Origin of the sequence: Nocardia araoensis NBRC 100135, assembly GCF_000308435.1 — a bacterium.
Lineage (GTDB): Bacteria > Actinomycetota > Actinomycetes > Mycobacteriales > Mycobacteriaceae > Nocardia > Nocardia araoensis.
Genome location: NZ_BAFR01000135.1, coordinates 1 through 48,810, shown reverse-complemented (window position 1 = coordinate 48,810; position 48,810 = coordinate 1). Strand labels below are relative to the sequence as shown.

54 protein-coding genes are annotated in these 48,810 nt (G+C 67.3%); 25 read left to right on the top strand and 29 right to left on the bottom strand.

Features of this window, described 5'->3' with window-relative positions; all coding sequences use genetic code 11:
* From ON21_RS18590 to ON21_RS18565, 6 genes are all read right to left on the bottom strand, one after another.
* On the bottom strand, positions 1–979 hold a 979-nt coding region (locus ON21_RS18590), incomplete at its 3' end, for an IPT/TIG domain-containing protein (protein ID WP_051020939.1).
* Between the two features lie 333 nt (positions 980–1,312).
* Complete coding sequence (locus ON21_RS18585; protein WP_039799465.1) at positions 1,313–1,618, bottom strand: hypothetical protein; 306 nt, start codon at positions 1,616–1,618, stop codon at positions 1,313–1,315.
* A complete protein-coding gene (locus tag ON21_RS18580; protein WP_039799463.1) occupies positions 1,615–2,052 on the bottom strand; it encodes a hypothetical protein in 438 nt (145 codons plus the stop codon). The genes ON21_RS18585 and ON21_RS18580 overlap by 4 nt, the downstream gene beginning before the upstream one ends.
* Positions 2,049–2,270, bottom strand: coding sequence for a hypothetical protein (locus ON21_RS18575; protein ID WP_039799461.1), 222 nt, complete (start codon positions 2,268–2,270; stop codon positions 2,049–2,051). Before ON21_RS18575 ends, ON21_RS18580 begins: the two co-directional genes overlap by 4 nt.
* 800 nt (positions 2,271–3,070) lie before the next feature.
* The gene (locus tag ON21_RS18570) at positions 3,071–3,808 is read right to left on the bottom strand and encodes an IPT/TIG domain-containing protein (RefSeq protein ID WP_051020938.1); all 738 of its coding nucleotides are present in this window, start codon (positions 3,806–3,808) and stop codon (positions 3,071–3,073) included.
* A 199-nt stretch (positions 3,809–4,007) separates the two neighbouring features.
* Positions 4,008–4,202, bottom strand: a complete 195-nt coding sequence (locus ON21_RS18565) for an alpha/beta fold hydrolase (protein ID WP_039799459.1) — start codon at positions 4,200–4,202, stop codon at positions 4,008–4,010.
* 331 nt (positions 4,203–4,533) lie between these two features.
* Here ON21_RS18565 and ON21_RS18560 point away from each other — a divergent pair, with 331 nt between their 5' ends.
* A complete protein-coding gene (locus tag ON21_RS18560) occupies positions 4,534–4,836 on the top strand; it encodes a hypothetical protein (RefSeq protein ID WP_157170877.1) in 303 nt (100 codons plus the stop codon).
* An 85-nt stretch (positions 4,837–4,921) separates the two neighbouring features.
* Here the strand turns inward: ON21_RS18560 and ON21_RS18555 are convergent, their stop codons facing one another.
* From ON21_RS18555 to ON21_RS18510, 10 genes are all read right to left on the bottom strand, one after another.
* Complete coding sequence (locus tag ON21_RS18555; protein ID WP_039799455.1) at positions 4,922–5,512, bottom strand: hypothetical protein; 591 nt, start codon at positions 5,510–5,512, stop codon at positions 4,922–4,924.
* Positions 5,509–6,354, bottom strand: coding sequence for a hypothetical protein (locus tag ON21_RS18550; protein WP_039799454.1), 846 nt, complete (start codon positions 6,352–6,354; stop codon positions 5,509–5,511). Before ON21_RS18550 ends, ON21_RS18555 begins: the two co-directional genes overlap by 4 nt.
* Positions 6,354–6,668: a hypothetical protein gene (locus ON21_RS18545; RefSeq protein WP_039799452.1), complete on the bottom strand. Its 315-nt coding sequence runs from the start codon at positions 6,666–6,668 to the stop codon at positions 6,354–6,356. The genes ON21_RS18550 and ON21_RS18545 overlap by 1 nt, the downstream gene beginning before the upstream one ends.
* Positions 6,668–7,240 (bottom strand): hypothetical protein, encoded by a 573-nt coding sequence (locus tag ON21_RS18540; protein WP_157170876.1) that lies wholly within the window; start codon positions 7,238–7,240, stop codon positions 6,668–6,670. The genes ON21_RS18545 and ON21_RS18540 overlap by 1 nt, the downstream gene beginning before the upstream one ends.
* A gap of 370 nt (positions 7,241–7,610) precedes the next feature.
* Complete coding sequence (locus ON21_RS18535) at positions 7,611–8,387, bottom strand: ESX secretion-associated protein EspG (RefSeq protein WP_039799449.1); 777 nt, start codon at positions 8,385–8,387, stop codon at positions 7,611–7,613.
* 101 nt (positions 8,388–8,488) lie between these two features.
* Entirely contained in the window at positions 8,489–9,652 is a 1,164-nt protein-coding gene (locus ON21_RS18530) for a hypothetical protein (RefSeq protein WP_039799448.1), read from the bottom strand.
* On the bottom strand, positions 9,649–10,122 hold the full coding sequence (locus tag ON21_RS18525; RefSeq protein ID WP_039799446.1) for a hypothetical protein: 474 nt from the start codon (positions 10,120–10,122) through the stop codon (positions 9,649–9,651). Before ON21_RS18525 ends, ON21_RS18530 begins: the two co-directional genes overlap by 4 nt.
* Before the next feature lie 38 nt (positions 10,123–10,160).
* A complete protein-coding gene (locus tag ON21_RS18520) occupies positions 10,161–10,730 on the bottom strand; it encodes a DUF3558 domain-containing protein (protein WP_157170875.1) in 570 nt (189 codons plus the stop codon).
* A 193-nt stretch (positions 10,731–10,923) separates the two neighbouring features.
* Positions 10,924–11,139, bottom strand: a complete 216-nt coding sequence (locus ON21_RS18515; protein WP_039799445.1) for a DUF397 domain-containing protein — start codon at positions 11,137–11,139, stop codon at positions 10,924–10,926.
* Positions 11,136–12,017 (bottom strand): helix-turn-helix domain-containing protein, encoded by an 882-nt coding sequence (locus ON21_RS18510; RefSeq protein ID WP_039799443.1) that lies wholly within the window; start codon positions 12,015–12,017, stop codon positions 11,136–11,138. Before ON21_RS18510 ends, ON21_RS18515 begins: the two co-directional genes overlap by 4 nt.
* Positions 12,018–12,268: 251 nt before the next feature.
* On the opposite strand from ON21_RS18510, the gene ON21_RS18505 reads away from it, so the two are divergent.
* Both ON21_RS18505 and ON21_RS18500 read left to right on the top strand, forming a co-directional pair.
* Entirely contained in the window at positions 12,269–12,730 is a 462-nt protein-coding gene (locus tag ON21_RS18505) for a hypothetical protein (protein WP_039799442.1), read from the top strand.
* Positions 12,727–13,155, top strand: a complete 429-nt coding sequence (locus tag ON21_RS18500; protein WP_039799441.1) for a DUF4254 domain-containing protein — start codon at positions 12,727–12,729, stop codon at positions 13,153–13,155. The genes ON21_RS18505 and ON21_RS18500 overlap by 4 nt, the downstream gene beginning before the upstream one ends.
* Before the next feature lie 6 nt (positions 13,156–13,161).
* Here the strand turns inward: ON21_RS18500 and ON21_RS18495 are convergent, their stop codons facing one another.
* Complete coding sequence (locus ON21_RS18495; RefSeq protein ID WP_083880715.1) at positions 13,162–13,659, bottom strand: peroxynitrite isomerase; 498 nt, start codon at positions 13,657–13,659, stop codon at positions 13,162–13,164.
* 116 nt (positions 13,660–13,775) lie between these two features.
* Here ON21_RS18495 and ON21_RS18490 point away from each other — a divergent pair, with 116 nt between their 5' ends.
* The gene (locus tag ON21_RS18490; protein WP_373281134.1) at positions 13,776–15,122 is read left to right on the top strand and encodes a TIGR03118 family protein; all 1,347 of its coding nucleotides are present in this window, start codon (positions 13,776–13,778) and stop codon (positions 15,120–15,122) included.
* A gap of 47 nt (positions 15,123–15,169) precedes the next feature.
* Here the strand turns inward: ON21_RS18490 and ON21_RS18485 are convergent, their stop codons facing one another.
* The 3 genes from ON21_RS18485 to ON21_RS18475 all read right to left on the bottom strand — a co-directional run bounded on the left by ON21_RS18485 (position 15,170) and on the right by ON21_RS18475 (position 17,412).
* The gene (locus ON21_RS18485; RefSeq protein ID WP_039799479.1) at positions 15,170–15,646 is read right to left on the bottom strand and encodes a hypothetical protein; all 477 of its coding nucleotides are present in this window, start codon (positions 15,644–15,646) and stop codon (positions 15,170–15,172) included.
* Between the two features lie 227 nt (positions 15,647–15,873).
* Positions 15,874–16,932 carry a DNA polymerase III subunit beta family protein gene (locus ON21_RS18480; RefSeq protein ID WP_051020936.1) on the bottom strand — a complete coding sequence of 353 codons (1,059 nt, stop codon included), beginning with the start codon at positions 16,930–16,932 and terminating at the stop codon, positions 15,874–15,876.
* Between the two features lie 129 nt (positions 16,933–17,061).
* Entirely contained in the window at positions 17,062–17,412 is a 351-nt protein-coding gene (locus ON21_RS18475; RefSeq protein WP_039799438.1) for a winged helix-turn-helix transcriptional regulator, read from the bottom strand.
* A 70-nt stretch (positions 17,413–17,482) separates the two neighbouring features.
* Between ON21_RS18475 and ON21_RS18470 the strand changes: the two genes are divergently transcribed.
* The 4 genes from ON21_RS18470 (at position 17,483) to ON21_RS18465 (ending at position 19,440) form a co-directional block, all read left to right on the top strand.
* Positions 17,483–18,241, top strand: a complete 759-nt coding sequence (locus tag ON21_RS18470) for an SDR family oxidoreductase (RefSeq protein WP_039799477.1) — start codon at positions 17,483–17,485, stop codon at positions 18,239–18,241.
* 71 nt (positions 18,242–18,312) lie between these two features.
* A complete protein-coding gene (locus tag ON21_RS38500; protein WP_157170874.1) occupies positions 18,313–18,468 on the top strand; it encodes a hypothetical protein in 156 nt (51 codons plus the stop codon).
* A gap of 25 nt (positions 18,469–18,493) precedes the next feature.
* Positions 18,494–18,847: a hypothetical protein gene (locus ON21_RS38495; RefSeq protein WP_157170873.1), complete on the top strand. Its 354-nt coding sequence runs from the start codon at positions 18,494–18,496 to the stop codon at positions 18,845–18,847.
* A gap of 149 nt (positions 18,848–18,996) precedes the next feature.
* Complete coding sequence (locus tag ON21_RS18465) at positions 18,997–19,440, top strand: DUF4254 domain-containing protein (protein ID WP_245562648.1); 444 nt, start codon at positions 18,997–18,999, stop codon at positions 19,438–19,440.
* Here ON21_RS18465 and ON21_RS18460 read toward each other — a convergent pair whose 3' ends face one another.
* The 3 genes from ON21_RS18460 to ON21_RS18450 all read right to left on the bottom strand — a co-directional run bounded on the left by ON21_RS18460 (position 19,441) and on the right by ON21_RS18450 (position 22,391).
* Entirely contained in the window at positions 19,441–19,938 is a 498-nt protein-coding gene (locus ON21_RS18460; RefSeq protein ID WP_039799437.1) for a hypothetical protein, read from the bottom strand.
* Between the two features lie 91 nt (positions 19,939–20,029).
* Positions 20,030–21,418, bottom strand: coding sequence for an APC family permease (locus ON21_RS18455; protein ID WP_039799436.1), 1,389 nt, complete (start codon positions 21,416–21,418; stop codon positions 20,030–20,032).
* Between the two features lie 100 nt (positions 21,419–21,518).
* Positions 21,519–22,391, bottom strand: a complete 873-nt coding sequence (locus ON21_RS18450; protein WP_039799435.1) for a helix-turn-helix domain-containing protein — start codon at positions 22,389–22,391, stop codon at positions 21,519–21,521.
* 565 nt (positions 22,392–22,956) lie between these two features.
* Here ON21_RS18450 and ON21_RS18445 point away from each other — a divergent pair.
* The 3 genes from ON21_RS18445 (at position 22,957) to ON21_RS18435 (ending at position 26,444) form a co-directional block, all read left to right on the top strand.
* The gene (locus tag ON21_RS18445; RefSeq protein ID WP_039799434.1) at positions 22,957–23,628 is read left to right on the top strand and encodes a PAS and ANTAR domain-containing protein; all 672 of its coding nucleotides are present in this window, start codon (positions 22,957–22,959) and stop codon (positions 23,626–23,628) included.
* 298 nt (positions 23,629–23,926) lie between these two features.
* On the top strand, positions 23,927–25,039 hold the full coding sequence (locus ON21_RS18440; protein ID WP_039799433.1) for a terpene synthase family protein: 1,113 nt from the start codon (positions 23,927–23,929) through the stop codon (positions 25,037–25,039).
* Between the two features lie 118 nt (positions 25,040–25,157).
* The gene (locus ON21_RS18435; protein WP_245562647.1) at positions 25,158–26,444 is read left to right on the top strand and encodes a GGDEF domain-containing protein; all 1,287 of its coding nucleotides are present in this window, start codon (positions 25,158–25,160) and stop codon (positions 26,442–26,444) included.
* A 59-nt stretch (positions 26,445–26,503) separates the two neighbouring features.
* Here the strand turns inward: ON21_RS18435 and ON21_RS18430 are convergent, their stop codons facing one another.
* Positions 26,504–29,935 (bottom strand): serine/threonine-protein kinase, encoded by a 3,432-nt coding sequence (locus ON21_RS18430; protein WP_039799432.1) that lies wholly within the window; start codon positions 29,933–29,935, stop codon positions 26,504–26,506.
* Between the two features lie 281 nt (positions 29,936–30,216).
* Between ON21_RS18430 and ON21_RS18425 the strand changes: the two genes are divergently transcribed.
* The 3 genes from ON21_RS18425 to ON21_RS18415 all read left to right on the top strand — a co-directional run bounded on the left by ON21_RS18425 (position 30,217) and on the right by ON21_RS18415 (position 32,411).
* On the top strand, positions 30,217–31,029 hold the full coding sequence (locus ON21_RS18425) for an amidohydrolase family protein (protein ID WP_039799431.1): 813 nt from the start codon (positions 30,217–30,219) through the stop codon (positions 31,027–31,029).
* Positions 31,030–31,121: 92 nt separating this feature from the next.
* Positions 31,122–31,502 (top strand): DUF1304 domain-containing protein, encoded by a 381-nt coding sequence (locus tag ON21_RS18420; protein WP_039799430.1) that lies wholly within the window; start codon positions 31,122–31,124, stop codon positions 31,500–31,502.
* A 549-nt stretch (positions 31,503–32,051) separates the two neighbouring features.
* The gene (locus ON21_RS18415; RefSeq protein WP_039799474.1) at positions 32,052–32,411 is read left to right on the top strand and encodes a DUF4254 domain-containing protein; all 360 of its coding nucleotides are present in this window, start codon (positions 32,052–32,054) and stop codon (positions 32,409–32,411) included.
* A 203-nt stretch (positions 32,412–32,614) separates the two neighbouring features.
* Here the strand turns inward: ON21_RS18415 and ON21_RS18410 are convergent, their stop codons facing one another.
* Both ON21_RS18410 and ON21_RS18405 read right to left on the bottom strand, forming a co-directional pair.
* Positions 32,615–33,238, bottom strand: coding sequence for a DUF4126 domain-containing protein (locus tag ON21_RS18410; RefSeq protein ID WP_039799429.1), 624 nt, complete (start codon positions 33,236–33,238; stop codon positions 32,615–32,617).
* Positions 33,239–33,295: 57 nt separating this feature from the next.
* Complete coding sequence (locus ON21_RS18405) at positions 33,296–34,000, bottom strand: hypothetical protein (protein ID WP_157170872.1); 705 nt, start codon at positions 33,998–34,000, stop codon at positions 33,296–33,298.
* Positions 34,001–34,213: 213 nt separating this feature from the next.
* On the opposite strand from ON21_RS18405, the gene map reads away from it, so the two are divergent.
* From map to ON21_RS18380, 5 genes are all read left to right on the top strand, one after another.
* Positions 34,214–35,077: a type I methionyl aminopeptidase gene (map, locus tag ON21_RS18400; protein WP_039799427.1), complete on the top strand. Its 864-nt coding sequence runs from the start codon at positions 34,214–34,216 to the stop codon at positions 35,075–35,077.
* 34 nt (positions 35,078–35,111) lie between these two features.
* Positions 35,112–36,650 (top strand): cobyric acid synthase, encoded by a 1,539-nt coding sequence (locus ON21_RS18395; RefSeq protein ID WP_039799426.1) that lies wholly within the window; start codon positions 35,112–35,114, stop codon positions 36,648–36,650.
* A 141-nt stretch (positions 36,651–36,791) separates the two neighbouring features.
* The gene (locus tag ON21_RS18390) at positions 36,792–37,025 is read left to right on the top strand and encodes an AbrB/MazE/SpoVT family DNA-binding domain-containing protein (RefSeq protein WP_245562646.1); all 234 of its coding nucleotides are present in this window, start codon (positions 36,792–36,794) and stop codon (positions 37,023–37,025) included.
* Positions 37,022–37,414, top strand: a complete 393-nt coding sequence (locus ON21_RS18385; protein ID WP_039799424.1) for a type II toxin-antitoxin system VapC family toxin — start codon at positions 37,022–37,024, stop codon at positions 37,412–37,414. The genes ON21_RS18390 and ON21_RS18385 overlap by 4 nt, the downstream gene beginning before the upstream one ends.
* Before the next feature lie 56 nt (positions 37,415–37,470).
* Complete coding sequence (locus ON21_RS18380) at positions 37,471–38,034, top strand: hypothetical protein (protein WP_039799423.1); 564 nt, start codon at positions 37,471–37,473, stop codon at positions 38,032–38,034.
* Here the strand turns inward: ON21_RS18380 and ON21_RS18375 are convergent.
* Positions 38,014–39,075: an alpha/beta hydrolase gene (locus tag ON21_RS18375; protein WP_039799422.1), complete on the bottom strand. Its 1,062-nt coding sequence runs from the start codon at positions 39,073–39,075 to the stop codon at positions 38,014–38,016. The two genes, ON21_RS18380 and ON21_RS18375, sit on opposite strands and share 21 nt — an antisense overlap.
* Before the next feature lie 295 nt (positions 39,076–39,370).
* On the opposite strand from ON21_RS18375, the gene mqo reads away from it, so the two are divergent.
* From mqo to ON21_RS18345, 6 genes are all read left to right on the top strand, one after another.
* Positions 39,371–40,885: a malate dehydrogenase (quinone) gene (mqo, locus tag ON21_RS18370; RefSeq protein ID WP_039799421.1), complete on the top strand. Its 1,515-nt coding sequence runs from the start codon at positions 39,371–39,373 to the stop codon at positions 40,883–40,885.
* Between the two features lie 19 nt (positions 40,886–40,904).
* Positions 40,905–41,360 (top strand): GNAT family N-acetyltransferase, encoded by a 456-nt coding sequence (locus ON21_RS18365; protein WP_039799420.1) that lies wholly within the window; start codon positions 40,905–40,907, stop codon positions 41,358–41,360.
* A gap of 155 nt (positions 41,361–41,515) precedes the next feature.
* Complete coding sequence (locus tag ON21_RS18360) at positions 41,516–43,510, top strand: magnesium chelatase subunit D family protein (protein ID WP_245562649.1); 1,995 nt, start codon at positions 41,516–41,518, stop codon at positions 43,508–43,510.
* Between the two features lie 209 nt (positions 43,511–43,719).
* Entirely contained in the window at positions 43,720–44,334 is a 615-nt protein-coding gene (gene cobO, locus ON21_RS18355) for a cob(I)yrinic acid a,c-diamide adenosyltransferase (protein WP_039799419.1), read from the top strand.
* A gap of 79 nt (positions 44,335–44,413) precedes the next feature.
* On the top strand, positions 44,414–46,132 hold the full coding sequence (locus tag ON21_RS18350; RefSeq protein WP_051020934.1) for a cobyrinic acid a,c-diamide synthase CobB: 1,719 nt from the start codon (positions 44,414–44,416) through the stop codon (positions 46,130–46,132).
* Positions 46,119–46,487, top strand: a complete 369-nt coding sequence (locus ON21_RS18345) for a cobalamin biosynthesis protein (protein ID WP_039799417.1) — start codon at positions 46,119–46,121, stop codon at positions 46,485–46,487. Before ON21_RS18350 ends, ON21_RS18345 begins: the two co-directional genes overlap by 14 nt.
* 86 nt (positions 46,488–46,573) lie before the next feature.
* Here the strand turns inward: ON21_RS18345 and ON21_RS18340 are convergent, their stop codons facing one another.
* The gene (locus tag ON21_RS18340; protein WP_039799416.1) at positions 46,574–47,671 is read right to left on the bottom strand and encodes an Rv3169 family protein; all 1,098 of its coding nucleotides are present in this window, start codon (positions 47,669–47,671) and stop codon (positions 46,574–46,576) included.
* A 2-nt stretch (positions 47,672–47,673) separates the two neighbouring features.
* Positions 47,674–48,810, bottom strand: a 1,137-nt coding sequence (locus tag ON21_RS18335; RefSeq protein WP_306307705.1) for a phosphotransferase family protein, incomplete at its 5' end; no start/stop codon positions are given.

Sequence of the window (48,810 nt, the reverse complement as noted above, 5' to 3'; positions counted from 1 at the left end):
CGACGTAGGTGTAGGCGACGGCGTTGCTGATGCCACCCGGCGTGGTGACCCTGACCGATACCGTTCCCGTCCCGGCGGGCGCGACGGCGGTGATCTGGGTGGCGGAGTTGACCGTGAACGAGGTCGCCGGTGTACCACCGAAGTTGACCGCGGTGGCTCCGGTCAGGTTCGTGCCCGTGAGAACGACGGTCGTCCCGCCGGTCACCGGCCCGGAGCTGGGAGCGATGCTCGTCAGAGTGGGCACCGCGGCGTAGGTGTAGGCGACGCCGTTACTGGTTCCGCCCGAGCCGGTGACAGTGACTTGCACGGTGCCGGTCCCCGCGGGCGCGACAGCCGTGATCTGAGTCGGGGAGTTGATCGTGAAAAGCGTCGCGGTGCTCCCGAATCGCACTGTCAGTGGGCCGGTGAACCCGGTGCCGGTGATGACGACGCTGTTGCCGCCGGCGGTGGGGCCGGAGGTCGGCGTGATGGACGTGATCGTGGGGACCACGACATAGATGTAGGGAACCGCGCCGCTGGTGCCGCCGGGACCGGTCACGGTGACCGGGACGATCCCCGTTCCGGGGGGAGTGACGGCCGTGATCTGCGTGTCGGAGACGACCGTGAACGAAGTCGCCGGCGTACTGCCGAAGGTGACCGCGGTGGCGCCGGTGAAGCCGGATCCGTTCAGCGTGACCGTCGTTCCGCCCGCCGTGGACCCCTGATTGGGCGTGATGCTGTTCAACGCGGGAACGGCGACGTAGGTGTAGGCGACCCCGTTGCTGGTTCCACCCGAGTTGGTGACGGTGACCTGCACGGTGCCGACCGAGCCCGCGAGGGCGACGGCCGTGATCTGCGTGGCGGAATCGAGAGTGAAGGTGGTTGCGGTACTGCCGAACCGTACGGTCGTCGGACCACCGAATCCGGTGCCCGTGATCGTGACGCTCGTACCCCCGGTGGTCGGTCCCGATGTCGGGGACAGAGAGGTGATGGTAGGCATGACGCTGCCTCCTTGTTGCCGTTGTGATTGTTCCTCTGTCACCGGGGGCGCCGACTGTTCCATGGCCCGGCTAGCTTCCATCTCACTCCGAGATATGGGGGCTGGCAACATATCTGGAATCCGTTTTGGTCCGTTTTCGGATCGGCGGCGGCGTGTCTGTTTGCGAAGTAAACGACTTGGCACACGTTGCGGCAGAGATGTTTTCGGCGGCGCCGCGGCGCCGCCGATTATTTGCCGATGCGAAGCGGGTGGCCGGGGACCGGACAGCCGCGAACATCGGGCGACCACTGGAGAACGTCGCTCGGCGTCCCGCTCGTCGAGCACATCTCCGTCTCAGAGGAACAGTTCGGGCGGGTCGTCGAATTCGATGCCCGCCTGCCGCACTCGGCTCACCATCTTCCGATCCCACTCCCGGTGCGCACGCAGCGCCATGCGGAACTCGCCCATCTGCTCGGACATCTGCTGTGTCTGCGAGATGGCGAGGTCGCTGAGGACTTTCGCCGCATCGGCCTTCGTCTTGGTCATGTTGGCGTCGACGTCGCCGCGCTTGAACCATGCCGTCACCGCCGCCGACAGCGCCGACGAGCTGGCGATGAGTACGAGCGCCGCGAAGATCGGCGACTGCTGGAGGAGGTTCATGACGCCTCCCATAGCTTCACCGCGCGTAGTGTCCGGACGTCTTGCAACACCTGTCGGCGCTTCCACAGGAACGCGACACCCAACGCGATCGGCAGCGGGCCCCCGAGAATCGAGGCCGCACCGAGGGTTCGGTGCTGGATCTGCAATAGCAGCAGTTGTGCACCGAAGGCCACCAGGGACCAGCCGAGCGCCCCGAGACCGACCTGCTCGACCAGATAACCCCAGACGCGCCGGGCGAACAGCCCGACCAGCGTGGCGAGGCAGCCGATCACCATGAGAACGAGCCACAGGGTGCGGAATCCAGGCGGCATGGCCGCGGTCGCCGAACCGGGCGGCGGCCCGTAGACGCATTGCAACAGCATCGAGACACCGAAGACGGCGCACAGCACCACCTCGAAGGGGTCGTGGCGGGTCTTCTGCTTCCTGGCTTTCATGCTGGTTCACCGCTGTCCGGTGGCGCCGGGCTGACCCGGTGACGCGCCGTCTCGACCGCGGGCAAGCCCAGCGCCGCCGCGATGATGGCGAGGACGAACCCGGAGAGGTCGGACGAGACAACGCCCTTGGTGACTCCGTAGCCGATCAACGCGACCAGCAGCGGGTACAGCAAGGCGCGGACGGGCTCGCTGTGCAGGAAGGTGATTACCTTGTTCATCGGTTCTTTCCTTTTCTCTTTTGTGGCGGCATCGACGGTGCCGTCGGCCGGTCTCGAAGCCCGATGTCCGGAGAACTGTGCGCCGCACCCGAGCGTCGGGTCCGTTGGGACGCGGTCGGAGGTTCGGACCGCGTCGGTGTCGTGAATCCCGCCCGGGCGGGATCTAGTCGAACCCGGGTGCGGTGGAGGGCGGTTCGTGGTGTGATGCTTCCGCTTGCACCGCAGCGGTGCCGTCTACTCGAATACCGGTCGTCACCGTGGCACGAGGATCCCGCGAATGCTGTCCCGAAGCCGGGGAGAGGAATGTAGGCATGGCGCTGCCTCTCTGTTTGCTGGTTCCTCCGAAGCGGGGGTGGCCGATGCTGGTGCTGGATCGGTTAACTCCGTTATGCCCCAGGAACAGCGCGTCGGCAATGCGTCGGATGATCCGTTTTTGTCCGTTTTCCGGATTGTTGCCACGTGTTGACCAGCGGGGCGTGCCGCGCGGGGAGCGCGTCGTCCGGCTCTGCCTTGGAGTTGTTCTCGCGGGGGTGATGGGCCGGGACTGTCGCCTTCGATGTTCGGCCGTCCATTTCGGTGGACGTAATTCCGACGCGCGCACCGACTGTCGGGTTCCGGACCGTTCGGCTTCCAGGAGCGTGTCTGGTGTCCGTCGCCGGTGCGAAAGAAGGTCCGGCCGTTGCCGCAGGACGGTCGGTTCGACCGGGGCCGCGAGAGCGTCGGGAACTCAGGGTGACTCAGGTGCTCGACGCGATCGGGCCGCCGCCGGGATCCCGGCGACGGCCCGTGAGCTGTCCGGATCAGACGTAGGTGTAGGTGACGCCGTTGCTGGTTCCACCCGATCCGGTGACGGTGACCTGCACGGCTCCGGCCGCACCGCCGGGAGCGATGGCGGTGATCTGCGTTGCGGAATCGACGGTGAAGGTCGTCGCGGTGCTGCCGAACCGCACGGTCAGCGGGCCGGTGAACCCGGTGCCGGTGATCGTGACGTTGTTACCGCCCGCCGTGGAACCCGAAGCCGGCGCGATCGCCGTGATGGTGGGCACCACCACATAGATGTAGGTGACTCCGTTGCTGGTGCCGCCCGGAGCGGTGACGGTGACCGACACGATGCCCGTGCCCGCAGGGGCGACAGCCGTGATCTGCGTATCCGAGTCGACGGTGAACGAAGTCGCCGGTGTGGTGCCGAAAGTGACCGCGGTGGCGCCCGTCAGTCCGGACCCGGTGAGCGTCACCGACGTCCCGCCCGCGGTGGACCCCTGGCCGGGGGCGATGGAGGTCAACGCCGGGACGGCGAGATAGGTGTAGGTGGCTCCGTTGCTGGTCCCACCCGAGTCGCTGACCGTCACCTGCACCGGACCGGCCGATGCCGCGGGAGCTACGGCCGTGATCTGTATAGCCGAGTCGATGGTGAAAGTCGTTGCGGTGGAGCCGAAACGCACGGTCAGCGGGCCGGTGAATCCGGTGCCGGCGATCGTGACGCTGGTGCCGCCCGTGGTGGGGCCCGAGGTCGGGGTGATCGAAGTGATTGTGGGCACGGCGATGCCTCCTGCTTCCGTGGAGATTGTTTCTCTACACCGGGAAAGGGCGCCCCGACTCACTCAGTGACCCGGCACTTTCCATTACCGCCCCACCGCCGCTACCTCGGCAAGAAGCCGGCCACTCCGTTTTCGTCCGTTTTGGGATCTCTACTGTGTGATTGCCTCCCGGCGGTGTGCTCGCGAGTCATCGCTGGGGTCACACGGCCTCGGCCGCGGCCGGAAGGATGCGCCGCAGCAACGCCGTCACCTCGTCCGGTGCTTCGGGCGGTCCACAGTGCCCGCTATCGAGCTCGACCAATTCCACCAATCGCGGCAGTTTCTCGGCGAGGAGACGAGAGCGATGCACCGGCGCGATGCGGTCGGTACGTCCGGCGATTGCCAGGGTCGGCATGGTGAAGGGCGCGAGCGTCGATACTGGTCACCCGGCGCCGTGGCCGCCCCGGCCGCGACCGTTCGACGCCGTCACCGGGTCCGGCGGCGCCAGGCGGGTGCGGTGGCAGCTCGGGCGATGCCTCGGCGGCGGCTGGAGCCCATCGGCGCCAGCCCGAGAGCGGTATCGTGGACCCGGCCGTGCTGTCCGAGCGCGTTGCGTCCGAGGGGGATTCATTGACCGAGGTAACTGGTGCGGGAATCGATGTGTCGGGCTGGTGGGGCCTCCGCAGGCCTGCCACCGATGCACGGCTCGGTCGTGCCTGCCGACCCGCGCGGGTAGGAAGGGAAGCGTGAACGGTCAGCCCCCACTGCTCCCTGCGGGCCCGGGAACGGTACTCGACGCCAGGGCAGTCCTGAACGGAACCGTCGACATGCGCACCTACCGGCGCAAGCATCTGGTCATCTACGCGCAACCCCGGCGAGGTCTCGCCTGGGATGCGGGCCTGCTGAAAGCCAACCACGACGGAAGCCTGTCGATACTGACCTCCTGTATCGAATGGCTGGACACGTACTTCGGCTGGGAACTGGTGAGCGTCTTCACCCGCCAGGTCGACAAGTACTACATCCACCACGCGATGCTTCGGCGTCGATAAACGCACGGGGCCAACCGATTGCGAGGATGCGGGACCGGCCGCGCAATGGGTTGGCGCTCGCGCTCCGTAGCCGGATGGTCTTCCGTCAACCCTTGAGGTCGCGGATCATGTCGACTAGTACCTGCGCGCCTTCTCGGGTCAGTCGGTCGTCTCGCGTCATTTGGTCTTCGGTGGCTCTGAAGTGGAGTTCGCCCTTCCAGCCGTCGACGGTAGTGGTGAGGTCGACGTCGAGCAGTGTGGTGGCGTGGTCGCCCCCCTTGGGCAGTGGCTCGGTCGCTACCTTGACGCTCGCGCCGTTCACGGTCAGAACTTCGGTCGGGTAGTTCTCTGTAGGCGCGGGAGGTGTGGACAGGGTGTTACCACTGGTGGTGACGCGAAACAGGGATACGTATCCGGGGGAAGACGGCCACGCGGACCCATCTGCTTTCTCATAGACACACCCGTTGCCGGTACCGATCTTATCGGCCAGCGCTTTTCCACCAGCACCGGCGCTGACCTTCAGATTTTCGGCACCGGATCGGGTGACGAAGAACTGTTTCACAGAGTCGCACAACTCCTGAATCGTGTGGCTGCTCGTCGGTATCTCATACTTGTCGGGATGAGTGCGCGAAAACGAATCGCAGGCCGAAAGCAGCACGGCCAGCGCAGAAATCGCAAGCAGCTTCCGGGCGTTCATGTCGCTTGCCATTCGGAGCTGGGGGAGTTGGTGTTGAAGTCGTCGGAAGAGCTGCGCGGCCACCGGTTGTTATGGAATCCCTTCTGATTTTCTGTCGACTCTTTTATCTTGTTGATACTTTGCCTTTGTAAAAGGAGCGCATCTGTGAGGTTTTTCGTGTACTCGACGGCGTTGCCTATCACTTTCCCGAGAATATCGATTGCATCTGATACTCCCATCGGGGCGGCGACGAAGGTCCCGATCTTGGCGAGGGCCTTCCCGAGTTTTATGAGAAGGTCCGCGATGTCCGTGACGATCTTGGAATAGAAGTCCCAAGCGATGTCCGATACCTTGGCAAGTGAATCGGTCATCTTGTCGCAGGTCGACTTCGCGGAATCCATTGCGGTGTCCTGGAGTATCCGCGCCGCGGTGTACTTTAGTGCTGCCGATCCTGCCCAGTAGCCGGTAAGGTTCCCGTTGTTCACTTCATTGTTCTGCGCGCCGCCGATCTTGCCCTTCAGCGTCGTCCATGCCTCGCTTGTCTGCAGGAAGGCGATGGGTGCCTTCAGGCTGTCGACCGCACCCTGCAGTTTGTCCAAGAGCTCCTGGATCTTCTTCTTGATCTCTTCCTTGTGGTCCTGCATGTAACCGGTGAAGTCGTTCTCGGTCATCGCGCCGTAGACGGCGCCGGCCACCGCACCCGCCAATCCGAAGAATGTCGCCGCCTCGACCTCGGCGGCGGCGATCGCCGCCTTCCGGAACGCCTCATCCACCTCGGCGGGCTGGTTCCTGATCTCCGCAATCTGGTCCGAGAACCTATCGAGTACGGTGTTGATCTCGTCCAGAGACTTCGTGGCACCCATCAGTAATCCGCTTCCAGGTCGATCAGGACGTTCGCGAAGTTCTGGTCCTGCTCCTGGTATACCTTGGCGACATGGTCCAGAACCTTGGCAATGGATTCGGTTTCATCTCTTCCCTCGACCAGTCTGTCGTACATATACCGTGCGGCTGCCATCTGGGCATCCCAAGTTTCCTGGAACAGTCCCCAGGCGACGTCCTGGTGACTGAAATGGATGCTCTGCGCCTCGGTAGCGGCGACGGTGAGGGCGTCCGACGCGTGAGCCCAGGCTCTGGCGGCCTTGACCAGTTGATTCAGATCCGCTGAGAAATTGACCATTACGAGTTCCTCATCAGGTAGCGCTTGTATTCTGCGAGTTCGTGCTCGAGTTCTTCGTTGGTGCGGTCCGCCCATGTCCCGTCTTCGTGGAAACGTGGACGTTGTTGCCGTATCTGATTCGCGCAGTCGAGGATGTCGTGCGCAATGTAGGACGGGCTGGCCGTCGCAGCCCACTGCGGATCTATCTCAATGTTGTCGATACGAGAAATGTTCGCGGTCACCGTGATCGAGGGCACTCCGAAGTCGGTTGCCGGCCCTTGTCCGAAAAATTCATCACTCTGCCGCAAGGATCGTTCGACCATCTCGAATTCGGCAAGTGACCGGGTGTCGAGGAGCGTAATCAGCTCTGCGCGGCGGGAGGGAGATATGGTCAAGTCGGTCCATCTACCCGATGCGATCACCGACGCGTCATGCTGCCATAGCGCCACGTAATAGCCCGTCATCGCCGCCGCGGAGAGATCCGGTGGATCCAGGCGGTCGTGGATATTCCGGCTGACATCGACCTCTACCGGAAGGCGACCTTCATCGAGACTCATCGTGATCAGGCCGACTCCCATCAAGCCAGTGGCCACTCTTTCCCCTTCTGTCTTCACTGCCGTGGGATTGTCCCCAGCGAACGGCCACAATCGAATCAAGCGACAAACGGGCTGCAATTCATTGCAGGCCTCGCAAGTCACCCGCCCCCTCGCGGCCAGTCGTAGTGCACCAGCAATCCAGTGGTACGTTCCCCTCAGGCTGTTGCCGGACAGACACTACCGTTCTGTTTGCCGCCCCAGCAAGGGTGAGGTCACGGCTTGGACGGTCGGCCTGCCAACGCGTGAAAAGCGCACGCCTGCAAAACATTCTCTCGGCAGGCCAACGTGATGACGAGGCTCGGTCGCGTGCGGACCGCACCGCCGCTGGATCCGGGTGCCACGCGACCGTCGAGTAGCGGACCCACGCCTACCACCCTTCGGGGTGGGTGGCGGCGAGGCGTTGGAGGGCTTGGTCGATCCAGGTTGTGAAGTGGGTGGTCAGGTCGGTGGGGGTGGTGGGGCGGACGGTGATGTGGTCGGTGCGGTGTTCGGTGTAGCGGCCGTCGGTGGCGATGTCGTGCCATTGGAGGACTTTGGTGGGTTTTGTGTGGGTGTGTAGGGGTGCGGTGATGAGGACGGCGGTGCCGCCGCCGTCGACGGGGCGGCCGAGGAGGCGCTGGTATTGCTCGCGCGGGGTGTTGCGGGCGTTGTCCTGGAGGTAGGTGTCGCGGCGGGGGATCAGGTCGTCGGGGTGGAAGGTGGCTGGTTTTTCCGCGCCGGGGGTGCAGGGGGGTATGGCGTTGACGAGGCGTGCGGGGAGTTGTTCGGCGGGGAACATGCGTGCGCGGATCGGGCCGTGCTCGTGGTGGTTGCCCGCCTGGCTGAGGACGACGGCGCGGTAGCTGTCGCGTGCGCCGAGGATGCGGTACTCGCGGATGTCGTCGGGGCCGGTGCTGTTCTTGTGTTTGCAGGTGCCGCCGAGGATTTCGATCCGGAGTTCGGAGTCGCCCAGGGTGCGGAAGGCCGCGGCGATCTCGTCGAGTTCGTCCGTGGTGTAGCGGTCCCACACGGCGGCGCGGTGGGCGGCGAAGTCGTCGCGGAAGGCGAAACGGCTGGTGTAGCTCAAGGGGCTGGGGATGCGATCGTGTGCGTCGCCGTACCAGAGAGCGGCGAAGTCGTCCGGGTCCCAGGTCCATTCAGCCATGTGAGGTCCAATCCGGTCGCGTCGAAGCGGCCAATGTTCACGCGTGCACGCCCGCTACTTTCGGGTGCGGGCGTGCACGGAGTCGAGAAGTATGCGGCCGATCAGTCGGGCGTGCCGCCGATGACGCCGCCGGGCAGCGTTCTCGGGGGCTCACCGAGCAGTTCGTCGGTGTTCTCCTGGGTGATCAGGTAGTCCGGTGTCTTGTGCTCGGATTCGTCGTCCTTGCCGCCGCCGCGCGCGCCGGGCGCCATCATGCCGGGCATACCGCTGGTACCTCGCAGTCCGGAGGTCGCCCTCGCGGCAACTGCCGGATTCGCTGATGTGTTCGGCGTTCCCGGTGCGCCCGCGACGCTGCGTCCCGGTTGCGGCTGGTTCGAGATGCTGGGCGTGCCGGGGCTGCCCGGTGCGCCCGGGCTGTGCGGGGACGGCGTGCCCGCCGGCGCGGTCTTGGTCGGATCCGTGGTGGAGGCGGGAGTCGTCGACGTGGGGTCCACGCCCGCGGGCTTGGTGGTGGTGTCGGACGCGGTCGTGTCGGAAGACTGTTGATCCTGGGTCGACTCGTCGGTGGACTGCTGCTGCTCTTCGGTGCTCGTCTCGTCGGGCTTGCCGTCGCCGTCCTTGGCGCCGGGAGTGCCGGAATCGGTGGTGGTAGGACCGTTGCCGGAGTGGTTCGACGTGGGGCCGCTGTCGTCGCTGTGGTATCCGCCGGGCGGGGGCGCTGGGATGTCCACCGACGCGGTGGGGCCGACCGGCGTGGGCAGCACCGGAATTTTGCCGTCCATTTCGCTGAACGGTTGGACGTAGTGTTCCTGCATCGCGACCCGCGCGGATTGCTCGGCCAGGAAGCGTTCGCTCGACAGATTCCAGCGCCTGGGATGGAAAATGCGATCCTCGAACGGGATATTGACGAGGTCGGGGAGGGCCTTCTTGGTATTGGCGATCGCGGTGGCGGCGTCGCGGACCCGGCAGTAGAGCTCCTCGAGGGACGTCGTCAGATTCTGCGCGTCGCTGGTGTATTTGGCGATCGCGTTCTTGGATTGCTCGGCTGCGGGGCCGGACCAAGCTTGAGCGATGGAGGTCTGGATGGAGCGGGCGAAGGTTTCCACACCCTGTTCCCATTCGCTGCGGGCCTGCCAGTACTTGTCAGCTTGCATGAAAGCGCCACCGTTATCGAGCGGCTCGAACGCATCGATGATCTCGGAGTGACCCCAGCTGTCGGGATGCTCGCCGCCGTTCGGAATGCGCGGGTTCTCATAGGCGCTCATCGGCCTGTTCCATCCGGGAGTGAGACGGGTCCTGCCGGACGCTGGACGGGTGGCCGCTCCGGAAGCGTAGCGTTCAATCGCTCGAACTCTGCAGCAAAGTCGCTATCCGCCTGCATCATCCGATCGCGGGCTATCCGATGTACCTCTTGGATGTCCTCGACGATGCGATAGTGGTCGTCCAAGATGGCGTACACACTGTTGTTATCGTCGGCGCCCTTTGCCTTGCCCTTGAAGCGGGTGACCAATGTGGACCCGGACACCAATTTCTGATCTGCCTCGCCAAGCCCCCATGATGGTTGTCGGGAGACCTCATCCATCATCAGCTGAATGCGGCGGATCGTACGCTTGAAGTAGTCGCAGTCACGATCGATGTAGACAAAGTCTTCTGCTGTCATCTGAACTGTGACATTGCCTTCACGCGCTGCCGTGACCAGGTTCGCCATTGGCCTGGTCGGCTGGTCGTCACCCATGTTTACCCCTCCCGGTGATTCTGCTCGAGACCAGTTGGTTACGCGTTCGGAGGCATTGTCGGAACAACTTTTTCGGCCAAGGTGCGCGCAAGCTCGCAAGAATCGAGCGAGCCAGTATTGCGATTCGATGCCGGGTTGCTGAGATTGATCTCCAAGCTGCCGCCCCTCATCTCGACGTTGATAGTGCAAGCTTCCTTGAGGCGTTCGGCAACTTGCCGTGTCGAGATGGACTGACGGCCGTTGATGAGAAGCTCGCGGGCGTCCGAGAAGTTCTTCTTCCGAACCATGTCCACACTGATGTTGGTCGTCTGAATGGCGGCCGCATAGCCGTCTGTCTGAACCCACATACATCCGCGCCACTTGACACCGCCCGTGGCGTCGGAGTTGTCGGGTGTCTTGTCGAGCAGCTTTTCCGAGTCCAAGACGCTCTTGGGGACGTCCTCGCACGGTCTGTAGCCGGAGGGCACGTCAGAGGCGAGGCTCGGTGTGGAGGACGCAGTGCCTTGTCCGGTCGGTTGAGCGTCGTTGTCCGCAGTCGAGCATCCCGCCACTGCCACGATCGCGCCGAGGACGGGAAAAATTAAGCGTTTGCTGGCCCTGCTTGTCATTGAACCCCCGCCGCCGGTGCTGTCGTACGCCCTGGCCGGGAACGGAACCGGCTTCTCCGCCCCATCAGCGAGTGTCGACGCTACCGGGGGCTTCCGGGAGGTGCAAGCGGTCATGACATGGACATTCGACCCACTGGCCCGAGCACGCCCCGGCAAGTCCGGTGAGGAAAGGCCGGGGCTGTGGTCGAAGGGCTTAACTAAGGCAGGTTCTGCTGAGTTCGCCGCTGGCTACGCGTGTTGTGAACTGGTCCCACTCGCTCGGCGTGAACACCAGAGCCGAGCCAGTGGGGTTCTTCGAGTCACGTACACCGACCTCGCCTTCGCGCAGGAACGCGACCTCAACGCAGTCTTTCTCGGCACTGCTGTAGCTGCTCTTGAACCAGCTGGCATGGGATAGGTCGGCGTTCACTCGGCGTACTCCTTCGCGATCTGGTCGATGAGAGTTCGGCTTCGCTCCTGGTCGAGTGCCGATCGCTGGATGTCGGCGTACGTCTGGCGATACCGCCGGATCTCCTCGGGCTTCTCAAGATACAGGTCGCCTGTGAGCCCCTGCATGTAAACGACCGGTGGCTCGGTGAGATGGGCTGTCGGGTGCTTCGGGAAGTCGAGCATCACAAACGATCCAGCGCCCAGGCCCGCGTACGCATGTGCCGCGAGGGGAACCACTCGCACTGAAACATTCGGTCGTCCACCGACAGTCATCAGATGCCGAAGTTGCCGCTCCATGACCGAGGGACCGCCGATCGCGCGTCGAAGTGCGGATTCATCGACAACAGCGTCCACCAGTACAGGGTTCGAGTCGTTGTCTACGCGAGCCTTTCGCTGCCTGAACATCTCGATCCTCCGTTCGACTTCAGGTCCGGGTATAGAGGGAAGGTCGACCCAGATCAGGGCGCGTCGATACTCATCGGTTTGCAGGAGCCCGGGCAGGAGGGTTGTCTGGTATGAGACCAGACGCTTGGCAACCGCCTCGAGCTCCACGAAGAGGCTGAACTCTGCGGCAATGGTGTCACCGTATGCGTGCCACCACCCCGTGCGTTTGGTCTCCTCGACCAGATTGAGCATGATGGCGGTGCGTTCTTCCGACGCGCCGTAAACCTGACAAAGCCGCTCGATGAACAGCGGATGCAGCCGTACCGGTTGCCCGGTCTCCATCCGCCAGAGGGTCTGCTTGCCCACGTCGATCGCGTCACGCGCGTACTCCGCGCTGACACCTGACTTGATCCGCAGCTCGCGCAGCTGCCGCCCAAGCATTCGGCGGGGGAGGCTGGAACCGGTTGAACTCACGACGAATTCCCTTTCGTAGCCTAAGTATTGGTTGGGTACCTAACTGGAACCTTGTGGCGGGGGGCCTTGGAACCTGGGCGATTCACGCCCGATTCCACCACTGAGATCGTTCCCGCCCAGCAATATCCGGTGCTTCACTGAACGCGCCCGGACCCAATCGAAGAAGTGCTGAAACCTTAACCGCGCCAACGGTTCCAGGTCCAGCAACCGGGATATTTCGCGTACCGAACTATGTGAATCGAGGCTGGCGAATGAATCATGCGGCATTCGCGGACACTCCCGCGTCCCGCTGCGCGTTTTACCGCCGCACCTGTGGGCTGCCCGCCGGGATACATCCGGAGATCGGCCGCATCGTCGTGAAGGCGGGCGTGGTCGGCGGGATCACGATGCCCGACAGGCTGGGGCAGTGCGTGCGCGACGACATGTTTTTCCGTGGCCAGGCGATCGGCCCGGTGGTCGCGCATATCCGTTCTCGGCGATGGACTTTCCTGTGCAGGCCGGATCTACCCGACGACGTGCGGCTGTTCGCCGCGTTGTTCCGGATCGACGTTTCGATCGTGCCGTTCGGCAGCGAAATCGCGTTGCCGTCCCCCGCCGACGCGAACGAAGGATTCCGTCGATGGGTGGTGCCGCCGCGGGATACGTTCCGTCCGTCGGGGATGGTGATCGTGAATTGCGTGCTGGCCCGCGCGGGTGGAAAAGGTGCGCCATGAGCGAGGGACTGCCGACGCGAAGTCAACTGCTGCGCGCCTGCCGGGAGGACGTGCCGCCGCCGCACCATCCGGTGCTCGTGCGGGCGCGCACGCTGGCTGATCTGCATATCCGCCGGATCCGCGTGGATCGGGGATGCGGCTGCGGCGCCGACGAGCGCCGGGTAGAGCTGATTCGGGACATCGACCGCTGGGTCGAAGTCCGTTTGCCCGCAGCGCGCGGCGGAGCCTATCTGCACACCGAATCGTTCGGCTCGGTGGTCGACCGGCTGGCGCGGCTCAGCGCGTGCGCGTACGCGGCTATGGCCGACGATCAGGAGTGGGACCTGTGGTTCGCGTGGGAACGGCTGGCCGAATCGGCGGTCGCCTACGAGGATCTGGTCAGCGAGCTCGGCAGTGGGCGGCGACGGTTGCCGAGCGCTTTCTAGCGCGGCTCAATTCCGCAGCAGGGTGGCGGCGAGGTGATGTTGCAGTGGTTCGCCGACCGCCGCCATCCGGAGTGTGTAGTCGATGGTGTCGCCGGAGAGGTGCAGCGACCGGCCGAGGGCGGTCACCAGTTTCGCCGTGCTGCTGCGCCCGATGTTGGTGGAGTCCAATTCCATGCGCAGCGTGCCGTCCTCGACGGCGAGTGAGCCCTCGCAGATTTCGGTGATGCCGGTGGGATGGGCGAGGATCAATTCGACGCGGTCGGGGCGCGGGCACCGCAGATAGCCCGTCTCGGCGTGCAGCGGCCTGCCGTCGTCGGTGGCGCGGGTCTTCTGCCGGTAGGTGAGGAACGGGCGGCCGAGATGGCCGAACCGGATTTCCTCGACATAGCCGAACGGCTGAATGGTCGGGTATTCACCCTGCCCATTACCGCGCCACGTGCCGAGCAGTGGAGCAAGCGGAGCGATATCGGGGTGCAGGGCAATAGCAGGCTGGGGTTCGACCACGGCGAACAGCCTAAACCCGCACTCGGCGGACCGTTCGGGTACTCCCGAATTTGCCGCACGCTAAGGTTAGCTTCGCCTTATCACCAATGTGGTGTGGTCGGAAAGGAAACAAGAAGTTGAACGGACGCTGGAATGAGTCGCGCCATGGCGGTACGCCGCGGTCGCGGACCCGAAGTGGCCTGCTGCGCGCGTCGGCGCTCGGCGTCGCGCTGATCGTGGCGGCGGGCTGCTCGGACTCGAAGTCGGACGAGGTGCCCGCGCTCGACGGCAACAAATACGTCCAGACCAATCTCGCGGCCAACAACGCGGAGTACAAGGCGCAGTTCGTTTTCCCCGACCTGGTGAACGCCTGGGGACTGGCCAACCGTCCCAAGGGCGCGGGCGGGCACTTCTGGGTCGGCGCGGGCGGTAAGTCGTTCCAGTTCGTCGGTGACGTGACCAAGTCCTCGGACGAGAAGGTGCACAAGCTCTTCCAGGACGACTTGAAGATCGTCACCATCCCGGGCGCCGATGCCGACACCTCTGACAAGAGCGCCGGCAAGACCACCGGCGTGGTGTTCAACCCCGCGCCGATCACCTCCGACCTGTTCGTCGTCCACGACCAGCCGGTGGAGGCCGAAGGCGGGCCGCTGAACGGTTCGGCGCGGTTCATCTTCGCCACCGACTCCGGCAAGATCTCCGCTTGGACCGAGCTGGGTTTCGAGGGCCGGATCGTGCGCCATGACGGCCCCGCGAACCTGGTCTTCGACGGCCAGCCGCAGGGGATGCAGTTCTTCGGGATCGCGCTTGCTCCCTCCGGTGACAAACTGCTGGCCGCCGACTTCGGCGCCGATCCGCAGGTCCGGACGTTCGACAAGAACTGGCAGCTGATCCCGACCACCGGCTTCGCGAACCCGTTCGCCACCGGCGACGCGATCGACCCCGCCGCGCCGGAAAAGGGCAAGAAGGCCAAGCCCGGCGATCCCGCGCCGTTCAACGTTTCGACCATCGGCAACCGGGTCTTCGTCGCCTATGCCACCACTCAGCCGGACGAGAAGGACGCGACCAAGTTCGATGCCGGTGAGGAGGACTCGCTGGACAAGGACAAGGAGGGCAGCAAGCCGGACAAAGGCAAGCTCGCGGAGTTCGATGCCAACGGCAAACTGGTGCGCATCATCGACGACGGCAAGCGCCTCAACGCGCCGTGGGCGGTGACGATCGCGCCGGACGGGTTCGGTCCGCTCAGCGGCAAACTGCTCGTCGGCAACTTCGGCGGCGCCGGGCACGTGCTCGCCTACGACGACACCACCGGCAAGTTCGCCGACTACCTGCGCGATGCCGACGGCAAGCCGGTCGCCATCGAAGGACTGTGGGCGCTGATGTTCGGCAACGGCGAGAGCCTCGGTGACGCCGACTCGCTGTACTTCACCGCGGGACCCGACGACGAGAAGGACGGCCTGTTCGGCAAGCTCCGCTTGAAGTAGACCCGCTCCGCGCAGCCCGTACCGATTCGGTGCGGGCTGCGCGCGTTTCAGCGGCCTCCGGTCGGCGCCGAGGCTCGGGGTTCGGTGCGCCGTTCGCGGATGGCCGACTCGACCTCGTCGACCGCCGTTCGGATCGTCGCGCCGTAGCCGTCGTCGGCGAGCGTGTGCAGACGCGTGCGGGCGGCGTCGATCTGGCGCTGTGCGGCGTCGAACGAGCCGAGCCTGCGATAGTCGTCGGCGAGATTGAGGTGCAGCGACGGGTAGAACGCGGCCACCCGCAGGGATCCGTCGAAGGTTTGGGCGCGCGCGTCCGAGAGGCTGTCGGCGGCGTCAAGCGCCCGGATGTCCCAGGTGAGCGCCTCGGCGGCGTCGTCGTACAAGTCGGCCAGATAGTGGGCGAGTGTGCACCGGTGCAGCGGGTCGTCCTGCGGCCCGAGCGAGGCCCACACGGCGAGCAGGGCCTCCCGCGCGTCGTCCGGACGGCCCTCGCGCCCGAGTGCGACGGCGTCGGTGATGGTGTTCATCGTGTGGTCGTGCGCTGGGTTCACTCGGGTCTCCTTCAGAGGGGCGATCGGATGGATGCGGAGGCGTTTCGTGCGCGAGTCCGGGCGGTGGGCTGTGGTGTCGGCGGATGATCGACAGCCGTGGGTGGGTGCTGCGCTCGCGAGACGGGGTGATCGGATAGCGCTGCCGTCGCGGTTGTGTGCGGCGCAGCGGTTGCGGCGGGTAAGCGGCCTGCGGGGTGAACGACTTATTCGGAGGCGTTGTGCTGCAGGGACCGCACCGGCATGGCAAGGGTGGTGAGGTCTCCGTCGGTGGCGGAACGTAAGACCACCGGCTGATCGGCGGCGATGATGTCGAGCATGAGATCGGGGCCGAGGGCGGCGTGGACGGCGGGCAGCAGTGTCGCGGGGGCGAACGACAGTGTGACGGCAGAGCCGGTGATCTTCGCGGGCAGGCAGTGCATCGCCCCGGACGCCGATACCGATATTTCGGTCGGCTGAATCGCGAATCGCATCGTGTCAACGGATTCTTCGAGAAGCGGCAGCATCAGGCGCCGAGCGACGACCACTCTGGTTCGCACCGGTCCGAGTCCTGCCAGTAAGGCGCGGTGGTCTGGGAAAGGACCTTCGATGACGGGCGATCGGTGTTCCGCGCCGCCTCCCGTCAGAAGCAGTCCGTCGTTGGATGGCGCGACGACGACCTCGTCCATGCCGCGCAACCGCTCGGTGATCGATGCGAGTCCGTCCGGGTCGAGCACCACGGACCAATCGCCGCCTCGCTGCCGGTTCGCCACCACGGTGCGCGTGGACAGCCGGTAGCGATCGGTGGCCGTGAGGGTCATCGCGTTCGAGCCCGCCTCCAGGAGAACGCCCGCCAGCACGGGTATTTCCCTGGTACGGGCCACGGCGGTGCGGACCTGGTCGAGCGCCTCGGCCAACGCCACCGCGTCGACCGCCACATGGGTGCCGAGCGACTGTTTGACCACGGCGGCGACGCGCGCGGCCTCGTCCGCTCGCCGCGCCATTTCCGCGACGTGACGGTCGAGCAGGCACCGTGCCCGCTCGGTGTCACCGGCGAGAATCTCCGCGATGGTCTCCAGCGGCAGATCGATGCCGCGCAACTGCCGGATCAGCACCGCCCGCTCCCGCTGCGCCGCGGTGTAGTAGCGGTAGCCGGTCAGCGGATCGACCCGGGCCGGAACGAGCAGGCCGCAGTCGTCGTAGAACCGCAGCGCGCTCGCGGTGAGCCCGCTGGCCCGCGCGAGCACACCGATCGTGATCAACCCTGTCGACTCCGAACTCACCACCCGGCCATCATGGAGCCTCAACCAACTCGAAGGTCAACTCGTCGGCGGAGAGAGCCCCCGATAGTGGGTCTCACGTGGCGGGAGCCGACGGGAACGCATGGACCCCGCCGAGGTGCCACCTGGCGCGAGTCAGTCGGCACCGGGTTCGGTGGGGCTCACGCGCCAGCGGCGCGACCAGTCCCAGACCGATCCGAGTGCCGTGCCGAGTTCGATTCCCGCGGTGGTCAGTTCGTAGGACTTGTCCGGGTTCTTCGCGATCAGGCCCGCGGATTGCAGGTGCTGCAAGCGCACCGAGAGCATGCTCGAGGAGCAGTTGCCCATGCGTCGGCGCAATTCGAGGAAGCCGAGTCGGTCGGGTTCCAATTCCCACAGGATGCGCAGGATCCAGCGTTGGCCGAGGAGATCCATCGTGGCCAGCAACGGGGCGTTCGCCGGGTCGTCCCGCCCCCGCGGCGGCTTCGGTTCGTTTGCGCTTCTCATTTAGAACCAGCATAGTGGTTCTGAAACAGAAGCACTGGCCCGGGTGCCGGGGCGGACCGAAAGGGTGACGGTGGACGACAGGACCGGACGGCGCATCGTGCTGATCACGGGCGCCTCCCGCGGGATCGGCGCGGAGACCGCCCGGGTGCTCGCGGCGCGCGGCGACCACGTGGTGATCAACTACCGGGAGAAGGCCAAGCGGGCCGACGCGCTCGCGGAGTCGATCCGGCAGGCGGGCGGCAGCGCCACCACGGCGGGCGCCGACATCGCCGAGGCGGATTCGGCACGTGCCCTGGTCGCCGGGGTCGTCGAGGAGTTCGGCCGTCTCGATGTGCTGGTGCTGAACGCCTCCGGTGGGCTGGAGCGCGATGCCGCGCCCGACTACGCGATGGCCCTCAATCGCGACGCGCAGGAACGGCTCGTCCGGCTTGCCCTGCCACACATGCCCTCTGGCGCGCGGATCGTGTTCGTGACCAGCCATCAGGCGCACTTCCACGGCCGCAAACCCGTCCCCGCCGATTACGAGCCCATCGCCGCCAGCAAGCGCGCGGGCGAGGACGCGCTGCGCGCCATGATCCCGGAACTGTCCGACGCGGGCATCGCCTTGCACGTCGTCTCCGGCGACATGATCGACGGCACGATCATCGTCCAGCTGCTGGAGCGCCGGAACCCCGACGCTGTCGCCGCGCGCCGCGAGCACGGCGAGCTGCCCACGGTCACGGAGTTCGCCACCGCGGTCGCGGATGCCACCGTCGCCACCGCCGATCCGGGCCACACGACCTACGTCGGTGGTCTGGATTACCTCGACGCGCAAGAGATCACTTCCTGAGACGAAGCCGATCCGTAGAGACGTTCCGGCATAGCGACTCCGCGTTCGACCTGTGGGCGTGGACGATCGAAATGGTGGACTACCTGAACACTGCGTCGCGGATCGGATGGGCCGACATGCCCGAGCCGGTGCGGGCGGAAGGGGAGCGGGTGCTCGGTGATGTCGTCCGCACTGCCGAGAACCGGCGCGGCGGATTCAGCCACGGCGTTGGTCCATGCGTCACCTGACGAAATCGGCCGAGCTGGAAGCGGCTTGGCGTCGATCGCGGTCGCCGGTGTGGACCCGGATCCGATCATCGCCTGCCATCCGGTTTCCCGCGCGGTGGACCCCGCGGCGGTCGACGCATTCGTCTGCGCGCTCGCCGGGTATTGGGCGGCGGCCTGCCGGAAGCCGGGACCGCCTCGTTCGCCCGGTTGCGTGAGCATCAGTTGGTGTTTGCCCGCATCGTCAGAGCGTGACTGGCGTGTCGTCTTGGTTGGCAATAATCCCAGGACTGATGGCTCTATCGTCGAAAAACGCAAGGTCACTGGATGTTTGCCGATGCTGTGGGGGCTGGCGCGCGACCGGATAAATCGGTCAATGGGCGTGTCGCGTGCGCGGAAGTGACCGAATTCGACGCGCCCCGGGCCACTCTCGGTCACGCTGGGGATATGTGGATGTTCGGGCAGTGCCGGGACACCGGCGAGGCATGGCATCGAGGACGCGACCGAGACGCGTCCACCCTGGTGGGATTGGGGGTCCAGAAAATGGAACAGGTGTCCGAAGCCCGGGTGATTCCGGGGAAAGAACTCCTGCTGGCAGCCTTCCGTGGCTTACCGCACATGGATCATCCGATGCTGGAGGCCGCCGGAGAACTGGCGCAGCTGCATCAGACGCGCGAACGTACTCCCGCGAGTCGGTGCGACAAACTCGACCGGCGCCGAGCGCAACTCGTGCGCGGCATCGACCGCTGGGTCACCTTGGCGACGCCGATCCCGCCGCCCGCCGCGCCCGAACACACCGAGACCGTGGGTCACATCGTGGACCGCTTGGCCGTGCTGGCGGCCCAGGCGTTCGTGGCGCTGGCGCACGCGCCGGAATCGGTCTTCTACGACGCGTGGGTCCGGATCGACGAATTGGCCGACGGCTACCAGGATCTCGTCGACGACCTCCGCGCCGGAGCGAGACGACTACCTGAGGGGCGCTACGACCGCTGGTAGCTATCGGCCCCGCCCGAACAGCCGGAACGAGCGGCGGCGCCGGCGTGGCAGGGTCGCGTACACCATGGTCATGTCGGCGAAGACCTCGGCTTCCCGCTCGCGATCAGTGCCGAATTCGGCACGGCCGAGGACGTGTTCGATCGAGTGCGGCGAAATCGAGGGCAGGATGACGGCCAACGAGGGCGGCAACGGATCGCCGCGCTCCTGGTCTTTGTGGTGACCCAAGAGCATGTGGCCGATCTCGTGCAGGATGACGTGATCGGCGTTGCGGCCGGTCGCCGCGGCGTCGTAGACGATGATGTCGTCGTGCTTGCGTGCCACCCACAAGCCGCCTCCGCCGCAGCCGGTGTCGGCCAACATCGCCTTGGGCACCGGGTGCAGACTGATCGAGCGTCCGCGATGTGCGGCCACCGCGGCCAGATAAGAGGTCAGATTCCACGGGTTGGGGAGGGGCACGGTCCGGGTGGCATCCCCGAAACGGGCTTCCATGCTGGTCATCGGCGCCCACCTTACCTATCGGTCGGCGACTAGTCATCTGCGGAATCCGGGCATACCGATAAGGTGATCGCCAGCGGGACAACTCGATCCGTCACTCCGCAGAAGACCTGTCCTCCAACGGTTGTGCCCGCATAGACCGGATGGCCAGGTAGTTCAGGCCCCACAGCGCGATCCCGATGGCCAGCAGCACGCCGGCGATGGCGTACTGCGCCGGATTGCGGTCGGTGAAGGGCGTGACGAGAAAGCCGCAACTGAGCGCGCCCACGACGGGCAACGGCGTCGGCGTCCTGAAGTGCTTGTGCGGAACCGGGTCCCGGCGCAGCACCAGTACGGCGACGTTGACCACCGTGAACACCGCGAGCAACAGCAGGGCCGTGGTGCCGCCGAGTTCGGGCACCTCGCCGACGAACAGGATCAACCCGAGCGCGAGCAGCGTGGTGAAGACGATGGCGATGTAAGGCGTCCGGCGCCGCTGGTGTACGCGGCCGAACGGCCGGGGCAGCACGCCTTGTCGGGCCATGCCGTAGATCAGCCGGCTGGCCATCAGCATGTTGATCAGCGCCGAATTGGCGACGGCGAACATGGTGATGTAGGCGAAGATGTGGGTCGGGAAGCTGGGCGCGCCGACCTCGACCACCTTCAGCAGTGGGGTGTCGCCTTCGCCGAGTTGGTCGGCGGGTACGAGCGCGACCGCGCTGATCGACACCAGCACGTAGATCAGGCCCGTGATGATCAGTCCGGCGAGCAGCACCTTCGGGAAGATCCGGGTGGGCTCCTTGCATTCCTCGGCCATGTTGACCGAGTCCTCGAAACCGACCATCGCGTAGAACGCCAGCGTCGTGGCCACGATGACGCCGCCCACCGCGTTGCGCTCGCCGGTGTCGAACTCGACGATGCGGGAGAAGTCGCCGTCGCCGACGCCCAGCGCCCAGCAGCCGATCCCGATGACGATCAGCAGCCCGGTCAGCTCCACACAGGTGAGCACCACGTTGAGCTTCACGCCCTCGCTCACCCCGCGCAGGTTGATCGCCGCCACCACAGCCATGAACAGCAGCGCGATCAGCGTCACCGCGGTGCCGCTGCCGAGATCGAGATCGAAGGCCTCGGCGAAGTTGGCCGCGAACGCCCGCGACGCCGTGGAAGCGGAGGTGATGCCGGAACTCATCACCGCGAAGGCCACCATGAATGTGAGGAAATGGATGCCGAACGCCTTGTGGGTGTAGAGGGCCGCGCCCGCGGCGTGCGGGTACTTGGTGACCAGTTCCAGATAGCTGAACCCGGTGACGAGCGCGACCAGGAAAGCCACCAGGAAGGGCACCCAGACCGCCCCGCCGACTTCGTTGGCCACCTTGCCGGTGAGCGCGTAGATACCGGTGCCGAGGATGTCGCCGACGACGAACAGCAACAGCAACCCCGGCCCCATCACCCGTTTGAGTTCGGGTCCGGAATCGGATGTCGGATTCGCAGTGATCTCGGACATGCGTCCTCCCCTCGGCAGTAGGGCGAGGGTACCCATTACGGCGCGGAGTAGTCGTTCACCGGGCCGTATTTCGCCTGGATTTCACCTGCGAGCGGGCGCGCTACCGATCATCCCGGTCCATCTGGCGCACGGCCTCCACGATCATGGCCGCGGAGTCGCGCGGGCTCAGCGCCATGGCGCGCAGCTGATCGAATATCACCCCGAAGCGCCGGATCTCGGTGTGGCCCTCGATCAGCTCGTCACCCGCGATGCCCTCGACGTAGACCAGTTCGGGATCGGCGGGGTCGGGGAAGTCCAGCAAGGTGAACGAGCCCGCCATGCCGGGATGCGCGCCCGCGTCGAACGGCAGGATCTGCAGGATCACGTTCTTACGCTTGAGCTCTTGCAGCAGCCGCTCGAGTTGGCCCCGCATCACCGCGTGCCCGCCGACGGTACGGCGGATGGCGGCCTCGTCCAGGACGACCCACAGTTCCAGCGGGTCGTCCTTGGTCAGGTTGACGGCGCGATCCATCCTCGCCTTCGCCCTGCTCTCCATGACCGACGCCTCCAGCTTCGGCATCGAGGTGTCGATCACGGCGGTGGCGTACTCGTAGGTCTGCAAAAGGCCGGGAATGAAGGAGGTTTGGTAGTGCCGCGCGGACAACGCCTCGGACTCGAAGTTGATGTAGGCGGCGTAGACCTCCGAGACGCTGCCCTCGTAGGCGCGCGACATGCCCGGCTTCAGCGCGTCGGACAGCAACTCCAGCGCGTCCTCGCGCTGCTCCTCGCCGATGCGGTAGAGATCGAGCATCGCCATCAGGGTGCGCCGCTGCGGCCGCGCCTGCGCGGTCTCGATCCGGTACAGCGTGGTGACGTTGATCCCGGTCTTCGCGCTGACCTCTTCCTTGCTGAGCTGGGCGTTCTCGCGCATCTCGTGCAGCATCGCCGCCAGCCGCCGCAACCGGACGGTCAGTACGGTGCGCTTGCCTGCCATCAGTTCAACCCCTTCGGTCTGCGCACTTGCTGGAACGTGTTATGACGTTCGCCCTCGAATGCGGCCTGCGTGCGGCGGATCTGTGCCTGGTGTGGGCACAGCAACAGAGACTACCTCCCGTGATCCACGTTATGGTCGGGGTTTTCGTGCGCGTTGACGGCCGGTGGGCGATATCGCGGGATGAAGCGGACCGACTGCCCGGTCGCGCAGGCGGGTCGGGACTCGCCGAACTGCGCGGAGTGGCTTTCCGGGCGGCGGGAACGTCATCACCTGATGTCGCGGGGCGTCCCTGCCTGCCGGTCCTGGGCGGCAGCCGCGCCTGGGCGGCCTCGCGCGTCCAGCGCGGATTCCGGCCTGCGGGAGTCGGCGGCGCCAGTGCTGGTTGCCCCGGCAGCGTACCTATTGCGGATTAATTGCCAAGTAATTCATGTATAAGCAATAGGGCCATGGTGTCCAGGTAGACGGCGGATTCTTGAGGATGCGGAGAGTTTGCCACAATTTGGTTTCATCTCGTGTTCCCGGCCGTCGCCCCGGGGCGCCGATGGATAATGACCGCGTGACGAGGATGGACGACCTCGCGCTGAGAAGCGCCTCCGCGATCGAGAGCGTCATCGCGGGCACGCCGCAGAGCGTGGGTGGCTTCCGCTTCTGGTTCGAGGACGAGCGATGGGAATGGTCGGAGGAAGTGGCCGCGATATACGGCTACGCCGCGGGGACTGTACGACCCAGTACGGAGCTGCTGCTGGCGCACAAGCATCCCGACGATCGTGCGCTCGTCGCCGAGGCCGTCGCCACCGCCGTGCGAACCGGTGAGCCGTTCTGCGGACGCCACCGCGTCATCGACACCGCCGGGCGCACCCATCACGTCATCGTCGTCGCCGATCGCATGCTCGACGACCGGGAGTCGGTGGTCGGCACCGCGGGCTATTTCATCGACGTGTCCGGCACACTCGAGGAGAACCGGCAGGAGATCCTCGACGACACGCTGCCCGAACTGGTGGAGTCGCGGGCGGTGATCGAGCAGGCCAAGGGCGTGCTCATGGTCGTCTACGGCATCAATGCCGAACAGGCGTTCCGAGTGCTGCAGTGGCGCTCCCAGGAAACCAACATCAAGCTGCGGACGCTGGCGCAACAACTGGTCGGCGAAGTGCCCGCGATGGGTGGCGGGCCTGCGGCGCAACGGGCCCGCTTCGACCATCTCCTGCTGACCATGCACGACGTCCTGGCGTCGAAGTGAGCGCCGCACCGGTGACCGATACCCGATAGCGGCGGATGGTTCGTCCGGCGACTCCGGTGCCGGATCGCCCCGCCACGTCCTGAACCGGCCGTTTGCCTCCATGTGCCATCAGATCCTCGCGCCGCGGCGTCGCGCTGTGGACCGAACTCCCCGTTTGCCGTGGTGTCGCCGTCAAATGCCTGGTGCGCCAACGTCATCAACGGCAGGAGTGTTGCGTGACCTTCGCCCTTCGGCCGATCCCACTGCCGATAAGTCGGAGACAATTCATTAGAAGTAACCATAGTGGGAGGGAGTCGTTGTGGTCAGTGAGTACACATCGGCACTCGAGCGGGAGATCGTCGACATGCGCGGGCAACACCAGACCTTGCTGCGGACCGGGCGGCAGTGGTCGTTGCGCGCGATGTTCGGCACACCCGACTGGGACATCGTCGATTACTGCCGCGACTTCCGGCCCAATCGGTTCGGGGAGCAAGCCTGTACGGAGGTGGAACGTTTCTGCCGCGAGCACGGGATCTGGCTCGAGCCCGCGGGGCCGCACTACAACAGCATGACGCCCTACCTCCATCCCGGCGCCGTCAGCGCCGAGCGGATGACGATCATCGGCCTGTACAACGCGATCCTGTTCTGGCTCAACGACACCGTGGGCCGGGAGAAGTTCGGGCACCTCGGCGCGGACGAACAGCGGCAGGCGCGGGTGGCGATCGACCGGCTGTGCGCGCTCCTGTGCACGGGGTCGCTGCCGCAGGACGCCACCCCATTGGAGACTTCGACCTCGGCGTTCCTCACGATGCTGTCCGCCCGCGCGGACGCGGACTGGCTCGACCGGTTCATCGAAGCCACCGTCGCGCACCTGCGGCCCGCCATCCAGGACCAGAACGCACGCGCTCGCGGTGGACTGCTCAGCGTCGCGGAGTACATCGATCTGCGGGCCCAGGTCTCGGGCATGTATCCGGCGATCGCGCTGTGCGAGTTCGGCCGGGACGATTACCTGCCCTGGGAGCGGATCCTGCGGACGGGACTGGCCGGGGATCTGCTCCGGCTGCGAGTGCTCACCGTCGAGATCGGCGCGCTGATGAACGACGTGTTCTCCTTCGAGAAGGAGTGCATCGTCGATCTGGCGGACTTCAACCTGATCCCCGCGGTGCTGCTGAACCACCCGGGATGCTCGCTGGAGGACGCCGTGCAAGGCGCCACCGAGATCGTGCGCGCGCGCCTGACCGAGTTCCGGGAACTGTGCGCGGTGGCCACCGCACAATGCGACCGCCTGGCCGCGACGGATGCGGCCTTGGCGGCCACCGTCGCGACCCACCTCGCCGATCTGATCGCCTGCGTCCAGGCGACCTGGGTCTGGCAGGTGAAGACGCTGCGCTACAAAGGGGCGTCGATTTTCCGGGAGAACGGGTTGCAGTAAAGCCCCTACCCTCACCAATGCTGGGAATGCTTCCAGGCGGCAGTACTCGACGGTCTCGAACATGTGTGGATACGATGCGTCGGGGGCTATCTCCGGCCTGAATGGTGAGGGGGTTGCGGTGGAACAGATCGAACTCGCCAGGATGGCGAACTTGTGGTGGCGCGCTCTGCAGGCCGTCGCCGGTGGGTCCACGTCTGTACCGGACCCCGAGGTCGTGCTGCTCGGGATGGTCGAGGAGCTGGTTTCCGGCTTGGAAGCCGAACCCTTCGACGCGAGCGTCGGCCGGCGCGTGGGCGCTTCGCTGGCCTCCGCGGGGCTGCTCGGCCCGGCCGTGCCCAGTACGTCCGCCCAGGTCCTGTACGGGCTGGCCGAACAGTCGGCGGCCCCGGAGCCGGGGCGGCGGCTCGCGGCGCTGCTCGCCGAGGTCGGTCAGGGATACGAAGCGCAGCGGCGCACCGACGAGGACGCGGTGAGCGACGCGCACCGATCCGACGACGCGCGCTTCCGCGTGGTGTTCGACAACGCCGCGATCGCGATCGCCATCGGTGACACCGACGGTACGTTGCTGGACGTCAACCGGGGTCTGGCGGAGATGATCGGAGTCCCGGTGGAGAGCCTGCGCGGGGTGTCGGTCTACGACTTCGCACACCCCAACGATCGCGAGGGCATCCGCACGCTGGTGTACGAGAAACTGGTCCCGGCCGGCGCGGGCACGGTGAAGCTGGAGCAGCGCATCCGGCGCGCCGACGACAGTTACGGGTGGGCATCGTTCGCCATCACCTTCGTCAAGGGCGCGGAGGGGGAGAGCGATTACCTGCTCGCGGTCGGCGAGGACGTCACCGAACAGCACCGGATGCGCGAGGAACTGCATCGGCAGGCCCGGCACGATCCGCTCACCGGCCTGCCGAACCGGCGGCATCTCATCGAACGGATCGACGCGATGATCGCCGACGCCCGCAACGGGGACCGGGCGGGATTGTGTTTCGTCGACATCGACCGCTTCAAGCACATCAACGATCGCTACGGCCACGGCACCGGTGACCAGATATTGACCGCGGTGGCCGGACGCCTGCAGGACAGTGTGCGCGGTTCCGGGTGTCTGGTCGCCCGCATCGGCGGGGACGAATTCGTCGCACTGATCCCTCCCCCCGCCAGCGACCACCGAGTGGCCACCGTGGCGAACAGCCTGCTGGAGGCGTTGGTCGACCCGATCACGGCGGGTGACCGGCGACTACGCATGTCGATCAGCATCGGCGCGGTCGTGACCGCGGTCGCGGGCGCCGATGCCGAATCGCTGCTCGACGCGGCCGACACCGGCCTCTACCGGGCGAAGGCCGACGGTAAGGGCCGCTGGGTGTTGCACATTCTGGACACCGACACCTCGCTCGGTCCGCAACCGGTGTAGTGCGCGGCGGCGCGTGACTGTCGCGGCCGAAAGACGTCCGGCGTCCGCGTTCGAGCGGCTCAGGTTTCTCGGCGGGCCAGCAACCGGTGCAGGAACGCGGGCGGGATCATCGGTCGTTCCTCGTCCCAGCGGCCTTCGCGCAGGTCGTAGTTCAGGCTGTGCAGCAGCGACATGATCCAGGGACCTTCGTCGAGCAGTGGCCGGATGAGACCGGCATCGGCGTACCTGATCACGACCGGGGCCAACTCGTCCTTCGCCACCTCCGTCTTCCCCGATGCCGCTAGGCAGGATGCGAGCAGCAGCGATGCCTGTGCCGCGGCGCGTGGTCGTCGCTCGGCGTCGATGGAATCCCGCAGTTGCCCGGCGCGCGCGGCGGCGGCAGCGGCTCTTTTGGCGGCTCCTGAACGCAGCAGCATGCGGATCGCGGAGTCCTCGCGCATCTCGGCGGCCATTGTGGCGATACCGCCTTCGCCTGCCGGTGGTTCGGTGACGTAGGTGGCCGTCAGGCCGAGCCGGACCTGCTCGTTGGCCACGCGGGTGGCCAGGCGCGGCAGCTTCAGGGCACGCGCCACCTCGGCGCCTTCGTCCAGCCGTCGCGCGGCGGCGGCCAAGTCGCCGCGCAGGGCTTTGATCCGCGCGCCGGTGGCGTAGTTGGCCATCAGCAGGTCCACCGGGCCGCCCTCGGTCCCGAGCCTGCCCGCCTCGTCGAGCAGACGCTCGGCCGCGGCGAGCTGGTCGCGTTCGTAGAGCAGCTCGCCGAGCAGGGCGCCGGCCAAGCGAGCGGCATACGACCGCGGGCCCGACGAGGTGGTGGAGATCTCGACCGCGGTACGGAAGCTGTGTTCCGCCGTGGCGATGTCGAGCTGTTCCCTGGCCGCGATGCCGACCAGGCAGTGGCTGTACATCAAGGTGAATGTGCTGCGGTTCTTCCGATAGAAGGGGGTGGCCCAGTCGTTCCACTCCCGTGCCCGCTCGTAGTCGAACTTGCTGATCGCGGAGAACGCGGCGAGGTTCGCGGCCGCGCACAGCGCCCACGGACCCAACGTGTCGGCCCGGCCCAGGCATTTGCCGACGATAGCGTCCAGGCCTTCCGGGTGGTCGCCGAAGGCGCGCTCCACGCTCTCGATGAGGTCGGCTTCGAGCGCGAGATCGGGATCGGCGGCCGGGTCGTTCTCCAGTGACGCCCGCACCAGCCGCAACGCGGCATGCAATTCGGTCGGCCGCCGTAGCAGCGCGTGCGTCCAGGCGACACCGACCTGGAGCGCGGGGCGGGCGGCGGCGATGGCGGGCGGGAGTTTGGCGAGCAGTCCGAGGAAGGTGGCGAGCTGCCCGTCCTGCACCAGAGCGCGGGATTTCGCCTCGAGGAGATCGACGGCCATGTCGCCGTCGTCGGCGGCCAGCGCGTGGTCGATGGCCTCGCTGAGCATCTTGTGGTCGCCGAACCACGCCGCCGCCTTGCAGTGCAGTTCGGGAACTCGCTCGGGATGGTCGCGCTCGAGTCGCTGACGCAGGAACTCCGCGAACAGATGGTGGTAGCGGAACCATTCGCCGCTCTCGTCGACGCGGCGCAGGAACAGGTTACGGCGTTCGAGATTCTCGAGCAGGGACTGCCCGTGCGGCATCCCGGTCAGCGCCGTGACGAGGCTGCCGGAGATCCGCTCGGGAAGGGAGGTCGCGAGCAGGACCTCGCGCAGTTCCGGCTCGACGGTATCGAGCACGTTCTCGGCCAGGTACTCCGCGATGGCGTGATGACGCCCGGACAGGTGGGCGATCAGCGAGGCGGGATCGGGGTGCTCGCGCAGTGACAGCGAGGCCAGCTGCAAAGCCGCCGCCCAGCCCTCGGTGTAGTCGCGCAGCTCGGCGCTCTCGGTGTCGGCCAGGGTGAGGCCGGTCTGCTCGGTGAGGAAGTCCCGTGCCTCGTCGGCATCGAAACGCAATGCGGCGGCATCGATTTCGACGAGCTGATGGCGAACGCGCAGGGTGCCCAGCGGCAGGCCCTCCAGCGATCGGCTGGTCAGGATGATCTGCAGGTGCCGCGGACCCTGGTCGATCAGGTAGAGCAGGGCGTCGACGGCGGCGGGATCGGTGATCCGGTCCCAATCATCGATCACCAGCGCGAACCGCTCGTCGCGTTCGTCGATGGCGTTGATCAGCGTGGTGAGCACGTAGCGCGCGGCGGCGACGTCGCCCTCTTCGAGAACCGGGGCCAGGCCGGGCGCCAGCGCGGGGCTCACCCGGTTGAACGCCTCGATCAGGTGAGTGAGCAACCAGACCACGTTGTTGTCGTCGCGGTCCACGTTCAACCAGGCCACCGCCACCTTCTCGGTGTCGGCGAGGCGCTTGGCCCACTGCGCCGCCAGCGTGCTCTTGCCGAATCCCGCCGGGGCATGGATGACGGCGAGGCGGGGCCGCGGTTCGGTCTGCAACGCGTCGATCAGACGTTCGCGCTGGACCAGCGGCCGGGTGGACATCGCCGGGCGGAATTTGGTCTCGGGTGTCGGCGGCGTCTTGGGGTGCGGGGTGGGAAAACGCGCGGTGGCGGTCAGCGGCCGCGTGCTGAGGTCTTCGGGCGCGGGCTGATCGGCGGTGGGCAGGGTCATCTGCTCGACCGGCATGTCGTTGCCGCGCTGGATGTCGCGCAGCATCTCGCCGAACGCCGCGGCCGAGGGCGGACGGTCGGCGGGATTGTGCGCCATGCTGGTTTCGATGGCGGCCGCGACCTCGTCGGGGATGCCCTCCAGCCGCAGGTCCGGCAGCGGGTCGGCGGAGATGCGCAGGAACTGCGCGACGATCTGCTCGCCGGAACGCCGCTCGTACGCCGCGTGACCGGTGATCATGGCGAACAGCGTCGCGCCGAGCCCGTAGACGTCCGAGGCGACCGACGGGACGCCGGAGCGCAGCACCTCCGGTGCGGTGAACGCGGGCGAGCCGGTCACCACTCCCGTGGTGGTCTCGAAACCGCCTTCGACACGGGCGATTCCGAAATCGGTCAGTTGCGGCTCGCCGTAGTCGGTGAGCAGGACATTCCCCGGTTTGATATCGCGGTGCAGGATCCCGGCCCGGTGCGCGGTCTCCAACGCGCCGGCCAGTTTGACGGTGATCCCGATAGCCTCGGGTAACGGCAGAAAGCCTTCCCGGCGGATACGGCTCTCCAGTGAACCGTGCGAGTGATACGGCATCACGAGGTAGGGGCGTCCGCTGCGGGTGGTGCCCACTTGCAGGATCGGCACGATGTTCGGGTGCCCGGACAGCGCGCCCATGGCCTGCTGCTCGCGCAGGAATCGTTCGACGTTCTCCGGTTCCAGATCCGGCCGTGCGGTGAGGACCTTGACCGCGACGCTGCGGTTCAACGCCCGCTGCCGACAGCGGTAGACGACACCGAACCCGCCTTTGCCGATCACTTCGGGGTCGTCGAGACCCGCGCCCTCCAGTTCCCGCTCGATACCTGGAGGTCGATCGTGCTGTGTGGCGAACGGGTCCGAACCTGCCATGGCCCTGCTCTGCGTCGGATGTCTGTGGTCCTGCGGTTGGATACCCAGTTTATGCCCAGCGAACCGTACCCTTTGTTATTACGTTTGATATAGACGGTGAGGTGGGGGAGGGGTTATTGCGGTGACCCGGCGGTCGGCCCGGCTCGGCTACCGCGATTCGGCAACAAGCCTCTGGCGCGCTGGAAGTTGCTGTCTCGCAACGTTTGTTGCCGCGAAACCTGTCTATAGCGACCGTCATAGCGGGGGTTCCGGGTCGCTATGACGTATGTCAGAATCCGCGCATGACCATCGACGTCTGGGCGCAACATCCGACCCGGCGATTCCTCGCCCACGACATGTTCGCCTCGCTGCGGCGGTGGACCGGAGCCGTGATCCCGACCGACGAGGTCCCGCTGTCGTTCACGCTCGACGCGATGGACGCCGCCGGCGTCGACCGAGCGCTCATCTCCGCCTGGCACGCGCCGGAAGGCGTCCTCATCTCCAACGACGAGGTCGCGGCCTGGGCGGCCGAGGAGCCGGAGCGCCTGCTTCCTGTCGCGTCCGTGGATCTGCGCAGGCCGATGGACGCGGTGCGGGAATTGCGCAGGCGCGTGGACCAGGGATTCAAGGCGCTGCGGGTGCTTCCGTGGCTATGGGAGGTACCGCCGACCGATCGGCGCTTCTATCCGCTGTTCGCGGCGTGTGTCGAGTCGGGGATCCCGTTCTGCACGCAAGTGGGGCACACGGGACCGCTGCGCCCGTCGGAGCCGGGGCGACCCATCCCGTACATCGATCAGGTCGCGCTCGACTTCCCGGAGTTGACGATCGTCTGCGGACACATCGGCTATCCGTGGACCGAGGAGATGATCGCGGTAGCGCGCAAGCACGAGAACGTCGTCATCGACACCTCGGCGTACACGACGAAACGTCTTCCCGCGGAACTGGTGTCCTACCTGAAGTCAGGGAGCGGTCGCCGCAAGGTGCTGTTCGGCACGAATTATCCGATGATCTTCCCGCAGCACGCGCTCGACGGCCTCGCCGCTCTCGGTCTCGATGACGAGACCCGCGAGCTGTATCTGGCCGGCAATGCTCGACGGGTCTTCGGGCTGGCCTGACCGGTGCGCGCGGCGGCGTGTCGGCCGTGTGTTGCGCGACGTTCCGCGGCTCGGGCCATAGGATTCCCCGGCGCGTACCGTGAGGAGGTCGAATGCTCTGGGTCGTACAGGTGTCGGCGGCTGCGGCCGCCGTGCTCCATGTCGCCATCTTCGTCATGGAGTCCGTGCGTTTCGGCGACTCCAAGGTGCACGAGGGTGTCTTCCGGGTTTCCGAAGCCGAACTGCCCACGGCTCGGCCATGGGCGTTCAATCAGGGCTTCTACAACCTGTTTCTCGCGGTGACGACACTGGTCGGCGTGGCCGTCCTGCGGACCGTCCCGGAGGCGGGATGGGCGCTGGTGCTCGCCGGCTGCGGGTCGATGCTGGCCGCGGCGGTGGTGCTGGTGGCGCACGACCGCCGGTTCGCCAGGGGCGCGGTGGTGCAGGGCGCGCTGCCCGCGCTCATGTTGCTCGCCGCTGTGACCCAGTTGTGAACATAGCCGGCGAGTGGCTGAGCGTCGGTGCGACGCTCGAGTATCGGTTGACTGGGCGGTGTTTCCGATAAGGGCTCTTCGCCGGTCAAGGGAAGATCGGTAGCACACTTTCGGCAACCGAAAGTCCATAGCGGTGGGCGAATTCGTGCCCGTAGCTGGTAACCGGGCGGCGAAAATGACCGGAAGTCGGGAACGGACGCGGGTCCTCATCACCGCCGACCGGGCGCCGTAAGCGCTCGGTCGGCGAGCCGAAAAAGGTTGCGACCGGTCTGCTCTGAGCGTCCACGTGGCGTAAGGAGCCCTTGACCGCAGATATGCAGACGCAATCTTGCGTTCTTGCATCTGTACGTGCATGATCCAGCTAGCCTAGTTGTGACAACCCTTCCGATGGCCGGGATAACCGAATCGAGAGCCAATCATGTTGGTACAAAGAGCGTTGGGGTCGGGTCAACTCGGAGTGTGGCGGTGAGCGCGCCGACGGTCGGCGCCTTACCGACCGCGCCGCAATTGTTGTGTGCTTTCCAGGGACGGCGTTTCCAAGACCGGGAACTGCTGCGGTCCGCACACGCGCTCGCCGAGTTGCACCAGCGCCGCGCGCAGGTGGTGGACGCCGCACTCATCGCCGAAATCGACTGTCGTCGTCGCGAACTGGTCGACGACATCAACGAGTGGGTCGCGCAGGAGATCCCGCAACATCGCAACGGGTCCTCGCTGCACACCGAAAGCCTGGGCGCCGTGGTGGACCGGATGGCGCGTAGCTGGGTGGATGCCAATCAGGTCATCCACACCGAGGGCGGGCGTAGCGACAACACCCACAAACATTGGTATCAACTGGCCGAACTCGTCGACGGGTACACTGACCTGGTAACCGACGTGGCCGGTGGCCGCCGCCGTTTGCCCGAACAGTGAGTTCGTCGCGAGGGTGGTCTCGTCCGCGATAGTGACACTGCCCCGCAGCGTCGCTCGTCCGAATGGCGACGTCCCGGTGTCGAGTCCCGCGATCAGTGGCTCCAATCGGGCGCTCTTGTCGCCGGCACAGTGACGGCGGGCGCAACGGGGCGCCCCGCCCGGCGTGCCGCGTGGTCGACTGGCGCGGCACGCCCGTGACGGACTCATCTGCGTGGCAATTGTTCAGCGACTGCGATCCGGTCGCCGGTGCGCGCAGCGCGGCGGGCGCGCCGACGGCGCAGATAGCGACGGATCCGGCTCGCGCAGAAGTACACCAGCGCCAGGCCGATGACGAGCAGCGCCGCCGCGACCACTGCCGCCGCCACGGGGTGGAACACCGCCAGGGTGACCACGCCGGCGACGGTCACGTCCTCGGCGGTGCTGACCACGATGTTGCTGACGGGCTCGGGGGAAGTGTTGACGGCCATGCGCGTTCCGGCCTTCACCAGGTGGCTGACCAGCGCGGCCGTACCGCCGACCGCGCCCGCGGCGAGTTGTGGCAGCGAACCGTCCTGTCCGGCGAGCAGCGCCGCGACCACGGCTCCCGAGATCGGCCGCACCACGGTGTGCACGGCGTCCCAGAACGAGTCGAGATACGGGATCTTGTCCGCCACGGCCTCGATGAGGAACAGCACCGCCGCCGCGATCAGGACATCGGTGCGCTGCAAGCCTTCCGGCACCGCATCGGCGACTCCGACTCGGCCCAAGAGCCCGAGGAGCAAGACCACCGCGTAGGCGTTCACGCCGCTGGCCCAGCCCGCGGTGAAGATCAGGGGTAATGCGGACACGAGGCCATGGTATGGGGATCGGGAGTGTGGTGTCGGCGGCGTGATCGCGTCGCCGGGCTAACCGAGGTCCTTGCGGCCCTGATCGATGAAGTCGCTCACCATGGAGTCGAGCTTGTTGATGAAATTCATGAGCACCGTATCGAGGGCCGCGCTGTCGCGCTTCCGTTCATCGCTGTCGGAAGGGGCGTCCGTTGTGGTCGTGTGTTTCTGTACGAAGGGCATGTAGTGTTCGTCCAGCAATTCTTTGGTCTCTTCGGGGAATTTGGCCAACAGGTGGATCATGTCTTCGCTGGATGTCATGGAGGCGACATAGAGAGTGGACATGAACTTGTTCAAGCGCTGGCTGAAAACGATTGTCGCGGAGCGGAAGCCGTCGAGGTTGTCCACGCGAAGAAGACCGGCCATTTTCCCCGTCTGCTCCACGAAATCGAAAGTGCTGGCGAGAAATTCGTAGTATGACTTTTGGCGATTCTCGCGAGTCACCTGTATCAGCGCGAGTTGCTGGTCTCTGTCCGCCTTGTTCACCGTGACGTACACGGCCGCCGACGCCGACACGATGCTGGAGATGAGTGCAGCGCACAGGGCTGCTATGAGCGCGTAGCGGCCACTTCTGGTGGTCGCGTCCGCCTCGCGCGGGTGCACGTCCTCTTGCGTGGCCGACGCGGTCGTGGAGTTTTCATCGGACCGGTCGGCGGGGAGCTCGGGCGACGATGCCGTTTCGTTTCTGTCTCGGTGCGGTGGAGAAGCTGGTTCAGTGGCCATTTTCACTCCCACCGGAAGAGGGCTTTCGGTCGACAGATGATCTTATGTGGACGGGGACGCGGTCGGCCGAATTACTCGCTCGGGTGTCGCCTACGCCGACGTGCCGGAGATGGACTCGTTCCGAGGGTGTACCAATGAGCGCGGTGCCCCTCGATCCGCCCCGTGTCCCCTGGCCCTCGGCATCGGCGCGGTCCGCCGATTACGCTGTTCGCTATGTCTGTCCGCACCCGCAAGCCCCTCGTCCCCGGAACGCTGTCGCCCACCCGCGAAGTCCCGCGCACCATCGAGCGCCCGGAATACGCGTGGAAGAGGACCGCCAACGAGGGGCGCGAGCCCTGGGTGCAGACCGCCGAGACGATCGAGAAGATGCGCATCGCGGGCAAGATCGCCGCGCAGGCGCTGGAAGAGGCGGGTAAGGCGGTCGCGCCCGGCGTCACCACCGACGAGCTGGACCGCATCGCGCACGAGTACATGTGCGACCACGGCGCCTACCCGTCGACCCTCGGTTACAAGGGTTTCCCGAAGTCGTGCTGCACCTCGCTGAACGAGGTCATCTGCCACGGCATCCCGGACTCCACCGTGATCGAGGACGGTGACATCGTCAACATCGACGTCACCGCCTATATCGACGGCGTGCACGGCGACACCAACAAGACCTTCCTCGCCGGTGACGTCGACGAGGAGGTGCGCCTGCTGGTCGAGCGGACCGAGGAGGCCACCATGCGGGCCATCAAAGCGGTGCGGCCCGGCCGGGCGCTCAATGTGATCGGCCGCGTCATCGAGTCCTACGCCAACCGGTTCGGCTACGGCGTGGTGCGCGACTTCACCGGCCACGGCGTCGGCCCGACCTTCCACAGCGGGCTGGTGGTGCTGCACTACGACCAGCCCGCGGTGGAGACCGTCATCGAACCGGGCATGACGTTCACCATCGAGCCGATGATCAACCTCGGCGGCATCGACTACGAGATCTGGGACGACGGCTGGACCGTGGTGACCAAGGACCGCAAGTGGACGGCGCAGTTCGAGCACACCTTGGTCGTCACCGAGTCCGGGGCCGAGATCCTGACCCTCCCGTGACCGGCCCGGCCGTGCGCAGGCAGACCGGCCCGCGATGAAAGGCGCGCTGCTGGTCGCGGGGACGACCTCGGACGCGGGCAAGAGCGTCGTCGTGGCCGGGATCTGCCGGATGCTGGCGCGGCGCGGTGTGCGGGTCGCGCCGTTCAAGGCGCAGAACATGTCCAACAACTCCGTGGTCACGCTCGACGGCGGGGAGATCGGGCGGGCGCAGGCGTTGCAGGCCCAGGCGTGCGGGCTGGAGCCGAGCGTGCGGTTCAATCCGGTCCTGCTCAAGCCCGGCAGCGACCGCCGTTCCCAGCTGGTGGTGCGGGGCAAGGCGATCGGCACGGTCGGCGCCGAAGACTACTTCCGGCATCGTCGGGATTTGCGCGAGGTGGTGGCCGCGGAACTCGCCGCGCTGCGCGCCGAATTCGACGTGGTCGTCTGCGAAGGCGCCGGATCGCCCGCCGAGATCAACCTGCGCGCTACGGATCTGGCGAACATGGGTCTCGCGCGCGCCGCGCGGCTGCCGGTGCTGCTGGTCGGGGATATCGATCGCGGCGGCGTGCTCGCCCACCTGTTCGGTACCGTCGCCATCCTTGAACCCGAAGACCAGCAACTGATCTCGGGTTTCATCGTCAACAAGTTCCGCGGCGCGGTGGAGCTGCTACGGCCGGGGCTGGAGCGTCTCACCGAACTCACCGGCCGCCCCACCCTCGGCGTGCTGCCGTATGCCGAGGACCTGTGGATCGATGCGGAGGACTCGCTGGGCACCCTCGCCGACGCGCCGGTGGGCCGCCCTCGGCCCCCGGTGGGCGACGAATGGCTGACCGTCGCCGCGATCCGGCTGCCGCGCATCTCCAACTCCACCGACGTCGAGGCGCTGGCCTGCGAACCCGGCGTTGCGGTGCGCTGGGTGACGGAGCCGTCCCGGCTGGCGGATGCCGATCTGGTGGTGGTGCCCGGCAGTAAGGCGACGGTGTCGGATCTGCGGTGGTTGCGGCGTACCGGCATCGCCGACGCGCTGGTGGCACGCGCCGCCGCGGGCGGGCCGATCCTGGGCGTGTGCGGCGGATATCAGATGCTCGGCACCCGCATTCTCGACCGCGTCGAGTCCGGCGCCGGTGCGGTGGACGGACTCGGGCTACTCGACCTGACCGTCGATTTCGCCGAGTCGAAGGTGTTGCGCCGCAGCGCGGGGGACGCCGGGGGAGTCGCCGTGCGCGGCTACGAGATCCATCACGGCCGCGTCACGCACCGCGGCGACCCGGCATGGCTCACCGTCGACGGCGAGCCGGAGGGCAGCGTTCGCGGCGCGGTGTGGGGCACCCACCTGCACGGGTTGCTCGAGTCCGACGATTTCCGCCGCGGGTGGCTGCGCGCGGTCGCCGCCGCGGCCGGACGATCGGGCTTCATTGTGGCCGAGCATGTCTCGGTCGCGACGGTGCGCGCCGCGCAACTGGATCTGCTGGCCGATCTGATCGAAGACCATCTCGACCTCGCCGCGCTCGAGCGCCTGCTCGACGACGGTGTGCCCGCCGGCCTGCCGATCCTGGCCACCGACGTGATGCTCGCGGGCGACCGTATCGGTTGACGGAAGCCACCTCGCGCCTTACCTTGCAGTAAGGAATTCGGCTCCAGGTAAGGCTGGGTCGACCGAGTGTGGTCGGGTGCGAGGATGATGGCGGCGGAGAAGAGGCCCAACAGCCGAGGGGGCAACGTGGTGTCGGCGACGGTGACCAGTAAGGGGCAGATCACCATCCCGATCGACGTGCGTGTGGCGATGGGATTGCGCACCGGAGTGCGGGTCGCCTTCGTCCCCACTCCCAACGGCACCTACGAACTGGTGCCCGAAACGCGCACGATCAAGTCGCTGAAGGGCATCGTCGGCTGGTCCGGCTCGCCGATCGGCCTCGCCGAGATGAACGAGGCCATCGCGGGCAACGTGGTGGAAGGGAAGGCGCGATGATCGGCCTGGACGCGAACGTGCTGATCCGCTACCTCACCCAGGACGACCCGGAGCAGTCCGCCCGGGCCAATCAGGTGATCGACGGGCTCAGCGAGAGCAAACCCGGCTACGTCACGATGATCGTGCTCGCCGAGATCCACTGGGTGCTGCGCCGCGGCTACAAACAGGACCCCGAAGCGGTCACCGACGTGCTGCTCGGGCTGCTCGATTCGAGCGAGATCGTGGTGGAGCGCGCCGACACCGTGCGCCAGGCGCTGCGCCGGGCAGCCGACGGCGCCGACTTCGCCGACGCGCTGATCCAGCAGCTCGGCCAGGAGGCCGGGTGTGAGCTGACCGTCACCTTCGATCACAATGCAGGTGAGCGGGCCGGGATGCGCCTGCTCGCCTGATTCCGCCACCCCCGACCCGCCGCCACCGCGCCGTGAGCCGTGTAGCGTGAATCGGCATGGAATCTCGGCAGATCACGGTGGGTGACCGCGCGTGGACCGTGCGGATCGACGGGCCGGAATCCCGGCACAGTGTGCTGCTGCTGCCCGACGCGGGCGAGCCCGTGGACGTCTTCGACCAGGTGTGCGCCCGCCTGCACAACTCGGATCTGCGCACCTTCGCGGTGGAGTCGATCGAGGGCCTCGACGCGGCCGGTGTGACCGCGATCCTCGACGAGCTGGGGCTGCCCTGGGTGAACGTGGCCGGGTGCGGCGCGGGCGCCGTGCTGGCCTGGCAGGCGTGCGCAGGCGGTTTCGGACGCTTCCAGAGCCTGGTCGTGGCCGATCGCGGCCACCCGGCGACGCCCGGCGCCGACGGAGCGGTCGCGGACGCGGCCACCGGCCCGGTCGAGGTCCCCACCACGTTGCTGGTGACGAAGAATCTGCCGCGCTCGGTGGCCGACGCGTCGGGCCGGTTCGTCTACGGCGAATTCCGGGTGGTCGAGGTCGACGTCACCAGCGTGGCCACCGAAGCCGACCACGAGCTGGCCACCGAGATCGTCCTACGCACCAGCCTCTGGTGATTTCCCGGCCTGGTAGTCCGCGAGCCAGTCGAGCCAGCTGTCGAGCTCGCGGAACGCCTGGGCCAGCGGCTCCGGGCCGGACAGGAACACGTCGTGCTTGGCGCCGTCGATCGGCACCATGTTGGTGCGGTCGCCCAGGCAGCCCGACCAGCGCTGGATCTGCTTGACGTCGAGCACCGCGTCGGCCACGTCCACGGCGGGACCGTACTGCTTGGCGAACTTCGTCATCCGGGAACGCAGAATCAGCGAGGGCACCCCGATGTCGAGGCCCTGGTGCAGCTGAGCATGGCCGTTGCGGATGGCGCGCAGCCAGCCGAGCCGGACCGGGAAGCCCTGCAGCGGTTTCCAATCCAGGTTGTAATCCCACGCACCCGACACCGAGTGGTGCAGGCTGTCGCCGTAGGTGCTGACCTTGCCGCCGGGCAGCTCGACCATCTTCCGGAACCGTCCGACCGCCTTGATGATCGGCGTGCCGATGCTCCGGTAGTAGGCGGGGCCCTGCAGGTCGAACCACGGGCTGTTGAGCACGACGCCGGTGATACCCGCGGCGGCCGTGCCCTGCGCGCGGTTGAGCCGATCCAGCCACAGCGACACCACCAGGCCACCGGTGGAATGGGCGTTGATCACGACGGGAGCGCCGGTCTCGGCCCGGACGATGCGCAGCGACTCCGCCAGCTCCCGGTCGTAGAAAGCGAGATCCGTCACATAGTGCGGCGTCTGTCCCTCACGCAGGGACCGTCCGCATTTGCGCAGGTCGAGTGCATAGAACTGGAATCCGCGCGCGGCGAAGTGCTCGGCGAGATGCTCCTGGAAGAAGTAATCGGTGAAGCCGTGGACGTAGAGCACCGCGCCCGCGGTCTGCTCGACGGCGCCGGAGGGCACGTAGCGCACCAGCGTGGCGACCACCTCGCCCTCGCCGTCGGGGTCGGGACCGAGGGCAAGCGTGCGCTGCTGATAGTGCGGACCAAGGACGTCGGGGCGCCAGCCTTCGCCATCCGGAGAGGTGCCGACCGGCTCGGCAAGCGACTGTTCGTTCGTCACGCGACCAATCTATTGGACGGTGTCAAACCCTGGCAGGCCGTGGCCGTCGCCCGGCCGCCGAAGTGACGATCGTCTCTGTCGCATTCCGCACAATCAGCAGGTTCGCTGCGGGGTGGCGGCGTGGTGAGGTGCACAATTGGGCATAGGTGAACGGCGGGTAACCTAACTCCCGCCATGCCGTTCGGGACCGGCGGACGCCGGAACCGAGCCACAACTACACCGTGCCCAGGCTGGTCCACCCGCCCGGTGGGCCCGCGCAGACAAGGAAGTCGATCTACCCGTGCCGAACGCTGCCATGACTGAAAAGACCGATGTAGTACTCATCGGTGCCGGCATCATGAGTGCCACTCTCGGCGCGCTGCTGCGGCAGCTGCAGCCGGACTGGTCGATCTCCCTGTTCGAGCGGCTCGACGCCGCCGCCGCGGAGAGCAGCGATCCGTGGAACAACGCGGGTACCGGCCACTCCGCGCTGTGCGAGCTGAACTACAGCCCGCAGGCGCCCGACGGCTCGGTGGACATCACCAAGGCCGTCGACATCAACGAGCGTTTCCAGGTCTCCCGCCAGTTCTGGTCCTACGGCGTGGAGAACGGCATCCTCCGCGATCCGTCCGCCTTCATCAACCCCATACCGCACGTCAGCTTCGTGCACGGCGCCGACAACGTGCAGTACCTGCGCAAGCGGTACGAGGCGCTGGCGCCGCACCCGCTGTTCGAGGGCATGGAGTACATCGACAGCCCCGACGAGTTCTCCCGCCGCCTGCCGCTGATGGCGCGCGGGCGCGACTTCTCCGATCCGATCGCGCTCAACTGGACCAACGGCGGCACCGACATCGACTTCGGCTCGCTCACCCAGGAACTGCTCGCCTACCTCGGCGCGTCCGGCGCGGACCTGGCCTTCGGGCACGAGGTGCGCGATCTGTCCAAGCAGTCCGACGGATCCTGGGTGGTCACGGTGCGCAACGTGCGCACGCGCGAAACCCGCAAACTGATCAGCAAATTCGTCTTCGTCGGCGCGGGCGGCGGCGCGCTGCCGCTGCTGCAGAAGGCGGGCATCAAGGAGGCGAAGGGCTTCGGCGGGTTCCCCGTGAGCGGTCAGTTCTTCCGCTGCGTCAACCCGGCGCTGATCAACCAGCACGAGGCCAAGGTGTACGGCAAGGCCGCGGTCGGCGCTCCGCCGATGTCGGTGCCGCACTTGGACACTCGCGTCATCAAGGGCAAGCCGGGCCTGCTGTTCGGCCCGTACGCGGGCTGGACGCCGAAGTTCCTCAAGGACGGCAAGAACACCGACCTGTTCAAGTCGGTGCGGCCGAACAACATCTTCTCTCTGCTCGGCGTCGGCGTCACCGAACTCGGCCTGACCAAGTACCTGGTCAGCGAGCTGCTGAAGTCGCAGGCGGGCAAGGTGATCACGCTGTCGGAGTTCATCCCGCGCGCCGAGGCCAGGGACTGGGAGCTCATCACCGCGGGCCAGCGCGTGCAGGTGATCCGCCGCAAGGGCGCGGGCGGCGTGCTCGAGTTCGGCACCGCCGTGATCGCCGCGCAGGACGGCACTATCGCCGGTCTGCTCGGGGCCTCCCCTGGCGCCTCCACCTGCGTCACCGCCATGCTGGACGTGCTGCAGCGGTGCTTCCCGCAGGAGTACGCCGAATGGACGCCGAAGCTGAAGGAGATGGTGCCCTCGCTGGGTGTGAAGCTCTCCGACGACCCGGCGTTGTTCCACGAAGTGTGGGACTGGACATCCAAGACGCTCGAGCTCGTCACCGGCGGCGACAACACGCCGAGCCACGCAGGGGTCGCGGCGAACGCCTAGGTTGTGATAGCAAGGCGCGATGATGTCAACGGTTGCTCTCAAACGCTCCTGGGCGCAGGATCTCGATACCGCGACGCTGTACCAGCTGTTGAAACTTCGCGTCGAAGTCTTCGTCGTCGAACAGAAGTGCGCGTATCCCGAACTGGACGGGAAGGACCTGCTTCCCGAGACCCGGCACTTCTGGCTCGATGACGAGGGCGAGGTCATCGCCACACTGCGGCTGTGCGAAGAGCACCGCGACGGTGTGAAGAGCTTCCGCATCGGCAGGCTCTGTACCGCGGCGCCCGCCCGCGGGCACGGATACACCACGCGTCTGCTGCAGGCGGCGCTGGCCGAGGTGGGTTCGGCGACGGTGCGCCTGAGCGCCCAGAGCTACCTGATCGACCTGTACACCAAGCACGGTTTCAAGGTCGACGGCCCGGAGTTCGAGGAAGACGGCATCCCGCACGTGCCCATGCGCAGGGGAGGCGAGTAGCCTCCGACCGCCATTCGCACCCGCTCCGGAAGTATCCGGGGCGGGTGCGGCGCTTTCCGGGGCCCGCCCGCATCGGTTCTGAATCGAAGGGCACTGTCGGATGGGTGTGGACGCGCCCTTAGAGTTGGGGCGTGTCCTTGTCCCATGCCGAAACAGTGCCGACGTCCGATCCGCGCAGCCGAACACTGTCGACTCCGGACGGTGAAGTGGGCTTCCCGTTCTCGGCGGTGGTCGGGCAGGAGCGGCTGCAACTGGCGCTGATCCTCTGCGCGGTGCATCCGGGCATCGGCGGTGTGCTGGTGCGCGGCGAGAAGGGCACCGCGAAGTCGACCGTGGTGCGCGCGCTGGCGCAGTTGCTGCCGCCGGTGGTGGACGAGACCGGCGCGCGGCCGGCTCGCTTGGTGGAGTTGCCGGTGGGCGCGACGGAGGACCGCGTGGTCGGCTCGCTGGACCTGGAGCGGGTGCTGCGCGACGGGGAGCAGGCGTTCCGTCCCGGCCTGCTGGCCGCCGCCCATCACGGTGTGTTGTACGTCGACGAGGTCAATCTGCTGCACGACCATCTGGTGGACGTGCTGCTGGACGCCGCGGCGATGGGCCGGGTGCACATCGAGCGCGACGGTGTGTCGCACTCGCATCCGGCGCGATTCGTGCTGGTCGGCACCATGAATCCGGAGGAAGGCGAGCTGCGTCCGCAGCTGCTGGACCGATTCGGCCTCACCGTGGACGTGGCCGCCTCGCGGGACGTGGACGTGCGCATGGCGGTGGTGCGCCGCAGGCTGGACTACGAGGCCGATCCGGCGGGATTCGCCGCGAGGTACGCCGAGGCCGACCACGAGGTGGCCGAGCGGATTCTCGCCGCTCGCGACCGACTGGGGCGGGTCGCGCTCGACGATGTGGAACTGCGCCGGATCGCCGCGCTGTGCGCCGCGTTCGACGTCGACGGCATGCGCGCCGACCTGGTCGTCGCGCGCACCGCGACGGCGCATGCCGCCTGGCGCGGTGGCGACGCGGTGACCGAGGACGACGTGCGGGTGGCCGCCGAATTGGCGCTGCCGCACCGGCGCAGGCGCGATCCGTTCGACGAACCCGGCATCAGCGAGGAACAGCTCGACGACGCCATGCGCGACGCCGCGGCCGAGGCGCAACGCGAGCAGGCGGCGTCCGCGCCGCAGGACGCCGACGAGACGGGTGGTGCGGACACGGACGACGAGCGGCGGGACCCGCCGGGCGACGACCCGGATGGCGGCCCCGAAGATCCCTCGCCGCCGGACGGTCCTGGTGGCGGGCGATCCGGGGAAGGCCGTACCGGCACACCGGTTTCCGCTGTGGCGCGGACACCGCGCTGGGAAGTGCCCGGTGTCGGCGAGGGCGCTCCGGGACGCCGCTCCCGGGCGGAATCCCGGCACGGGCGCGTGGTTCGTCCCAGCACCGATACCTCGTCGGGCCTGCATCTGCTCGGTACCGTGCTCGCATCCGCGCCGCATCAGCGCGCGCGCGGACGCGCAGGCGGGCCGTTGCGGCTGGCGGCCGAAGATCTCCGCGGCGCTTATCGGGAAGGGCGTGAGGGGAATCTGGTCGTGTTCGTCGTCGACGCGTCCGGTTCCATGGCCGCCCGCGACCGGTTGTCCGCGGTGACCGGCGCGGTCGTCACGCTGCTGCGCGATGCCTACCAGCGTCGCGACAAGGTCGCCGTGGTCACCGTGCGCGGTGCGGAGGCCGAAGTCGTGCTGCCGCCCACCTCGTCGGTCGACATCGCGGTGCGCCGGTTGTCCGGGATGCGCACGGGCGGGAAGACGCCGCTGGCCGCAGGCCTGCTGAAGGCGCGGGACATCGTGGTGCGCGAGCGTGTGCGCGATCCGCGCCGCAGGCCCATGCTGGTGCTGCTCACCGACGGTCGCGCCACGGGCGGCGCCGACCCGGTTCCCCGCGCCCGTGCCGCGGCCCGCTTGCTCGCCAGGGACGCGGTCACTTCGATCGTGGTCGACTGCGAACGCGGCATGATCCGTCTCGGCCTCGCCGCGGAGCTGGCCCGCGACCTTCGGGGCGGATATCTGCGATTGGCCGAGCTGACCGGCGATTCGGTCGCCGATGTCGTCCGTGCGGGTTCCACGAGCCGGAGCGGTGCGTCACGGGCGGCCCGAGCGGCGTGAGCACGATTCTTCGAACGGCGCGTGCGATGGAGGCCGCTCGGCGGCTTTTCCGGGAGTCCGGACTCGCCGAGTCGGCGGCGCAATCGAACGGCCGGCGAATGCCCGGGTGTTCGGCCCCCGGTCGAATGGCGACCGGTTGGGTGAGGCCCTGGCTTCCGGCCGGGACGCGCGGTAGGTCGGAGTGATCCGAGGACGAGCAAGGAGATTCGATGCCCAAGGGTGTTCCCGAGACCGTTCCCGACGACGGGCTGACCACACGGCAGCGGCGCAACCAGCCGGTGCTCGCGGTGCACACCGGGCCGGGTAAAGGCAAGTCGACGGCGGCGTTCGGGATGGCGCTGCGGGCCTGGAACCAGGGTTTCGACGTCGCGGTGTTCCAGTTCGTGAAAAGCGCCAAGTGGAAGGTCGGGGAGGAAGCCGCCTTCCGCGCTCTCGGCGCGCTGCACGAGCAGACCGGCGCGGGCGGACCGGTCGAATGGCACAAGATGGGTGAGGGCTGGTCCTGGACCCGCAAGCAGGGCACCGAAGACGACCACGCCGCGGCCGCGCTGGCGGGATGGCAGGAGATCGCCCGCCGCCTGAAAGCCGAACAGCACCGCTTCTACGTCCTCGACGAATTCACCTACCCCCTCAAATGGGGCTGGGTCGACACCGCCGAAGTAGTCGAAACCCTCCGCACCCGCCCGGGAAACCAACACGTCGTCATCACCGGCCGCGACGCCCCCCAACCCCTCCTCGAAGCCGCCGACCTCGTAACGGAGATGACCAAACTCAAACACCCCATGGACGCCGGCCGCAAAGGCCAACGAGGCATCGAATGGTGATTTCCGCGGGTGGCACATCACTGCGGCGAATCGCGAGAGGGCCGCACGATGGTGTGCCACTCGCGAAGCGGGGGCGGGGATGAGGGCCGTTGTGGTGGCGGCGCCGGCGTCGGGGAGCGGGAAGACGACGGTGGCGACCGGGTTGGTGGGGGCCTTGCGGCGGGTGGGGCATCGGGTGGCGCCGTTCAAGGTGGGGCCGGATTACATCGATCCGGGGTATCACGGGTTGGCGGCGGGGCGGCCCGGGAGGAATCTCGATCCGGTGTTGGTGGGGGCGGAGCGGGTTGTGCCGCTGTACCGGCACGGCGCGCGGGGGTGCGACCTCGCCGTGGTCGAAGGCGTGATGGGGCTGTTCGACGGGCGGATCGACGAACACTGTTCCGGTCCCGTGGCGGAGGGTTCGACGGCGCAGGTCGCGGCCCTGCTCGGGGCGCCGGTGGTGCTGGTGGTGGACGCGCGCGGGCACAGCCAGAGTCTGGCGGCGCTGTTGCACGGATTCGCGACCTTCGACAGTGGCGTCCGGCTCGGCGGTGTGATCCTGAACCGGGTCGGCAGCGAACGGCACGAGCAGGTGCTGCGCGCCGCCTGTGATCGCGTCGGGCTGCCGGTGCTGGGATCGCTGCCGCGCCTGGCCGAACTCGAGGTCCCCTCTCGGCATCTCGGCCTGATCCCGGCCGTGGAGCACGGCCGGGCCGCGACGGCGGCGGTCGCGGCGATGACGGACCTCGTCGCCGCACACGTGGACCTGCACGCCATCGCGGCGCTCGCTCGCTCGTCGGTGACGGGACCCGCGTGGGATCCCGCCGCGGCGGTGCGTGGGTTCGAAGGGGCATGCGGTGCCGCGAACGAGACGTCGATCGGTGGAGTTGCTGCCGGGGAGACGTCGACATCTTCCGCTGCCCCAGGGGCATCGACGTCCTTCGGTGAAGTCGGTGACTCGGGAGCATCGATGTCCTTCGGCGAAGCCGGTGGTCCGGGAGCGTCGGTGTCGCCCGGTGGAGTCGGTGACCCAGAAGCGTCGGTGTCACTCGGTGGGGCCGGAGCCTCTGCGTCGTCGGCGCATATCGGCGGCGACCGGGACTCGCATGTCGCCGTCGAGGCCGGCGGCGCGTCGCGCTCCGACGAAAGTGCTTCCGGCGCGATCGCCGTTCACGGCACGGCCGGCCGGGGAGGTCCACTGGTCGCCGTCGCCGGTGGCCCGGCGTTCACGTTCGGCTATGCCGAGCATCGTGAGTTGCTGACGGCGGCGGGGGCGCAGGTGGTCGTGTTCGATCCGCTGCACGATGAATTGCCCACCGGGACAGCGGGGTTGGTGCTTCCGGGTGGCTTCCCGGAGGAGCACGCCGCGGAGCTGGCCGCCAACTCCGGCCTGTTGCGGGCGGTGGCCGAAGCCGCCCGCCACGGAATGCCGGTGCACGCCGAATGCGCGGGACTGTTGTATCTGACCCGTTCTCTGGACGGGCACCCGATGGCCGGGGTGGTGGAGGCCGATGCCGCGTTCGGACCGCGTCTGACGCTCGGCTACCGAGACGCCGTCGCGCTGGCCGACTCGCCGTTGTGGCGGGCCGGGGAACGGGTCCGCGGCCACGAATTCCACCGCACGTGCCTGGTGTCCGCGCCGCCGGGGAATCCGGCATGGGGATGGCGCGTGAGTGCGGGAGAGCGCGTCCGAGAAGGGGCGCTCATCGGCAATGTGCACGCCTCGTACCTGCATACCCATCCGGCGGGAAATCCCGAAGCGGTGCGGCGATTCGTCACGGCGACAGCCGGATTCGCGAGTTCCCGTGCCGTCCGCTGAGATCGTCGTCGGTATCGGCCTGCGGCCGCGCACCTCGGCCCGCACGATCCGCGCCGCCCTGCGCGAGGGCGTGGGTGATCATCGGATCGTGTGCCTGGCCACCATCGCGCGCCGCGGCGCGGAACCCGGCCTGCGCGCTGTCGCCACGGACCTCCGAGTGCCGCTGCGGTCCTACTCCGCCGCCGAACTGGCGGCCGTCGCCGTCCCCAACCCGGAAAACCGGACTCGTACGGCGGTCGGCACGGCGAGCGTCGCCGAGGCCGCGGCCCTACTCGCCGCCGAGGGCGGGGCGCTGGTGCTGCCCAAGCGTGTGGTGCACGGCGTTGTGCTCGCGGCGGCGTTGTACGGGCGGTAGGGCTGTTCGACCGGTCGCAGGTCGGCCGCGCGGTCGCCGCGTCGACGCGGCGTGCGAACGATGTGAGTGGTGCTCCGGTCCGAGTTTCAGGGTGCGACCGAGCCCCAGTCGGCGAAACCGGTGGGATCGTGGCGGCCGATGCTGGCGTGCTCGAACAGGCCCCAGCCCTCGGCGTCGCCGCAGCGGGCGCGGGCGACGTGGTCGATCACCCCGTAGGGGATGCGGGCGGCGATGCCAGGGTCGGTGAGGTCGTAGCGGCTGGAGGACGACCAGTCGCGGCCCTTCCACTGGCCGTGCTGCCAGTCGGGATCACCGCCGTAGCCGCATCCGACGTGCAGGGGAACGCCCGTGCCCGGTGTGACCTCGATCTCCAGGGGCTTGCCGTCCGGCGTGGTCAACTCCAGCCGCGCTCCCACGGGAAGTCTCGAGCCCGAACGATAATCGATGGAGATGCGCGGCCAGCCGAGTTGCTCGGTGCGTCCGTCGGGCCAGATCCGGGTCGCGTCGTTGAGGGTGCGCCTGCCGTCCGGCTCCTCCTGCACGATGACCACGACGGCGAAGTCGTCGAACCGCAGCGGCACGTACAGCCACCAGAATCCGCCCGAGGGTTCGGCGGCCGCGCGTCCGGCCGGCTCGGTCTCGCCGACCGGGCGGATGCCCCACGAGCGGTCCCTGGTGCCGGTCCACACCGCCGGGTCGACCGTGATGTCGTCGCCGTCCACGTGCAGCGTTCCCGCCCACGAGCCGACCTGGGCGAACCGGGAAGCGTCGATGATCGGCCGGTTGCCCGCCAGGATGAGGTGGGGTTGTTCCTGCACGGCGGGGAAGGCCCCGGTCCAGGTCAGATCGAAGCCGAGATCGTCGTGGTCGCAGACCACCCTGATGCGCCGCAGCGGCTCCAGCACCTCGACGCGGTAGCCGCCGACCCGCTGGTCGAGACTCCGCTCCCCGAGCGCGTCGGAGAAGCGCACCGCGCGCACCGTGTCGCCGCGACGGACGGCGGCGTAGGCGTCGGTCACCCCGAGGTTCGGGTACACGCCGAGACCGGTGATCAGGAAGGTGCCGCCGTCGCGGTCGTGGGCGTTGAAGTAACTGCGGTCGTAGAAGTTCCGATCGCTGCTGGCCACCCGCGCCAGCGACAGCGGGGTCTGGTGGATCGGGTACTCGTCCAAGGGCACAGGCATGGTCAATCCCATTCGTAGGTTCCGTCGAGCAGCGCTTCCAGGCTTGCCCGGTGCATGACGTAGTCGTCGCGGTCCGGCGTGTCGGTGTCCTCGCCGAAGTGGATCATCCTGCGTTTCACCCGCGCCATCACGATCGCGTGGCGCAGTGCGGCGTACACGATGTAGAAATCGAGATCGCGCACCGCGTGACCGGTCAGTTCTTCGTATTTCGACACCACGTCGTCGCGGCGGAGGAAATCGGGGAGTCCGGGCTGCCCGAAGCGGGTGGCCAGGTCCTGGAAGAACCGGTGGATGAAGATCACCCAGCCCAGGTCGAGTTCGCGCGGCCCGAGGGCGGCCATCTCCCAGTCCAGCACCGCCACCGGGTCGAATTCGCGGTAGATGATGTTGCCGGGGCGGGCATCGCCCCACGTGAGCACGTCCGGGCCCGGGTCGGCGGGCCAGTGCTCCTCCAGCCACGCGAAACTCCGCTCGATGACCGGGATTTCGTAGCCGTCGTCCGCGAGCCCCCACCGGTACCACGATCGTTGCGCGGCGACGTGCCTGCGCAGCGACTCACCCGGTCCACTCAGCATCGGGAACAGCGCCGCCGGGTCGGGGATGCCGTGGATCTTGGCGATCACCTCGACGGTGTTGTGGGTGAGCCGGAGGCGCTCGGCGGGATCGGCATCGAACAGCCAGCCGATGAACACGTACGGCGGGTTGTCCGTCGGCACCCGTCCGTCGACCCGGCGCATGACGAAGAACGGTGCGCCGAGCGGCTTTTCGTCGTTCTCCAGCCAGCACAGACCGGGCACCGGAACGTCGGTGGCCGCGGCGACGCCCGCCATCACCTGGTACTGGGTGGCCAGGTCGTAGGTCTCGAAGACCGGGAACGACCCGGCCTCGGGCGCCATCCGCGCGACGAACGATCCGCGCTCCGCCCGCCCCCCGGTGGTCCATTCGGCGTCGAACAGGATCGATGTGCTGGACATGCCGCCGGACTGCGGACGCGACAGATCGGAGATGCGCGGCGGTTCGTCCGCGGTGACCTTCGTGTGCAGCCAGCGCGCCAAGTCCCCGGCGAGCGTGTCCAGGTCGCGTTCGCTGACGGTCAGCTGGTGTCGCTGTGCCGGGTCCGGATCGTCGGTCATCATTGT

Coding starts and splice junctions, on each gene's coding strand:
- ON21_RS18575 (WP_039799461.1), bottom strand. CDS start 2,270: ATGAACAAGGTAATCACCTTCCTGCACAGCGAGCCCGTCCGCGCCTTG.
- ON21_RS18555 (WP_039799455.1), bottom strand. CDS start 5,512: ATGAACGCCCGGAAGCTGCTTGCGATTTCTGCGCTGGCCGTGCTGCTT.
- ON21_RS18445 (WP_039799434.1), top strand. CDS start 22,957: ATGGACGACCTCGCGCTGAGAAGCGCCTCCGCGATCGAGAGCGTCATC.
- ON21_RS18385 (WP_039799424.1), top strand. CDS start 37,022: ATGATCGGCCTGGACGCGAACGTGCTGATCCGCTACCTCACCCAGGAC.
- ON21_RS18530 (WP_039799448.1), bottom strand. CDS start 9,652: ATGAGCGCCTATGAGAACCCGCGCATTCCGAACGGCGGCGAGCATCCC.
- ON21_RS18505 (WP_039799442.1), top strand. CDS start 12,269: ATGAATCATGCGGCATTCGCGGACACTCCCGCGTCCCGCTGCGCGTTT.
- ON21_RS18580 (WP_039799463.1), bottom strand. CDS start 2,052: ATGAAAGCCAGGAAGCAGAAGACCCGCCACGACCCCTTCGAGGTGGTG.
- ON21_RS18585 (WP_039799465.1), bottom strand. CDS start 1,618: ATGAACCTCCTCCAGCAGTCGCCGATCTTCGCGGCGCTCGTACTCATC.
- ON21_RS18425 (WP_039799431.1), top strand. CDS start 30,217: ATGACCATCGACGTCTGGGCGCAACATCCGACCCGGCGATTCCTCGCC.
- ON21_RS18350 (WP_051020934.1), top strand. CDS start 44,414: ATGAGGGCCGTTGTGGTGGCGGCGCCGGCGTCGGGGAGCGGGAAGACG.
- ON21_RS18450 (WP_039799435.1), bottom strand. CDS start 22,391: ATGGCAGGCAAGCGCACCGTACTGACCGTCCGGTTGCGGCGGCTGGCG.
- map (WP_039799427.1), top strand. CDS start 34,214: ATGTCTGTCCGCACCCGCAAGCCCCTCGTCCCCGGAACGCTGTCGCCC.
- ON21_RS18565 (WP_039799459.1), bottom strand. CDS start 4,202: ATGCCGACCCTGGCAATCGCCGGACGTACCGACCGCATCGCGCCGGTG.
- ON21_RS18420 (WP_039799430.1), top strand. CDS start 31,122: ATGCTCTGGGTCGTACAGGTGTCGGCGGCTGCGGCCGCCGTGCTCCAT.
- ON21_RS18475 (WP_039799438.1), bottom strand. CDS start 17,412: ATGAGAAGCGCAAACGAACCGAAGCCGCCGCGGGGGCGGGACGACCCG.
- ON21_RS18405 (WP_157170872.1), bottom strand. CDS start 34,000: ATGGCCACTGAACCAGCTTCTCCACCGCACCGAGACAGAAACGAAACG.
- ON21_RS18500 (WP_039799441.1), top strand. CDS start 12,727: ATGAGCGAGGGACTGCCGACGCGAAGTCAACTGCTGCGCGCCTGCCGG.
- ON21_RS18430 (WP_039799432.1), bottom strand. CDS start 29,935: ATGGCAGGTTCGGACCCGTTCGCCACACAGCACGATCGACCTCCAGGT.
- cobO (WP_039799419.1), top strand. CDS start 43,720: ATGCCCAAGGGTGTTCCCGAGACCGTTCCCGACGACGGGCTGACCACA.
- ON21_RS18485 (WP_039799479.1), bottom strand. CDS start 15,646: ATGAACACCATCACCGACGCCGTCGCACTCGGGCGCGAGGGCCGTCCG.
- mqo (WP_039799421.1), top strand. CDS start 39,371: ATGACTGAAAAGACCGATGTAGTACTCATCGGTGCCGGCATCATGAGT.
- ON21_RS18455 (WP_039799436.1), bottom strand. CDS start 21,418: ATGTCCGAGATCACTGCGAATCCGACATCCGATTCCGGACCCGAACTC.
- ON21_RS18535 (WP_039799449.1), bottom strand. CDS start 8,387: ATGGCTGAATGGACCTGGGACCCGGACGACTTCGCCGCTCTCTGGTAC.
- ON21_RS18380 (WP_039799423.1), top strand. CDS start 37,471: ATGGAATCTCGGCAGATCACGGTGGGTGACCGCGCGTGGACCGTGCGG.
- ON21_RS18395 (WP_039799426.1), top strand. CDS start 35,112: ATGAAAGGCGCGCTGCTGGTCGCGGGGACGACCTCGGACGCGGGCAAG.
- ON21_RS18550 (WP_039799454.1), bottom strand. CDS start 6,354: ATGGGTGCCACGAAGTCTCTGGACGAGATCAACACCGTACTCGATAGG.
- ON21_RS18365 (WP_039799420.1), top strand. CDS start 40,905: ATGATGTCAACGGTTGCTCTCAAACGCTCCTGGGCGCAGGATCTCGAT.
- ON21_RS18545 (WP_039799452.1), bottom strand. CDS start 6,668: ATGGTCAATTTCTCAGCGGATCTGAATCAACTGGTCAAGGCCGCCAGA.
- ON21_RS18520 (WP_157170875.1), bottom strand. CDS start 10,730: ATGACAAGCAGGGCCAGCAAACGCTTAATTTTTCCCGTCCTCGGCGCG.
- ON21_RS18525 (WP_039799446.1), bottom strand. CDS start 10,122: ATGGGTGACGACCAGCCGACCAGGCCAATGGCGAACCTGGTCACGGCA.
- ON21_RS18460 (WP_039799437.1), bottom strand. CDS start 19,938: ATGACCAGCATGGAAGCCCGTTTCGGGGATGCCACCCGGACCGTGCCC.
- ON21_RS18340 (WP_039799416.1), bottom strand. CDS start 47,671: ATGCCTGTGCCCTTGGACGAGTACCCGATCCACCAGACCCCGCTGTCG.
- ON21_RS38500 (WP_157170874.1), top strand. CDS start 18,313: ATGGTGGACTACCTGAACACTGCGTCGCGGATCGGATGGGCCGACATG.